This is a genomic window from Aquitalea sp. ASV15, from assembly GCF_016429115.1.
Taxonomy (GTDB): Bacteria; Pseudomonadota; Gammaproteobacteria; order Burkholderiales; family Chromobacteriaceae; genus Aquitalea; species Aquitalea magnusonii.
Genome location: NZ_JAELTZ010000005.1, coordinates 57,672 through 115,342, shown reverse-complemented (window position 1 = coordinate 115,342; position 57,671 = coordinate 57,672). Strand labels below are relative to the sequence as shown.

The window sequence follows — 57,671 nt, the reverse complement described above, 5'->3', positions numbered from 1 at the left end:
TATAGCGAGCAAGAACTGATCGGCCAGGCCGCGCCCTACCCCTACTGGCGCCAAGGCCCGCTCAGCGAGGGCAACCGGCGCGACCTGGACGACACCCTGGCCGGCAATGCCCCGCCCGAGGGCTTCCAGTCCATCTTGCAGCGCAAGAATGGCGAAGAATTCGACGCCCACATCCTGGCCTCGCCGCTGATCGATGCCAGTGGCCAGCACACCGGCTGGATGGCCGTGCTGACCGACATCACAGAGCGGCTGGAAGCCCAGCGCCGGCTGGAAGCCTCGCACGACCGCTTTGTCACGGTGATCGAAGGGCTGGATGCCGCGGTCGCCGTGGTCGACCCCGCCACGCTGGAGCTGCTGTTCTGCAACCAGCGCTACCAGCACTGGTTCACCCCGGACCAGCCGGCCGACAGCCAGCTGGGCTATTGCGACCTGCGCCTGGTCGAGCTGATGCGCAGCGCCCGCGACGTGGATATGGAAGTGTGGATGGACCCGCCGGCCCGCTGGATCTCCATGCGTCGGCGCAGCATACGCTGGGTGAACGGGCGCATTGTCTCCATGACCATTCTCACCGACACCACCCAGCAGCACGACGCCGAAGAACGCTACCAGCAGCAGATGCAGCAGCTGCAATCCACCTCACGCCTGGTGACCATGGGCGAGATGGCCTCCACCCTGGCCCACGAGCTGAACCAGCCGCTGTCCGCCATCGCCAACTACCAGGCCGGCTGCATCGAGCGCATCCGCCAGGGCAAGGCCACGCCGGAAACCCTGCTGCCGGTGATGGAAAAAATCACCGCCCAGGCCGAGCGTGCCGGCACCGTGGTGCGGCGTATCCGCGAGTTCGTCAAACAGAGCGAACCAGACCGCAAGACCTGCCAGCTCACCGACATCATCGAAGCCTCGCTGGCCATTGCCGATATCGAAGCGCGCCGCCAGGCCGCCACCATCGACGTCAAACTGGCCCCGGCACTGCCCGCCCTGTACGTCGACCCCATCCTGGTGGAGCAGGTACTGCTCAACCTGATCAAGAACGGCATCGAAGCCATGCAGGACTGCCCGGCCAGCGAGCGGGTATTGCATGTGGAAGCCCGTCAGCTCAACCCGCGCCGCATCGAAATCGCCATCAGCGACCACGGCCACGGCGTGCCGCTGGACCTGAAAGAACGCCTGTTCGATGCCTTCTTCACCACCAAGGCCGAAGGCATGGGCATGGGCCTGAACATCTGCCGCACCATCATCGAATTCCACGAAGGCCAATTGTGGGTGGAAGACAATCCCGGTGGTGGTAGTATTTTCCGATTCACGCTACCGGTGTCCGAAACATGAGTGCCAGTTCTCCTCACGTTCACATCGTCGATGACGACGAAGCTTTTCGCGACTCGCTGGTTTTCCTGCTGGAAAGCCACGACTACGCCATTTCCTGTCATGCCAGCGCCGAAGCCCTGCTGGAAAACTTCCAGCCACAGGGTGCCGGCTGCCTGATTGTCGATATCCGCATGCCCGGCATGAGCGGGCTGGAGCTGTTTGACGAGCTCAGCGCCCGCCACAACCCCTGGCCGGTCATCTTCATCACCGGCCATGGCGACGTGCCGATGGCGGTGCAGGCGGTCAAACGCGGCGCACACGACTTTCTGGAAAAACCCTTCAACCAGCAGGCCCTGCTCACGGCGGTCGACAGCGCACTGTCACTCAGCCAGCAACAACAGGCCAGCAGTGCCGCCCGTGACCGCTTTGCCGATTGCCTGGCCTCGCTCACCACCCGTGAACGCGAGGTGCTGGACAAGGTGGTGGAAGGCAAGATGAACAAGGTGATTGCCGACGAGCTGGGCATCAGCATCAAGACGGTGGAAGCCCACCGCGGCAAGATGATGGACAAGATGAAAGTGCGCTCGATTGCCGACCTGGTGCAGGCGGTGATGGCGCATCGCTAAGAGCGGCGAACAAAACCTCGTAGAGCACCCGGGCCAAGGCGCGCCGACGCAGACAGTACAAAGAGTACGGCAAGGAGGCGCAACGCTGGAGCGGGGGTTTTGTTAGCGGGTCTAAACCCTGCCAGGACTGTCGCCAGCGGCAGGGCCATCCATGGCTGCAGCCCGCGGCGGCGGTGATGTTGTGCTGGCTGCGGCGCCATCCCAGGTACTGATCAGTACTATCCCTAATAGAAACAGATAGTTCTGATCAGTATGATAAGCATTCACCCTGCTGCTGGCCGTTTTCTTGACCCCGGCCGACAGCAATTCGCGCACGGCGATGACATGGGGTGAAAGTTAACCCTCCGTCGGAGCCTGGCTCTGACATTGCAGACCCCGACCAGCCCCGCTGGCGGGGTGTTTTTTTGTCCTTGCCAGACCATCAACAGACAAAAAAATGCCCGGCGACGCCGGGCGAGTGACAAAGTACTACACAAAGCACGAGGAAATTCAGTCGTAACGAAAGTGCGCGCGTTTCACATTGCACAGCACTTCGTAAGAAATGGTGCCGGCCTGGGCCGCCACTTCGTTGATATGCACGGTGTCGCCCCATAGCTCGACTTCACTGCCGATGCCCGCCTGCGGCAGGTCGGTCAGGTCCACCGTCATCATGTCCATCGACACGCGGCCAATCACCCGCGAACGCACGCCATCAATCGCCACCGGGCTGCCGGTGGAGGCCAGCCGCGGATAACCGTCGGCATAACCACAGGCAATCAGGCCCACGCGGGTGGGGCGTTCCGCCACAAAGCTGGCACCGTAGCCCACCGGCTCGCCGGCGGCCAGTTCGCGCACACCAAAAACCTTGGAGGTGAGCCGCATGACGGGCTTGAGCGCGGCACCCTGCTCGAAACCGGCAGGCAGCGGCGACGCACCGTACAGCATGATGCCGGCGCGGTTCCACTGGCGATGGGCACGCTCGTGACACAGGATGCCGGCCGAATTGGCAATGCTCTCCTCGCCCGGCAGATAGCGGCAAACGCTGTCGAATGCCTCCAGCTGGGCCTGGGTAGCCGACAGCTGCGGCTCGTCGGCACGGGCGAAGTGGCTCATCTTGACGATCTTGCTCACCTTGCCGCTGGCCATCAGCTTGCAATGGGCGGCGGCGTAATCCTGCGGGAAGAAACCGGCGCGATGCATGCCGGAATCCATCTTCAGCCACACGGTATAGGGCTTGGCCGGATTGGCCTGCACGATCATCTCCAGCTGCTGCGGGCTTTGCACCACACACCACAGATCATGCGCTTCCACGGCGGCCAGTTCGGCCGCTTCGAACACGCCTTCCAGCAGCACGATGGGCAAGGTCACCCCACCCTCACGCAGCTGGATGGCTTCTTCCAGGCAGGCCACGGCAAAGCCGTCGGCCACATCGGCCAGCGCCTGGGCACAGCGCAGCGCGCCGTGGCCATAGGCATTGGCCTTGATCACCGCCAGCGTGGGGCCGCCGGCCAGTTGCCGGGCCAGCAGATAGTTATGACGTAGATGGTCCAGACGAATGCTGGCGATCAGCGGGCGCATGCGCTCAGGCTCCGGCGACGGCGGTGCGGCTGTGCATCGGCACCACCAGCTTTTCACCGCGCTTGGCATAACGCTGGATGGACAGGCCATCCACGCTGATTTCCGGCTGGGTGCCGGTGATGAGGTCGGCCAGCACCTTGCCGGAACCGGCGCTCATGGTCCAGCCCAGCGTACCGTGGCCGGTATTGAGCGACAGGTTGGCAAAGCGGGTGCCGCCGATGATGGGGGTGCCATCCGGGGTCATCGGGCGCAGGCCAGTCCAGAAGGTCGCCGCCGGAATATCGCCGCCATCCGGGTACAGGTCGCCCACCACCATTTCCAGGGTTTCGCGACGGCGCGGATTGAGGTCCAGATTGTAGCCAGCCAGCTCGGCCATGCCGCCCACGCGGATACGGTCGTTGAAGCGGGTAATGGCCACCTTGTAGGTTTCGTCCAGAATGGTGGATACCGGGGCCATGGCCGGATTGGTGATCGGTACGGTCAGCGAATAGCCCTTGACCGGATACACCGGAATATCGATGCCCAGGTTTTGCAGCAGATCACGCGAGTAGCTGCCCAGCGCCACCACGTAGTGGTCGGCAGTCAGCATTTCATCGCCGACACGCACGCCGGTAATGCGGCCGTTATGGGTTTCGATGGCGCTGATATTGACGCCAAAGCGGAACTTGACGCCCTTGGCGGCGGCCAGTTCGGCCAGACGGCTGGTAAACAGATTGCAGTCGCCGGTTTCGTCGTTCGGCAGTTGCAGGCCGCCGGTCAGCTTGTGCTTGACCTTGGCCAGTGCCGGTTCAACGCGGGCGCAGCCGTCCGGGTCCAGCACATTGAAGTCCACGCCGCACTCCTTGAGCACAGCGATATCCTTGGCCATGCCTTCCACTTGTGCCTGCGAGCGGAACAGCTGCAGGGTGCCGCCCTGGCGGCCTTCGTAATCCAGACCGGTTTCGGCACGCAGGTCCTTGATCATGTCGCGGCTGTATTCAGCCAGACGCATCATGCGGCTTTTGTTGAGGGCGTAGGCTTGTTCATTGCAGTTGGCCAGCATCTTGGCAATCCACTGCAGCTGGTAAACGCTGCCATCCGGCTGGATGGCAAGGGGCGCATGGCGCTGGAACATCCACTTGATGGCCTTGGTCGGAATGCCGGGCGCGGCCCAGGGGGCGGAATAACCCGGGGAAATCTGGCCGGCATTGCCGAAGCTGGTTTCCAGTGCCACGCCGTCCTGACGCTCCAGCACTGTCACTTCCACACCGGCCTTGGCCAGATACCATGCAGTGGATACACCCACCACGCCACCACCCAGTACGATTACCTTCATTTCCTCTTTCTCCGTGCCGCGCATCATGCGCTTAGTGATTTTGTGTAGTATATTTATTTCAATGCAGTTTTTTTCACCAAAATAAAACAGTTTTGTAATTAATAACTCTTTCAAATTCAAGATTGGCAGTGAAATAATGAAAGTAAAACACACGCACGAGCGCGAGCTGGACAAGATCGATCTCAAGATATTGAAATGGCTGCAGAAAAACGGCCGCATCGCCATGACCGAGCTGGCGGAAAAGGTGGGCCTGTCCACCACCCCCTGTACGGAAAGAGTGCGGCGGCTGGAACGCGACGGCGTGATCGAAGGCTATTACGCCCGGCTCAACCCGCACGCCATGGGGGCCTCACTGCTGGTATTCGTGGAGATCAAGCTGTCGGCCAAGTCGGGCAATATCTTTGATGCCTTCCGCCGCGAAATCCAGAACATCCCGGAAATCCTCGAATGCCACCTGGTATCCGGCGAGTACGACTACCTGATCAAGGCCCGCATTCCCGACATGTCGATGTACCGCAAGCTGCTGGGGGAAATCCTGCTGCAACTGCCCAATGCCAATGAGTCGCGCAGCTATGTGGTGATGGAGGAAGTGAAGGAAACCCATATGCTGGCGCTGCCGGAATGAGCCTCCTCAGGTCATGCCAGACGGCATGGCCGCGCTGCCACACTGTACCTGTGGCGAGGGCTTAACGATTCAACCTTGATTTTCAATTATCCCGCATCTTATACCTGATTAATTTAGTGCGCTTTTATCCCGGCACTTTAATTAAAACTGTTTATACCCCACCACCCAGCTGCTTGATCTGCCCATGGCCAGAACGCTGTGGCAGCCATGATCCCCCAGCTGCAAGTCACTGACAGGAGTGCATCATGTTCGGATTTGGCACCACCAAGCAGGACCAGCAGGAGAGCAAGCAACAGCTGCACCAGTTCACGGCCATGCTCGACCACGTCGACAATCTGATCATGCTGGCCGACACCACGCCGGAAAACACCATCTTCTACATGAACCGCACCGCGCGCGATGTGCTGGCCAGTCACCGCAACATGATGAACCAGAAATTCCGCAGCGGCGTGGACGTGAACAATGCCTTCCAGCACAGCATCCACCAGTTTCACCGCGACCCGGAGCGCATCCGCCACATCCTGCAAGACATTGCCGCACGCCGCATCACCCACCATGAAGCACTGATTCCGGTCGGCAGCGTCACCTTCAAGACCAAGGTCTTTCCCATCTGGGACAATCAGGACAGCAACAAGCTGCTGTGTTTCATGGCCAGTTTCCAGGATATTTCGGCCGAGATAGAAGCCCAGAACTTGCGGGAGGCCAACGATCAGCGACGGCTGTTTCTGGAAGAGCGTATCGGCGAGCTCTCCGGCAATGTGCAGGCCATGACCGCCACCATCGAAATGGTCGCCGTGCGTACCGCCTCCGCCTCGGACTCTTCCAATGAAATGCTGGACCGGGCCAGGAAGGGCAAGAGCATGATAGAAAACAATTCCAGCGCGATGCGGGCGGTGAGCGAGCTGGTGAGTGACACGGCGGACAATCTCGGCTCTCTGGGCAAGCAGTCGGAAACCATTGGCCAGATCGTCAGCGTGATCAAGGATATTGCCGATCAGACCAATCTGCTGGCACTGAACGCGGCCATCGAGGCGGCACGGGCGGGTGAAATGGGACGCGGCTTTGCCGTGGTGGCCGACGAAGTGCGCAAACTGGCCGAGCGCACCACCAAGGCCACCCAGGAAATCGGCGGCATGATTCGCGATATCCAGCAAGAAGTGAACAGCAATATCAGCTCGATGGACAAAGGCCGCGAACAGGTCAAGTCCACCGAACACGACTTTGCCGAAGCCGAAGCGGCCATTGCCGCCATTGTTGAACAAATCAACAATGTGCGTGACTTCGTGGTGGAAATCGCCAATGCCGCGGAAGAACAGGCCGCCACCGCACAGGACATCAGCGACAAGCTGAGTGAAATCGCCCGACAGTAAAGCCTGAGCGACAGGCTGCACACCTTGCCAGCCTGCCGCGCAGCGTTTAGTGTGGAGTGCCGTTCACCCTGTTTAGCCTTTGATCATGAGCCTGCAATCCGTTCGCGATTTCTTCGCCGCCCGTCAACTGGATATCCCCATCATCGAACTGGAAGTGAGCACCGCCACCGTGGCGCTGGCGGCTGCCGCCCACGGGGTGGAAGCGGGGCGCATTGCCAAGACCCTGTCCTTCCGCCTGGCCAGTGGCGAAGTGATCATCCTGGTCACCCGTGGCGATGCCCGCATCGACAATCGCAAGTTCAAGGACAGCTTTGGCAAGGGCAAGATGCTGGCCCAGGAAGAAGTGGTCGAGCTGACCGGCCACCCGGTGGGCGGGGTCTGCCCGTTTGGCTTGGCCCAGCCGCTACCGGTATACCTGGATCGCTCCTTGCAGGATTTCGACGAAGTACTACCCGCCGCCGGCGCCATTCACAGCGCAGTGCGCATCAGCCCCGCGCTGATGGCCGACATCACCCAGGGCAGCTGGGTGGATGTGTGCCAGCCGGTCGCCGAGCTGGCCGGCTGATCAGCAGGCCGCGGAATAAGACAGCATGGCGGCGCGGTCGATGCCGACATGCAACAGGCTGCCCACCTCCAGCCGGGCCGCATACTGCTGCACTTCACGCGCAGACAGGGTCAAGGTCAGCTCGCCATCCGCACCGGCCACCGTCACCCTCACCCCGTCCGCCAGCTGGATGATGCGGCGCACCGCCGTTGCCGGCTGCTCCGGCCCCAGCCGCAAGGCCTGCTCCGGCACCACCCCCTCGGCCAGCACGTTTTCGTAACCGATAAAACGCGCCAGCCAGGGCGTGGCCGGTGCCGCCAGCAATTGCGCCGGCGTGGCACACTGCACCAGGCGCCCTGCCTGCAGCACCGCAACGCGGTCGGCCAGGGCAAACGCCTCCTCCCGGTCATGGGTGACCAGCAGCGCCGGGATGGCCGCCTGCTGTAACTGCTGGCGGAACTCCTGCTGCAACTGCCGGCGCAAATCGGCATCCAGACTGGAAAACGGCTCATCCAGCAACAATAGCCGCGGCCGGGTGACCAGCGCCCGCGCCAGGGCCACCCGCTGCTGTTCGCCACCGGACAGCGTCCATACCTTGCGCGCCTCCATGCCGGCCAGCCCCAGTTGCTGCAAGCAAGCCAATGCCTGCTGCCGCGCCGCCGCCCGCGCCACCCCGTGTTCGATCAGGCCGAAGCAGACATTGCCCAGCACATCCAGATGCGGGAACAGGGCAAAGTCCTGAAACATCAGCGCAAAACGGCGCGCCTCCGCCGCCACGCCGGCCAGGTCGGCACCGGCAAACGACAGCTGGCCACTGTCGGGCTGCTCCAGCCCGGCAATCATCTTCAGCAGGCTGCTCTTGCCACAGCCGGATGGCCCCAGCAGGGCCAGCACTTCACCCGCCTCCACGCTCAGGCTGAGCTGGTCGGCCACCAGCTTGTGGCCAAAGCGCTTGCATACGCCTTCCAGTCGCAGCATGTCAGGACTCCTTGCGCAAGGGCCGTTCAGCGGCAGACGGCCATTCGATGATCAGAAAAGCCAGCAGCGCCAGCAACATCAACAGACAGGCCAGCAGCATGGCGCTGGCGGCATTGTCGGCCCCCGGCCGGCCCAGGCGCTGGTAGATCAGCGTGGTCAGTGTCAGCCATTCCGGCCGCGACAAAAACAGCGTCACGGCAAATTCGCCCAGCGCCGTGGCCGCCGCAAAGGCCAGCCCGCGGCGGAAGGCCGGACGCAGCAACGGCCATTCGACACGGGCAAACACCCGCAGCGGGCTGGCCCCCAGACTGCGGGCAGCCTGCGGCCAGTGGCGCGGCAGGCTGTCCAGCGCCCCCGCCAGGCTGCGCGCGACAAAGGGATAGGCCAGCAAGGCATAGCTGGCCAGCAACAAAGGCAGACTGGCACTCCACTGCGGGTAGAGCAGCAACAGGCCAAAGGCCACGCACACCGGGGACACCACAAAGGGGAGAAAGGCCAGCGCCCGCAGCCACAGGCTGCCCCGTGCCGCCAGCGCATGCAGCCAGCCCAGCAGCGCTGCCAGCAGCACGGCCATGGCACTGAAACGGGCCGAATTGCCCAGTGCCAGCAGCACTTCCTCGTCGTGCAGCAGGCTGAAACCGGAAACCGCTAGCGCCTGCAGCGCACGCCACAGCACCGCCAGCAAGGGCAGGCCGGCAAACAGCAGCAACATGGCCAGCGCCGCCGCCAGCTGCAGCCACTCCATGCCCTGCGGGCGGCGCGGCAGCACCGGGTCCACCTTCAGCGGCGCCGCCAGGCGGCGCTCCAGCCAGGCATACAGCGTGGCAATGGCACCGGTCACCAGCAGCATCAACAGTGCCAGCGCGCCGGCATCCGCCAGCTTCAGCTCATAAGACACCAGCTGGTAGATTTCCACTTCCACCGTGGCATAGCGCTGCCCGCCCAGCAGCAGCGCCAGCCCGAAGCCGGAGAAGCAATACAGGAAAACCAGGCACAAGGCCGACAACAGCCAGGGCCGCACCGCCGGCCATTCCACCCGCCAGAACACCCGCCAGGGCGTGGCACCCAGCGTGCGCGCGGCAGCAATGCGGCTGGCCGGCAGCTGCGCCAGCCCCTCGCAGGCGGCGCGAATCACCAGCGGCAGATTGAAAAACAGATTGCCATACAGCAACAGCCAGGGCGTATCCTGCAGATTGACCCCCAGCAAGCCCTGCGGCCCGAACAGCGCCAGCACCCCCATGGCCGCCACCAGGGTGGGCATGACAAAGGGCAGCATCAGCAGGCGCAGGCTAAGGCTGCGACCAGGGAAACGATAACGGGCCAGGCACCAGGCAACGGGCAGGCCGATCAGCAAGGCGGCCACACTGCTGGCAGCGGCCTGCAGCAAGGACCACAGCACCCGCCATTGCAGGTAAGGGTCGGTAAACAAGTCGGCGGATACCGCCCCCTGCCCTTCCTGCAACAAGCGCAGCAAGGGCAGGATGGACATCAGCAACAAAAAGGCCAGCGGCAGCAAGGCCAGCCCTGCCCGACGCCCCCGCTCAGACATGGTGCTGCCGGGTAAACGGCCAGTCGGCAACCAGCACATCTTCCGGACCGTCCTCCGGGTCGTCCACCTGCTCCAGCCATTGGAAACCCAGGCTGGCCGCCAGCGCCTGCGAGGGCAGGTTATCCGGGCTGATGGACAGCACAAAGCGCTTGACCCCGGCGGTTTCCACCGCCCAGCCGGCGCAGGCCAGCAGGGCCTCGCTGGCATAACCCTGGCGCCGGAAAGCCGGCAGCACGGTGTAGCCCAGCTCGACATCACCGCGCCCTTGCAGATAGGCATGGCCGGGGCAGGTATGGAAATTGATATGGCCCACCAGCTGGCCATCCTCCCGCCGCAGCATGGCGCGCATCGACCATGGCGCATACTCCGGCTCGTTTTCCATCTGCTCCAGCCGCAGCGCCATCACCGCCGCCTCTTCCAGCCAGCTGATGGGCAGCGGCGCACCCAGCCAGCGCGCCGCCTCGGCCAGCCGCGCCTCCATGCTGGCGCGCAACATGGCAGGCGTGAGGTGACGCAGGATCAGCCGCGGGCTGAGAATGTCGGGAACCGTAAGCGTGGTGGACATTACTGGCCGGACTTCAGCACGATGCGCGTCCATTTGCCGACCCAGCCGGCGCTGTTGGCGGCAATCTGCTGCTGGTCAGGCGTGCTGTGGGCGGCCGGCTTTTCGGCATGCTGGAACACCGGGTCCAGCGCAATGCCCGGCTGCACCGGATACATCCACATCGAGGTGGGAATGTCCTTCTGCACCGCGTCCGAACGCAGGAAGGCAATGAACTTGCGCGCAAGTGCGGCTTGCTGGCCCCCCTTCACCAAGGCCGCGCCTTCTACCTGCTGGAACACCGCACCGGGCAGCAACAGGTTGGCAGTGGGCGAAGTGCTGAGTTTTTCCTTGCTATAGAACACTTCCGCCGCCGGGCTGGTGGCATAACTCACCACGATGGGGCGCGCACCGCCATTGCGCGAGAAATCGGTGTAATAGGCTTCGGTCCAGCCCTTGCTCACCTTCACGCCGTTGTCGCGCAACTTGGCCCAGAAGGCCATGGCCTTGGTCTCGCCCATGGCGGAGATGGTGGACAGCAAAAATGCCAGGCCGGGGCTGGACGTGGCCGGGTTCTCCACCACCAGCAGGTCCTTGTAGGCCGGGCGGGTCAGGTCGTCCAGGGTCTTGGGCAGCGGCAGCTGCTTCTTGGCAAACCAGGCCTTGTCGTAGTTCAGCGTGACATAGCCGTAGTCGATGCTGGTGGCACCCGGCAGCTGCGGCTGGCCGGACTTGCGCTCTGCCGGCTCCGGCAGCAGCACGCCGGCGGCGGCGGCCTTGCCCATCATGGTGTTGTCGATGCCGTACACCACATCGGCAATCGGATTGGCGCGGGTCAGGATCAGCTTGTTGACCATCTCGCCGGCGTCGCCCGCCTTGATGATGTTGAGCTTGACGCCGTTCTGCTGCTCGAACTGCGCCAGCAGCGGCTTGGCGACGGCAAACGAGCTATGGGTGAGCACGCGCAGTTCGGCGGCATGGCTCAGGCCGGCCAGCAACAAGGCGCTGATGAGACTGGTGGTTTTGAACAACTGCATGACATTCTCCGTGCGACAAGGCGCAATCGCCGGAGCAAGCGAAACAACAGATGGTAGGGCCTTCTGCATCACGCTCCCTCCGCTGGCATTATCCAGTTCAGGTTCTAGGGTGTTTCTCAGCCCGCAACGGGCACCCCTGGTGATTGGCGGCATCATTCAGATACCTGCCGACATGTTTGCTTACAAGGCGTTACCGTTTGTTCACGAAAATTAACAGCCTGCAGCAGACAGAAAACGAATTGTACACACTTTCCCTCCATGATGAATTCACAACAACAGCAAGCTTGTGCAAACCGTCGTCCACGCAGATAACCCAGGGAGCAAAATCATGAAACTGTCCGCCCGCATCATGCTGATCAGCCTGTCCGCCCTCACCTTCGCCGCCCTGTCGGGCAGCGCCGCGGCCGAGACCGAATGGCAGAAACAACACCCGCGCCGCGCTGAAGTCAACCATCGCCTCGACCATCAGGACAAGCGCATTCATCAGGAACGCAAGGAAGGCGAAATCAACAAGCAGCAAGCCCGCGAGCTGCACCAGCAAGACCGCGCCATCCGCCAGCAGGAACGTGCTGATGCCCGTCAACACCACGGTCACATCACCAAGCAGGAACAAAAAACGCTGAACCAGGAAGAAAACACAGTCAGCAAGGAAATCGGCAAGTAAACTTTAGCCATATTCCAACTCACTCCCGGCCAGAACCTAGCCGGCCAGCGTGGCCGAGCCAGATCTGGCCGGCCTGGCTCATCCCCAAGAGCGAGCGTTTCCCATGAAATCGCATGCGCAAACAGCCATCCGCCTGCTGCTGCTCTGCCTGCTGCCGCTGACAGCCTGGGCCGGCATTGGTGAAGAAGCTGCCCGCCACCTGCTGTCCCGTACCGGCTTTGGTGCCAATCCGGCGCAAATTGCCCTGTATGCCCCGCTTAGCCGCCAGCAAGCGGTGGATCGCCTGCTCGATCACACCAGTGACAAAGCCCTCACCGCGCCGCCCGCCTGGGTCAACGAACCCTTCGACCGCCCCGGCAAACCCAATCTGACCGAAGACGAAAAGAAGGCCCTGCAAAAAGAGCGCAACGAACATGCGCAAGAATTGCGTGGCTGGTGGCTGGAGGAAATGCGCATCACGCCCAGCCCCTTGACGGAAAAGATGACCCTGTTCTGGCACAACCACTTTGTTTCCGGCCTGGACAAGGTCGGCGTGCCGCAACTGATGTACCAGCAGAATGTGCTGCTGCGCCATCAGGCGCTGGGCAATTTCGGCCAGCTACTGCACGCCATCGCCCGCGATCCGGCCATGATGCGTTATCTGGACACGGTAAATAACCGCAAGGGCCAGCCAAACGAAAACTTTGCCCGCGAAGTGATGGAGCTGTTCACTCTGGGCGAAGGCCACTACAGCGAACAGGACATCCGCGAAGCCGCCCGCGCCTTTACCGGCTGGTCGCTGGACAAGGACTTCCAGTTTGTCTACCGCCCCAACCAGCATGACAACGGCGACAAGACCATCTTTGGCCAGCAAGGCAATTTCGATGGCGACGATGTGCTGGACATGCTGCTGCGCAAGCCGCAGACCGCCCGCTTCGTCACCATCAAACTATGGAAAAACCTGGTTTCGCCCACCCCGAACGAAGCCGACATCCAGCGCCTGTCCGCGCTGTTCTACCGCGACAATTACGAAATCCGGCCGCTGCTGCGCGCCATGCTGCTGACCCCGGCCTTCTGGCAAAGCCAGGGCCAGCTGATCAAGTCACCGCTGGAACTGACCGTGGGCACGCTGGTCACCTTCGACCTGACACCGCCCGACTGGCGCGCACTGGCCGGGCTCAACCGCCAGCTGGGCCAGGACGTATTCAACCCGCCCAATGTCAAAGGCTGGCCTGGCGGCGAAGTGTGGATCAACAGCGCCACCCTGCTGACGCGCAAGCAGTTCCTCGACCGCCTCAGCCATGACGCCGCCCCCATCCGCAACAGCTTCATCAAGGCCGACGGCCAGATGGATGAGGCCAGCGGGCGCCAGGCACGCATCCAGCGGCTTATCCAGGCCGGCTTGCGCCCGATCAGGCTGCAACCGGATGAATGGGCCGCCATCTACCATGTCCGCAACGCAGCCGACAGCGCCCGCCTGCTGCTGGCGGTGCCGCCGGCACAAGCCCTGCCGGAAGGCATGAGCGGCGCGCAAGCCATCGCCCCCCTGCTGCTCGACCCGGCCTACCAGGTTCACTGAAACCATCACCAAGGACTCTGCCATGTTTCAACGCCGTGAATTTCTCAAGGCCATGGGTGCCGGCCTGCTGGTTTCGGTACTGCCCAATCTGAGTTATGCCCTGGCACCGGCCGGCTACCAGCGGCTGCTGATCCTGATCGAACTGAAGGGCGGCAACGACGGCCTCAATACCGTCATCCCCTATGCCAGCGATGACTACACCCGCCTGCGCCCCGCCATCGGCATTCCCCGGCCACAGGTACTGCAACTGGATGAACAGGTCGGCCTGCATCCGGCCATGACCAGCCTGATGCCGCTATGGCAACACCAGCAGCTGGCAGTACTGCAAAGCGTGGGCTATCCCGAGCCCAATCTGTCGCATTTCCGTTCCATCGAAATCTGGGAAACCGCCTCCGCCAGCAATCAATACCTGGGAGAAGGCTGGCTCAGCCGGCTGTTTCGCAGCCAGCCGGTGCCCGCCAGCTTTGCCGCCGACGGCGTCGTGCTGTCCAGCCAGAATCTCGGCCCGCTGGACGGCGGCGCCCGCGCCGTGGTGCTGAACAATCCGCAAGACTTCGCCCGCCAGGCCAAACTGGCGGCGGACCAGCAAGCCGGCGCACATAGCGGCGCACTGTCGCACATCCTCAAGGTGGAAGGCGACATCCGCACCGCCGCCACCGCCCTGCAACAAGCGCCCATGAAAGCCCCCGCCAACCCGGCCGAAGCCCCCACCGCCCCACCACGCGCGGCAGGCGGCTTTGCCCAGGCCATCAACACCCTGGCCGACATCCTGCAGAACGGCACCCGCATCGCGGTAGCGCGCATCACCCTCACCGGCTTTGACACCCACGGCAACCAGCAACCCACCCAGGCCCGCTTGCTGGGCGAACTGGCCGATGGCCTGGCCCTGCTGCAAAACCGCCTGCAGGCACAAGGCCGCTGGGACGACACCCTGGTGCTGAGCTATGCCGAGTTTGGCCGCCGTCCACGCGAAAACGGCAATCGCGGCACCGACCACGGCACCGCCAACAGTCACTTCATGCTGGGCGGCCGGGTCAAGGGTGGCCTGTATGGCCAGACACCGGTGCTGGCCGGCGTGACGGATGGCAACCTGCCGCACGCCATCGATTTCCGCCAGCTCTACGCCACGGTGGTACAGGACTGGTGGGGCAAGGACGCCCGCGCATTGTTTGGCGGACATTTCGAACGGCTGCCGCTGCTGCGGGCCTGAGCCCGCGCCAGCTGCGCACGGACAGCAATCCAGCCCTCCAGCCCCGGCACCCGCCGGGGCGGTGAACGGCGCTAGGCCCGCAGCGCCTGTTTTTGCATGCGCTCGGCCAGGCGCAAATGACAAGCCGCCGCCAGTTTGATCAGATCGCGGTTGCTCACCGGCAGCGCTCTCTCCTCCGCCACACAAGCAGCCAAGGCTGCCAGCGCACTCACCTCGGCCTGCAAGGCCACCGTATTGCCGGACGGCCGCCGCTGCCCCTGCTGCACCTGATAGTGCAAGGAAACCAGCCAGCGCGAGTGCTGGCCGTCAACCTCTCCGGCCAATACCGACTCCCACACCGCCTGCCCCACCTGCCGCGCCGCCTCACCGGCCAGTGCGTAGGCCAGTTGCAGCTTGTCCTGATCAGCGTGTGTGCCTTTGCGCAAGATGGGCAGCAAGGTGTCATCCAGCCAGAGTTGCAGCGCTTGCGCCTGTGTTTTGCGGCCGGCACGCAGGGCGTGGCGCAGTTCGGCCTCGCTCAGGGTAAGCAGGGACGGGCCGCTGGCCGGGCTCAGCAGGCAGCCGGCCTTGCCGCCCAGCGCAGTTTGCAGGGCGGCTTCATCGGGGTATTTGAGCAGTTTGGCGACATCGGCCGCGACAAAGCGCGGGCCTTGCTCATGCTGAAACACACGTAGCGGCTTGCGTTGAAAAGTGAATTCGCGAGGAGGACTAACCGAAGATAACGAAGGACGCTTACCCATGATGGACTCCAAGTTGAGGGGTATAGCTGCCAACTCGTCGCCAGGCGGGTGGCAGGCCAAAGCGGGGCTGGCGAACCGGTTACTTGGACCCGGCAGACCCGAAGGTCTCCCCACCTGGCCCGCCATAGACAATGGATGCGTGCAGGTGTGCAAACAGGCTTCAGTTAAAGACACTCAGCCTGCCAAGTAAAAACGGATCGCCAAACCCGACCGTGTGAATTCACACAGCCAAGAAAGGCTATGGCCCGCCACTTGGGCAGACAAGGGTAAGGACGGGAGGCTGCACTGGCAAGATGTGCAGGTATGTCGGCGTTTCGGATTTACCCGTAACTCCACCGGGCATATACCTGCACGTCGCTGGAAAAATCGTCACCGCGCATGACTTTGGCAAAGTGCCAGTCTGCAGGGCGGAAAACCCGGAATTTAACGGGGCGTTCCGCCACGATGCGAGTATAAGTGGCGGAAATCATCAGGTTTTGCATCCGCTCACGCGGATGATATTTGACCTTGCCGCTTCCGCGCGGCGGACGGGAAAGAGGGCTTGCCTGGCCAAGCCCTCCTTCACCTCCAAGGCCACCCCACAAGCATGGCCTGCGGCTCCCATCCGGGGCCTGACCGCGGCGAGGCGCGCCTGAACTCGCGATTTGCTAACGTCAAATCGCTCAGACAAAGCAGGCGCTTAAGACCTCGCCCCGGCCACCCGTCGGCATGCTTGACGGGGCCCGTGGGTGGCGTCGGTGCGGTGGGAAAGGCCGGGAGAAGTAGGTGACTCCGTATGGCAAAGCTAACATGGAGAATGGAATTTCTGCTTTCGACCCAAAGCTGCCTTCCACTTTTGCCTATCTCAGCACCGGAACTTACTTGCCGGAACTATCTCCCCATGCTCAATGACAAGTAGATCGAGTTTGCCCAGCATTGGTGCAACCACCTCATCATAGACAGCTACCGCAACTAACCTTGCTAGCTCTGCTTGTTCAGGAGAAGCTTTGGCACCTTGATGAACGATACTGTTGCGTAGTCGCTGCTGCGCTGTGCACTCACTTAAAAGTGATTTTTCACCATCCGAGCGACGGACGGACTTAATGTCAATTTTTACAAGTTCAATATACAGTTTTGCAAGTAGATCCGAATATCTATCAAATCCTGATTGACCAAGAACCATTTGGACTATTGCATCGGCAAGACCTTCGCTGTGGACAAGGCCATGCACCACTGGCTTTAGGACCGTTGCCTTAAGTAGAAGCTCGATGGCCGTGACGAAGAAAACTACAGCGGCGCTGCTATGGCCATTTTCTTTGAGCCTTTTTCCCTCTTGGAGAGCATCTACGGCTGGGCGCATAACAGTCGAGTTATTTTTGTAGTATGACTGTAGACGCTCTGCAGTAAATTCGGCGATAGCTTGTATCCTGTGTTCTGGGTAAAGTTCACGGCTGATTTGTTCGTACATTTCATCGCGTTCTGCATCAAACGGGTCATAGCTCATCTTTGAGTTCCGGGTAGAGTTGTATTGTAGATTTCCGCTTTTGGCCGACACCAGTCATGCTAGCACGTTGGCATGGAGAAAATATTGACCTGTATTGGTGACGGTCCAAACAGTGATCCGTTATCGCAAGACCGTACCAACGAAACCTGCTCCCGTCAGCGCGAGCCGACGCAGGCGTGCCGCTCAGGGTCTTAAGCGGTCGGCTGTCCGCAGCGGCGCGACGCTAGCGCGCCGCAAGTTCCGGCCGCGCCCTGGGCGGTGCGGCTGGGGCGGGAATTCGACGCGCTGCGGGTCGCCTTTTCTTTGGGTACTTTCTTTTGGCGAAGCAAAAGCAAAGTACCTCGCCGGCGGGGCGAGACCCGCGAAGTTAAACGCAGTGGATCTGGATGAAAGTCGGGTTGCCATTGCCAAGTCAAAACAGGCTTTGCATCCGCTCACGCGGATGATATTTGACCTTGCCGCTCCCCGCGGCAAACGGGAAAGAGGGCTTGCCTGGCCAAGCCCTCCTTCACCTCCAAGGCCACCCCACAAGCATGGCCTGCGGCTGCCCGCCAGGGCCTGACCGCGGCGAGGCGCGCCTGAACTCGCGATTTGCTAACGTCAAATCGCTCAGACAAAGCAGGCGCTTAAAACCTCGCCCCGGCCACCCGTCGGCATGCTTGACGGGGCCCATGGGCGCGTTGGTGCGGTGGGGAATAAGGAGATGTGGATGGCTTCGTATGCTGAATTAAAACTACTAACAGTGGAAAATCGGCTTTCGATCCTGAACTGTCGTTTACCGGCCAGATGGATGAAGACAGCTTTGAAGAGTGATACCGCCGTTGTTCCATCGAAGAGAACGTACGGGCACGGTATCCGCCAGATGTGGATTGATATACGAACAAGCTCGTGATGTATGACTTGAATATATGATATTTGGATGAGATACTGGATATCAGCAATGTCATTTAACAATGCCTATCTTATCGAATTCCTCGCGCAGACAGTAAGATCATCAAACGGCCTTCAAGTCATAACCGGAATGATGTTGGTTATCCTGTCTGACGATGCAAAATAACACGGACGCCTGCCAAAGATTCAGCAAAACTTCGCTAGCTGCTGCCCCACCCTTAATCCTCATAAAATTCCACCACAAGGGCCAATTAAAATAGTCCCTGATTTCTCCGTTAGGTGCTTATACATGTCCAATACTGCTATGAAGGGCTTTTTCGATATTTCCTCACCTGATATCTTCTTTCAGCTTATACAAAGATCTATCAAAGAGTTTGATGAGAATAAATATAAAAGTGCGGAAAAGCTAATGTTCATAATCATGGGTTTAAATCACCTTCGCGAATGGATTGCCCCAAACTACAGCCACAAACGAAAAGCTCAAACAGCAGAGCAGCACTTCTTCAATAGTATATATAACCTTCCTGAATACAAAACAATCAATTCTCTTTGCAATTCTTCAAAGCACCTAAGTCCATTCAGTGGAAAGCCTTCCATTATAGGAGATGTATCAATCGACGAGTGGAGTGACGTAGATTCAGTTGTGAATTTTGACGTTGGCCCATCTCTTTCATATTTTGTAGACGGTCAAGATATTCAAATTATCATTGAGAAGGTGGTTAGATTTTATGATGAAAATTGGTTTCATAGCCCGTAATAGTACCCACGCATCTGACACTTTCGTTTAAGAAGACGCCCCGCATGCAACGGGATGCCCTCTTTAGTCGCTGACACTCAGCTAAACCATTAATGGGAGCTCTGCGATAATCAGCTACCGAGTAGTTGAAGCCTTAAATTGTCCGCAATTGGCCGACACCAACCATGCTAGCACAATGGCATTAACCTATTCTTAGCCTGCATCAGACTCCATCTGCACAGAGCTTCACTACCATCAATACCGCACCAATGCACCAACGGGCCCGGTCAAACATGCCGACGGGTGACCTGGGCGGGGTGTTATACGCCTGCCCTGCCTGAGCGGTTTGACCTTGGCAAATCGCTCAGGCGCGCCTCGCTCCGGGCGGGCCCTGTCGGGCAGCCGCAGGCCATGCTGCTGGGGTGGCCTTTCGGGATGGACGGGGCCTTTGGCCACACCAAGGCCCCTTCCCCGCCGCCGCGCAGACGCGGCAGGTAAACCATCATCCGCGTTAGTGGAGACAAAACCTGTTTTTACTACGCTGGTGAAGATGATAGGAATTGGTCAGACAAGAAAGCGGATCGGGACAGAAGGGCGCCCCCTGCTCCACCACGGCGTGGACAAAAAAAGGGCCTGGGCAAATTGCCCAGGCCTGGCTTGATGCACGATTAAAGCCGCAGATTGCAACGGGACAGACTCACTCGCAAACCCGGCGCCACCGGGGATGCACGGGTATCTATGCAAACACCGTGCCAGCTTTTTTCCAGCCCTTTACCAGCCATTTCCACTTGATGCACCGCCATTTCTTGCTGCGCCGCACCAAAAACTCGCCGCAACTGCACCGAATTCAGGATTTCCTGCACAACGCTGCAGCACGATTACGCTATGATTAGCGCATGAATACGCCTGCCAACACCAGCAAACCAGTGCCGCAGCCCGAAGTCGAACTGCGCGCGCCGGAAAACGAGAACACCCTCGCCACCCTGGCCATGCCGCTGGGTGAAACGGTATTGACGCTGACTGCCAGCGGGATTCCCATTTACGGCATTCTGCACCGTAGCCGCGCCATGACAGGCCAGTCCGACTTCTTCCGCCTGCAGTTCCGGGGCTTTGCCCGTACCGAGGGCAATCAGTGGCTGCATTACGCCAATGACGAAGCCCGTTTTCACACCGGCTACAACTGTGCCTGGGTGCGGGTGGACCATCCCAGCCGTTCGGTCACCTTTGGCCCCAAGAACGGTATCAACTGCGTGGAAGCCTTTGCCGGGCTGGGGCTGGATACCTTTCTGTTTGCCCAGACCATCATCTGGGTCAAGGGCGCCTACCCTGACTACGCCATCAGTCCGGGCCTGATCACCCTGACCGGCAATGTCAGCGAAGAAGAAAAGCTGCGGCGCAATGCCTTCTACGCCAGCCAGGGCTTCCAGTTCGACTGGCAGGATGCCGCACAGCGCAGCGGCCTGTATTTCAAGGACAAGGTCAGCCGCCTGCTGGGCGTGTGGGACAAGGAGCATATCCAGGAGGTGGGTGGCGAGGCCATGCTGCAAGCGCTGGCGCAGCAGGACGAAACACGGGCGGCGCTGGAAGACAAGGTCAACCGGCTGGAGTCGTCCTGCAGCAGCATGAAATCGGCCCTGCAAAGAGAGCGCAATACCTCGCAAATCCTGATGGGCGTGCTGATTATCGGGGTGATGCTAGCCTTATGGGCCTTGATTTAAGCTGACTACCGGTTAATCCCTACCGGTTTTTCAAGTTAAATTCTATAAAAAGACATAGGCATGCCCTACATCAAACTTCGATTACGGGCCTGCCCTTACCATTCCGGCATGGCGGGATGGCCGAGTGAAGCCACAGCCAGCGGCAAGGGGTGTTCAGCGTGGCACAAAGTTCATGCAGCAGGCACTCCCTGGCCGGCGGCCAGCTTCGCGGCCAATAACTAAAGAATAAGGACATGGCTGTTTCTGCGGGCGGAAGCAGCAAGCGGGGCAAAGATGAAACAAGAGAAACAAGGTATTGCCGGGCTGTTCCAGCACGGCCTGGGCAAACTGAGCCTGGAATGGGTGATTCCCCTGTTCAGCCTGTTCCTGATTGCCATGATCTGGAGCGCGGTGCTGTGGCAGGTCAATGCCGATCATGCCCGCAGCCGGCTGGAAATGCAGCGGCAAAGCGAAAACATGGTGCGGGTGTTCGAAGAACACATCTCGCGCACCATTCGCGCCGTCGATCAGTCGGTACTCTTCCTGAAATACCAGTACGAGTCCGAAGGCAGCAAGATGGACATTCGCAGCTATCTGGACAAGGGCATTATCCAGAGTCAGCTGTTTGTCGGGCTGTACATCATAGGCCCGGACGGCATACTGCAGTTGTCCAGCGTGCCCAATAGCAAGCGCATGGACCTGAGCGACCGCGAACACTTCAAGGTGCATATCGCCAAGGACAGCGGGCAGCTGTTCATCAGCAAGCCGGTGCATGGACGCGCCTCGAATAAATGGTCGCTGCAGTTCACCCGCCGCATCAACAAGCCGGACGGCAGTTTTGGCGGCGTGGTGGTGGTGTCGGTCGATCCGTTTTACTTCACCAACTTTTACAAAGACCTCGACCTGGGCAAGACCGGCGTGGTCACGCTGGTGGGCAAGGACGGCATCGTGCGCGCCCGGACCAGTGCCAAGGATATCGGCATCGGCATGGACATCCACAGCAGCGGGCTGTTCAAGCAATGGCCAGGGCGTGACCACGGTGCCTACCAGCAGCTCAGCAGCATCGACAAGGTGCAGCGTACCGTCAGCTTCCGCGCGGTAGAAGGCTACCCGCTGGCAGTGCTGATGGGCGTGGGTGAAGAGGAGGCCATGGCGGACTATTACGAACACCGCAATGCCTACTTCACCGTCGCGGCCATCATGTCGCTGCTGGTATGCCTGGCCGGCTACGTGATGTACCACATGGCCGTCAACCTGAAGAACAGCAAGGCACAGGCCGAATCGGCCAACCGCATGAAGTCGGAATTCCTCGCCCACATGTCGCACGAACTGCGCACGCCGCTGAACGGCATTCTGGGTTGCTCGGAATTCCTGCAGGCCACGCTGAGCGATCCGGCCGATCTGGAAACAGCCGGCATGATCCACAAGAGCGGCCAGCATTTGCTCAAGCTGGTCAATTCGATTCTGGACATGGCACGCATCGAGGCCGGCCGCATGCCAATGGAAATTGTCGAGGTACAATTGCCCACGATGCTGCGCGATGTGGTGGAACTGTACCGGCCCAAGGCCGAAGGCAAGGGCCTGCAGCTGACACTGGACTACCAGCAGGCGCCAGGCAGCCCGGAAAGTTGCCGCCTGGACCGCACCAAGCTGACCCAGGTGCTGAACAATCTGCTGGACAATGCGGTGAAGTTTACCGAGCACGGCAGCATACAGGTTGCAGCCCGCGTCAGCGCACAGGAATTGCAGCTGGATATTCGCGACAGCGGCTGCGGCATTCCGCTGGAGCAACAACAACTGGTCTTCGAACGCTTCCGCCAGGCCGATGCCTTCCTGACCCGTGCCCAGAGTGGCTCCGGGCTGGGGCTGGCACTGGTGAAGGAACTGGTCCGGCTGATGTCCGGCAAGGTCGGTTTTGAATCACAAGTCGGCGTGGGCACGGTATTCCACGTCAGCATCCCCCTGGAAGGAAAGCAAGAATGAGCGCGCTGGACACCATTCTTGTCGTGGACGACGACGAGATCAATCGCAAGGTGGCAGGGCTGTTCCTGCAGCGCATGGGTTGGAAAACCGATCAGGCTTCCAGTGCTTTCGAGGCCCTGGAACAGCTGCAGCAACATGAATATCACTGCGTATTGCTGGACATCAGCATGCCGGGCATGAGCGGCATCGAACTGTGCCACCACCTGCGCGGCAACCCGCGCTGGCATGACTTGCGCCTGATCGCCTATACCGCCCATGCCATGAGTGACGAGCAGGAAGCCATACTGCAGGCCGGCTTTGACGCCATTGTCACCAAGCCGCTGACCCGCGACAGCCTGGTCGCCGCACTGGCTTCCCCGGCAGGCTGAGCCCACCGCCAAGCTTGCTGACCCTAACCGATATGCGGAACCCACGCACCATGCACGCCCCACGCCACACCACATCCTCCGCGGAGCACAGTTAACGGTGCGACAGCAAGACCAATCAACCGACAAGCAGGCCGCCGTGCCGACCGGCGACAGCAATACCAGCCAGCAGCCTGATGGCGCGCTGTTGCAGCAGCTGGAGCAGCTGGGCGACCTGCTGCAAGACTGCGACAGCCAGGGCTGGCTGCTGCATGCCAATCAGATGTGGCTGCATACGCTGGGCTATGCCGCCAGCGAACTGCCCACGCTGAATGTATACCAGCTGCTGGCGGAAGACAGCCAGCCCGCCTTCCGCCAGCAGGCAGCGCTGATCGCCCGCGGCGAGCGCCCGCCAGCCATCGAGCTGCTCATGCTGGATCGCAGCGGCCAGGTGGTGTCGGTCCTTGCCAGCTTCAGCCCGCTGCCGCGGGAAAATGCCGAGGACGGGCTGCGCCTGCTGCTGCGCGACATCACCCAGCAAAAAAAGCAGGAACAGTGGCTCTCCACCCTGCTGGACAATATGGACGATGGCATCATCGCCATGGACATGCAGGGCCGGCTCACTTACATGAACCAGCAAGCCGAGCGCCTGCTGGGCTGGCGCTTTGCCGAGCTGCACGGCCGCAACGTGCACCAGTACATCCACCACCATCGTGCCGATGGCAGCGAACTGCCGCTGGAAGATTGCCCCATCTATCAATCGGTACAGCAAAAAGCCAGCTACCGCTCCAGCGAAGAAGTGTTTTTCCGCAAGGATGGCCAGCCGCTGGAAGTACGGGTCAGCAATAGCCCGCTGCTGCTGCGCCAGCAGCTGGCCGGCAGCGTCACCACTTTTTCCGACATCAGCGCCAGCCGGCTGCGCGAACAGCAGATGCTGCAGGCCACCCGCGCCGCAGAAGCGGCCGCCCGCGCCAAGAGCGAGTTCCTGGCCACCATGAGCCATGAAATCCGCACCCCGCTCAATGGCGTCATCGGCATGATCGACCTGCTGATGGATACCCCGCTGGATGCCGAGCAATCCGATTTCGCCCGCACCATCAAGATGTCGGCGGACACCCTGCTGTCCATCATCAACGACATCCTGGACTTTTCCAAAATCGAAGCCGACGGGCTGGAAATCGAATGCATCGATTTCTCGCTGCGCCAGCTACTGGAAGGCACGGTCGACATTGTCGCCAACAAGGCCCACGGCAAGGGGCTGACCCTGGCCAGCTTCGCCACGGCCGAAGTACCGGACAGCCTGCAAGGCGACCCCACCCGGCTACGGCAGATCCTGCTGAACCTGTTGTCCAATGCCATCAAGTTCACCGAGCAGGGCATGGTGCTGGTTTCCGCCACGCTGGAACAGCCGCTGCAACAAGGCATACAGCTGCGCCTGTGCGTCAAGGACACCGGCATCGGCCTGAGCGAACAGGCCAAGAGCCGGCTGTTCCAGCCCTTCTCGCAGGCAGACAGCTCCACCACGCGCAAATACGGCGGCACCGGCCTGGGGCTGGCCATCTGCAAGCGGCTGGCCGAAGCCATGGGCGGCAGCGTGGGGGTGGAGAGCACGCCGGATGTCGGTTCGGAATTCTGGGTCAGCATCCCCCTGCAAGCCACCGCTGGCGACAGCTGCCTGCACACCACCGCCACGCCCAGCCAGCACCTGGTATTGCTGGCGGGCGACAGCGCCAGCAACCAGCAGCTATGGAGCCATTACCTGGACAGCTGGGCCCTGCCCCACAAGCGGGCCGATGGTCTGGCCAGCATGCTGGAAACCCTGCGCCAGCTGGATGCCAGTGGCAACAAGCCCGACATCCTGCTGCTGGTGGAACCGCTGGCCGATGCCACGCTGGAACAGGCCGTGCAGTCCCTGAGCCTGGAAGACATCCCCATGGTGGTCTGCCTGCAGGAACAGGACGGCATGCGCAAGGCCAGCCTGACCCAGCAGGGCATTGCCGTCTTGCACAAGCCGATGAAACAGTCGGCGCTGCTGGACGCGCTGGCCGTGCAATGGACACCGGGCAGCATCCGCCTGCATACCCCGGAAGCCACCGCGGCACCGGTCAGCCTGCGCCCGGTGCAGCATTACCGCCTGCTGCTGGCCGAGGACAACCCGGTCAACCAGCGCGTGGCCGCCAGCATGCTGCACAAGCTGGGCTACCGGGTGGACGTGGTCAGCCACGGCGGCGAAGTGCTGCAAGCGGTGGCGCAACAACAGTACGACGCCATCCTGATGGACTGCCAGATGCCGGAAATGGATGGCTACCAGGCCACCCAGGCCATACGCCGCCAGGAAAGCGAAACCGGTCTGGGCGGACACCTGCCCATCATCGCCATGACCGCCAATGCCATGGAGGGCGACCGCGCCATCTGCCTGGAAGCCGGCATGGACGACTACCTGGCCAAGCCCATCGAGTTCGCCCGGCTCAAGGCACTGCTATTGCAATGGCTGCCCCAGCAGGTGGCGAGCAGCCACCCGCCAGCGGCCAGCCGCGACAACAGCACGCCGGGCAGCTTCACCGTGCAGCGCCTGACCGAATTCCTGGGCGACGACCCGGTCAGCATTGGCGAGATGCTGGACATCTTCCGCGATTCCCTGCTGCGCTGGCGCGAACGACTGCGGCTGGACATCCACAGCGGCGGCCAGGGCCTGAAACAGCTGGCACATGAACTCAAGGGTAGTGCTGCCAATGTCGGCGCCGATGCCCTGGCGGCACTGGCCGGCCAGCTGCACGCGGCGGCGGCGGACAACAAGCCGGACAGCATACGCAGCATTGCCGCCCAGATTGAAAGCGAAATGCAGGCCCTGCTTGCCTTCATTGCCGCCTACGGAAAGGACTAAGCCATGTCGCACGTCATCGTGGTGGACGACAACGACACCAACCTGCTGCTGCTGCGCCATATCCTGCAGAAGCTGGACGGCGTCACGGTAGACACCTTTGCCGATCCGCTGCAGGCGCTGGAATGGTGCCGGCAAAACGAGCCCGACCTCATCCTGCTCGATTACATGATGCCGGAGATGGACGGCCTGGAATTCATGCGCCGCTTCTTTGCCCTGCCGCAACGACTGGATGTGCCGGTGGTGATGGTCACCGCCGATACCGAGCGCGATGTGCGCCATCTGGCACTGCAACAGGGAGCGCGCGATTTCCTCACCAAGCCGGTGGACAAGGTGGAACTGACGGTGCGGGTGAGCAACCTGCTGGCATTGCGCAAAAGCACCCAGAAACTGGCCAACCGCGCCGCCTGGCTGCTGGAAGAAGTCAAACAGGCCACGACAGAAATCCGCGCCCGCGAAAAGGAAGCCATCCTGCGCCTGTCGCGCGCGGCCGAATACCGCGACCCGGAAACCGGCGCCCACCTGCTGCGCATGTCGGCCTATACCCGGCTGATCGCGCGCCAGCTGGGACTGCCGCTGTCGGAACAGGAAATGCTGCAGGAAGCCGCCCCCATGCACGACATCGGCAAGGTGGGCATCCCCGATGCCATCCTGCTCAAACCGGGACGGCTGACCGAGCAGGAAATGGCCGTGATGCGCCAGCACCCGCTGTTCGGGCATGAAATCCTGGCCGGCTCGGTATCGCCGCTATTGCAATGCGCGGCGGTGGTAGCATTGAGCCATCACGAAAAATTCGACGGCAGCGGCTATCCGCACGGCCTCGCCGGCCAGGATATCCCGCTGTGGGGGCGCATCGTGGCCGTCGCCGACGTGTTTGACGCCCTCACCTCGGCCCGGCCCTACAAGCAGGCCTGGACGCTGGAACGTGCCAGACAGCATCTGGAAACCCAGAGGGGACAGCATTTCGACCCGGACTGCGTCGATGCCCTGTTTGCCCTCTGGCCCGAAGTCATGATCATTCGCCAACGCCATGCGGATGAGCAGGATACACTCTCGCCACCGGCCGACAGCCGGGGAGCTGGCCATGCTTGAAACCGCAACCTTTAACGAACTCAAGATCAGCGGCAACCTGCCCTCGCCCAAGGGCAGTGTGCTCAAGGTCATGCAATTGAGCGAGCACAACAATGTGCCGCTGCCGGAACTGATCGCCGTCCTCAATACCGACCCGGTGATGATAGGCCGCCTGCTCAAGGTGGCCAATTCCGCCGCCTTCCTGCGCAGCCGCCCTGCGGTGGCGCTCACCCCCGACGTGCTGATGGCCATTGGCCTGAACGCGGTATACCAGGTGGCCCTCACCTTTGCCCTGGTGGCCGAGCACCGCCGCGGCCAGTGCGCGCAATTCGACTATGACCACTACTGGTCGCGTGCCCTGGCCTGCGGTACGGCCATGCAATTGCTGGGCAGCCAGCAGCGGCTGGCACCTCCCGGCGAGCTGTTTACCATCGGCATGCTGTCGTCCATCGGCCAGCTGGCCATGGCCACCTTGCACCCGGCCGCCTACGGCGAGCTGATTGCCAGCCACGGCGGCCCCTACGCTCCGGGACTGACAAGGCTGGAAGCCGAGCAGTTCGGCTATCACCACCTGGACATCGCCAGCGCCTTGCTGCGTGACTGGGGCCTGCCCAAGATGTTCTGCGATGCCGTTGCCCTGCATGAAGACGCCGATGCCGCCAGTGCCGGCGACGGCACGCGCTCTGCCCGGCTGGCGCTGTGCCTGCGCCTGGCCGCGCAAGTGGCCGACCTGTGTTTTCTGGATGGCGAAGCCCGGCTGCATGCCTATGAAACGCTAAAAAAGCAGGCCGCGCGCATGGAAATCGACCCCAGCCATTTCCCGCGCCTGTGCGACGAGGTAGTGCGCGAATGGCGCGAATGGAATGCCCAGCTGGCCATTACCACGCCCGAGGTCGAATCCTTCACCCTGCTGGAACGACGCAACAGCATGGCGCCACGCATGCCGGAAGCCGACGCCGAACAGGAAGCCCTGCATATCCTGGTGGTGGAGGACGAGCCCAGCCAGCGCATGCTGTTGCAACGGCTGCTGCAGCTGCTGGGACACAAGGTCGATGTGGCGGCCGATGGTCAGGAAGCCTTTGACATCGTGCTCAACAAGCGCCCGCAACTGGTGATTACCGACCTGGCCATGCCCGGCCTGGACGGCCTGCAGCTGATCCGCCGCCTGCGGGCCATTCCGGAAGGCCGTCAGCTCTACATCATCGTGCTGACCATTCTGGACGATGAAGACAATCTGGCCGAGGTATTCAGCAGCGGTGCCGACGACTTCATCAGCAAGCCGATTCCGCCGCGCATCCTGCAGGCACGGCTGAAGGCCGGCCAGCGCATCATCCAGGAACAGCGCAGCCTGCGCCAGGAACAGGAGCTGCTGCGCCGCCATCTGGAAGAACTGTCCATCGACAACCAGCTGGCACAGGAAGCGGCCCAGACCGATGGCCTGACCGGCCTGTACAACCGGCGCTATGCCATGCGCTACCTGCCGCAGATCTGGGACGAGGCCCGGCTCAGCCAGCAGCCGCTGGCGGCGCTGATGCTGGACATCGACCACTTCAAGGTGGTGAACGATGAGCACGGCCACGATGTGGGCGACATCATCCTGCAGGAGTTTGCCGGCATCCTGCGGCTGTTCTGCCGTCGCTCCGACATCATCTGCCGCTTTGGCGGCGAAGAGTTTCTCATCATCCTGCCGGATACCCGGCTGTCCACCGCCATCCAGGTGGCCGAGCGCATTCGTGCCACCCTGGCCAACCGCAGCATGGTGGCGTCGGGGCTGGCGCTATGCCTGACGGTCAGCATTGGCGTGGCGGAGAAAAAACCGGCCCATGCCAATGTCGAGGCCTTGATCAAGGCTGCCGACCAGGCGCTGTACCAGGCCAAGCGCAGCGGCCGCAACCGGGTGGAGGCTGCGCTCTGAAGCGGTGCCTGGCCTGACTGGCGCAGGCACTGAGCCGGTAAACGCACAAGGCCGGCAGCCCATGGGCTGCCGGCCTTGTGCTGCGCCATGCACCATCACGGGCGCTCAGAGATCGTCGGTATCCGCCCAGCCGTCCTGATTACCGATATGGAACACCTTGTCGGCAGCCTCCACATCGCCCGCGCCCAGTGTGGGCAGGGCCTGCAGCGCCTGGTAGATCGGCGTGAAATCCACGGCGGTGGCCTCAAACAGCTGCTGGAAGCTGTCGATGACAAAGTAGGTTTTCTGGAAGGTGTCGATGCGATAGCGGGTCCGCATCAGCCGCTGCAAATCAAAACCGATACGGTTGGGGCTGGCGCTGTCCAGACAGTACAGCGACTCCGATTTGCTGGACAGAATGCCGGCGCCGTAAATGCGCATGCCCTGCGGCGTGTTGATCAGGCCAAACTCCACCGTGTACCAGTACAAACGCGCCAGCACCGGTAAAAAGCCCAGATGCTTCGCCTTCATGCCACCCTGGCCATAAGCCTGCAGGTAGTCGGCAAACACCGGGTTGATCAACAGCGGCACATGGCCGAACAGATCGTGAAACACATCCGGCTCTTGCAGGTAATCCAGCTGGTGCGGCTCGCGCAGCCACCAGGTCACCGGAAAGCGGCGATTGGCCAGATGCTCGAAAAACACATCGTCCGGAATCAGGCCCGGCACCGCCACCATGCGCCAGCCGGTGGCCGCCAGCAGCTTTTCATTCAGCCGGGCAAACTCCGGTACACGGTCGGCATCCACCTCCAGCTGTTGCAGGCCCTGCATGAACTCGTCACAGGCGCGGCCCGGCAGCATGGCGCACTGGCGGCGGTACAGCGTGGCCCAGGTGGCATGATCTTCGGCGCTATAACGCTCCAGCGGCTGCGGCAGGGTGTAGTCGACAGGATCATGCTGCAGTCCCTGGTTTTTGCGGGTGGTGATATCGGGGACGACAAAATCGCTGCGGTCGTTCATGGCGGCAAATCCGGCGGGTGGGTATGCTTTCAGTGTAGAGGCGGCGGCATGCGGCGGGTCCGCAAGTTTTGCCTTGTCAGCAAAATATTTGCATACTTGCCGCATCAAATAGCAAATCTACGCGGAGAATCTGCATTAATGGAACTGGATCGCTTTGACTGGCAGATTTTGCAGGCCCTGCAGCAGGATGCCCGCAGCACCCACCAGAAGCTGGCACAGCAGATTGCCCTGTCTGCCTCGCAGATAGGCCGGCGCATCCAGCGCATGGAAGAACATGGCGTGGTACAGGGTTACCAGGTGAGCATCCTGCCGGAAAAAATCGGCCTGTCGGTAATGGCCTTTGCCCATGTCAGCCTGGAGCGTCACAGCGAAAGCTCGCTGCGCGAATTTGCCCAGGCCATCGACGCGCTGCCCGAGGTGCTGGAATGCTATGCCACCGCCGGCGAGGCCGATTACCTGCTGCGCATCGTGGTGGAAGACCTGCCCTCGCTGTCACGCTTTGTGATGAACCGGCTGATGCAGCTGTCGCTGGTGCGCAGCGTCAAGTCCACCATCATCCTGGATGCGATCAAGCACAGCAGCAAGCTACCGCTACGCCAGGACCGCACCTAGCGGCGCAGCCGCTGCCAGCCCAAGAGCAGGCCCAGTGCCAGCGAGCCCGCCAGCATGCCGACCAGCACATCCAGCAGGGCCGGTACGAGCAAGCGCGCCAGCGCAGCGACTGCCGGCAGGTGCGACAGGGGGTGCAACAGGGCTTCGATGGCATGGTGCAGCGCCGGCCAGCCATGGCTGATGATGCCGCCCCCCACCATGAACATGGCCACGGTGCCGACCACTGCCAGCGCCTTCATCAACCAGGGCATGCCACGAATCAGGCCACGCCCCAGCATGCTGCGCAGCGGTCCGCCCTGGCGCAGCAGGTAAAGCCCGATATCGTCCAGCTTCACCAGCAGGGCGACAAAACCATACACCCCCACCGTCATGATCAGCGCCACCCCCACCAGCACCACCAGCTGCGCACTCAGGCTGGCCGCGGCCACCGTGCCCAGGGTGATGGCGATGATTTCCGCCGACAGCACGAAATCGGTACGCACGGCGCCCTTGATCCTGTCGCGCTCCAGTGCCTGCAGATCGCCAGCCTGATCCGCCAGCTCGGCAGCCAGTGCCGCCTCCTGCCCGGCGGCATCGCTCTTGTCATGCAGCAAGGGATGGACCAGCTTTTCCATGCCCTCCAGACAAAGGTAAACACCTCCCAGCATCAACAGCGGCATCACCGCCCATGGCGCAAAGGCACTGAGCGCCAGCGCCAGCGGCACCAGGATGGCCTTGTTGCGCAAGGAACCCTTGGCCACCGCCCAGACCACCGGCAATTCCCGTTCGGCACGCACACCGGACACTTGTTGCGCATTCAGCGCCAGGTCATCGCCCAGCACACCGGCCGTCTTGCGCGCGGCCACCTTGGTCATCAGCGCCACATCGTCCAGCACGCTGGCAATATCATCCAGCAGGGTAAGCAGGCTGGCTCCCGCCATGGTTTTTCCTTTATGTCTGCTTGCAGCAGGCCCGGCAGGCCGCCGCGGTGATTGGCCGCCGGCAGGGCGGCTGGCGTCGGCAGTGGCTCAGCCGCTGGCTTGCTCCTCGCCCTGGCGACTGTCCGGCATGGGGGAGATGTCGTGCAGCAGGCCGAAGTCGACATGGTCTTCGCCGTGCTCATCGGTATACAGCAAGTCCTGGTAGCGGTAGTTCCAGCAGATGTCCTCATGCTGGAAGATATGGCGTGAGGCCATGGGTTGACGGGTGATTTCATCGCTGCCGCTGATGGACAGGATAAACCCCGCCTGCAGCTGCGCCAGCTCCTCGACGCTGCGGCCATACAGCGGGCTGTGCGCGTCGATCACATGCATCAGCGTCCAGCTGAGCACAAACATGGGGTGGTGCTGGCGCTGCAGCTTGAGATCGTGCAGCCGGCGCAGACGGGTGCCTTCGCTGCTGACCGTATTCAGCAGCATGTGCAGTTGGGCCTGGGCATCGACAATCACATTCTGCCGGGCATTGGCCGCGCGCAGCATCAGCACCTGCTGGCCGTCCATGGGGCGGATCACCGGGTGGCGCGAAAACACGATGCGCGAGCGTGGCAAGGAAAAGCGGGCGAAGGTCACCCCGGTGACCAGTGCCAGGCTCATCATGCCGATGAAGATTTCCAGCATGCTCACCACATGGGCATATACCGTCTGCGGATGCATGTCGCCATACCCCACCGTGGCCAGGGTTTCCACGCTGAAGAAAAACGCGCCGCGAAAATCCGCCGGAAACTGGTTGGCAATGCTGCCGGGCTGCAGCTGGTACAGGCCGGCAAACAGCAGGTTCAGCACGCAAAACAGCAGGGCGATGGCTACATAGAATTGCGGCCAGCTCATGGTCATGCTGACGTGATAGATATCGTGCGCCAGCCGCAGCGGCAATCTGTGCACATGAATGATGCGCCCGCCCACCTCCAGCCGCCTTGCCCTGCTGCCCTGCTGTTTCATCTGTTTGCCTCTCTGACCGCTTGCGGCCATTGTGTGCAGCCCGCCGCCCAGCGTCAATGCAGCGTCAGCCACCGCATTTGGACGCAGCCACCAGCGCTCTGGCATGATGCCAGCCATGAGCGCCACTTCTGCCCTGATCCTGCTGCTGCACATCAGCCTGCAATTGCTGCTGATCGTACGCGTGCTGCTGCGCCCCTACCGCGACCCGGCCGCCCGCATCGCCTGGACGGTCGTGGTGGCCACCCTGCCCTTTATCGGCATCACCGCCTATGTGCTGCTGGGCGAAGTCAGCATCGGCCGCCGCCGCATGGCCAGGCTGGCCCGCATCCAGCAACAACTGCCGCCACTGCCAACGCTGGAGCAGACATGGCCACAGCTGCCGCTGCCGGCGGATCAGGCCCAGCTGTTTCATGTCGGCCAGTCCATCAGCGGTTTCGCGCCCTGCAGCGGCAACCAGGCGCAGCTGCTGGCGGATTCCAATGCGGTCATCGACAGCATGGTGGCGGACATCGATGCCGCCCGCTCCCATGTGCATCTGCTGTTTTACATCTGGCTGCCCGACCATAACGGCAGCAAGATCGCGCAGGCACTGATGCGCGCCGCCGCCCGTGGCGTGCACTGCCGCGCCATGGCGGATGATGTCGGTTCGCGCGATCTGCTGCACTCGCCGCTCTGGCAGCAGATGCAAGCCGCCGGCGTGCACCTGGCCGTTGCCCTCCCGGTGGGCAATCCGCTGCTGCGCCCGTTCAGCGGCCGCATCGACCTGCGCGACCACCGCAAGATCGTGGTCATCGACCACTTCACCGGCTACTGCGGCAGCCAGAATTGCGCCGACCCGGAATTCCGCATCAAGCCACGCTTTGCGCCATGGGTGGATGCCGTCATCCGTATTTGCGGACCGGTGGTGCAGCAGAACCAGCGCCTGTTTGCCACGGACTGGATGCTGGCCTGCCAGGAAGACCTGGGGCCGCTGCTGGCCGCCGCACCGCCGCCACCGCTGGCCACGGACGGGCCACCACTGCTGGCCCAGGCCATCGGCACCGGCCCTACCGCCCGTCACTCGGCCATGCCGGAACTGTTTGTGGCACTGATGTACAGTGCACGCCGCCAGCTCACCATCACCACGCCCTACTATGTCCCCAACGAGGCGCTGCAAAGCGCGCTGTGTGCCGCCGCCCAGCGTGGCGTGGCCACCACCCTGCTGCTACCGGCACGCAATGACTCGCTGGTGGTCAGTGCCGCCAGCCGCAGCTATTACGCCCAGCTGCTGGAGGCCGGCGTGGTGATTGCCGAATTTCACGGCGGCCTGCTGCACAGCAAGCTGATGACAGTGGACGAGGACATCTGCCTGATCGGCTCGGCCAATCTGGACCGCCGCAGCTTCGAGCTGAATTACGAAAACAATCTGCTGTGCCACAGCCGCGAGCTGACCGCCAGCTTGCGCGCACGCCAGCAGGCTTATCTGGCGCACTGCAGCCTGGTCAGCCCGGCGGCGGTGGCTGCCTGGCCGCTGCGGCGCCGGCTGTGGAACAACACGGTGGCCATGCTGGGGCCATTGCTGTAAAGCATGGCGACACACCCTGCCCGGCCGGGCAGAATAACTTGCGATCATCAATCACCATTGCCGGACACCACCATGAATCAGGCCCTGCCTTTCCACTCCATCAACTACACCGCGCCGGACAATGGCCCCCGGCTGATTGTGCTGGGCGCGGTACATGGCAATGAAACCTGCGGCAGGGCCGGCATCCGGCGCATCCAGGCCGAGCTGGATCTGGGACAGCTGCGTTTGCAGCGCGGCAGCCTGACGCTGGTGCCGGTGGTCAACACCCTGGCCTACCAGCTGGGGCAGCGCGGAGCCGACCGCAATCTCAACCGCAATCTGGCCCCGGTGGCCACCCCGCAGGATTTCGAAGATCACGTCGCCAACTGGCTGTGCCCGCTGCTGGCCAGCCATGAAGTGCTGCTGGACCTGCACTCCTTCCAGTCGCCCGGTCAGCCCTTTGTCCTGATCGGCCCGCGCGACAATCAGGACAGCCTGGAGCCCTTTGCCCATGCCGCACAGGAAGAAGCGCTGGCCACGCGGCTGGGCGTGGGCCGGCTGGTGGATGGCTGGCTGTCGACTTATGCGCTGGGGGTGCAGCGGCGGGCGGCGCGGTCCGGCCACAGTGCAAACCGCCAGCGACAGCTGGATAGCGATATCCGCTACGGCATGGGCACGACCGAATTCATGCGCGCCAACGGCGGCTGGGCGCTGACGCTGGAATGCGGCCAGCATCTGGACCCGGCCGCCCCGGAGCTGGCTTATCAGGCCATTCGCAATACCCTGGCCCATCTGGGCATGGTGGCCGGCCCCGCACCGGCAGTGCAGGCGGCCATGGCAACGCTGAGCCTGTATGAAGTCGTGGACAAGCTGCATGAGGACGACTGCTTCTGCCGAGCCTTTGCCAGCTTCGACCCAGTCGGCAAGGGCGAGCTGATCGGCCACCGCCACGACGGCAGCCCGGTGCGGGCGCTGGACGATGGCTGCATCGTGTTTCCCAACCCGGCCGCACAAACCGGGCAGGAGTGGTTTTACCTGGCGCGGCCCAGCCAGCGCCTGGGATAGTCGCGGCGACTCACACCCGGCCGGCGGTGCCAAACAGCCCCGGCACGGTGTTTTCCTGCTCGAAGCGCAGCAGCGCCGATTTCAGCGGCAAACCGCCGGCATAACCGGTGAGGCTGCCATCGGCCCCCAGCACGCGATGGCAGGGCACGATCAGTGCAATCGGATTGGTGGCGTTGGCCCGGCCCACGGCGCGGGCGCCGCCGGGCTTGCCCAGTGCCAGCGCCAGTTCGCCATAACTCATGGTTTCGCCATAGGGAATGCAGCACAAGGCCGCCCACACCTGTTGCTGGAAGGCCGTGCCGCGTGCCGCCAGCGGCAGCTCAAAACTGCGTCGCTCACCGCGCTCGTACTCGTGCAACTGGCGTGCCACCTCGGCCACGGCGGCATCATCGCGCCGGCTGCCCGATAGCTGCGCCCGCTGCAACTCCTGCTCCAGATGAAAATCCAGCCGCAATAGCCGGCCCTGCAAGTCCAGCCACACCATGGCCGGGCCAAAGCGGGTGTCCACCACGCCATGGCAGGCCGCATGCAGCGGAGCCTGCAATACTGGCCCGGCGGCATCGGCGGCTGGCGAGCGTGCCAGCGGCGCCGTGTCACTCCACAAGCCGCCCTGGGCAAACAGCGGCGCAGCCGGCGGCGGCTGATGGCTGGCCGGATCGGCGGCCTGGGTTGCATGCTCCGGCGCGGGCGCGTCAAACAGATCGGGGGCGGAATATTTCATGTGTTCTCCGACAGGCTGGCCCACAAATGCAGGGTAGCCAGGCTGCGACAAGGGGCAAATGCCTGCATCAGCTGCTCGGTCTGGCGGGCATCCGGCCGCTGTGGCAGGGCATGAAAACGTTGCAGGGCGGTGGCCAGCCCGCTATCACCAATAGGCGCGCAATCGGCAAAACCCAGCCCGCGCAGCATGACATAGCGCGCCGTCCACGGCCCCACTCCATGCAGCGCCAGCAACTGGCGCTCGGCCTCGCTGGCACTCTGCCCGGCCAGCGCCGCCAAAGGCAGGCTGCCATCCAGCACGGCACGCGCCGCGCCCAGCAGATAGGCCGCCTTGGAGCGGGAAAAACGCAGAGCAGTGAGCTGCTCCGGCTGCAGCGCCGCCACCTCGGCCGGGCCGGGATGGGCCAGCAGCGCGCTGCCGGCAATCGGCAGGCCGGCCAGCTGAATCAGGCTGCGGCGCAAGGCCGTGGCAAAAGACAGATTGATTTGCTGGCCGATGATGGCCCAGCACAAGGCTTCGAACGGCTCCGCCGTCAGCGGCAGCCACAAGGCAGGCCGGCCCGCCAGCAGCCGCGCCACGGCGGGCCGGCTCTCCGCCAGCGCCTGCCAGTTTTCACGCTGGCCATCCAGCCCCAGCATGCGACGCACCACCGGCTCTGCCGCCGGCAGCAGCGCCGGCCAGTCCAGCAGGGCTGAACCGCTAAACACGGCATGCACCTGCCCGGCGTCAAACTCCAGCTGCAGCAATAGCGGCGCACCATGCAACAACAAGCCTTTGTCCAGGCGATTGCCCTGCCAGCGTTCGGCCGGCCCGGCCGGATCGCGGCCGTGATAGGCCAGCGCCGTGGCGGCGTGATAATCCGCCGGCAAGGACAGGGTAAAACCGTGCTGCGCCACCACCTGTTGCATAAAGCCTCCAGCCATGCGGCCAGAGTGGCCGTCGACCCGGCATTATCGCGCAGAAGCGGCCTCGCCACATCCTGCGGCTTGCGCTGCAATGCGTCACAGCGGCATGCTGCTGCCACCATTTAATGATGAAGTCATGTTGAACTGCCAGGAAAGGCCATCTAGTATGTCAGACATAGACTGACTACCCGGCCTTTAGCATAGCTTGCTGCCATGAACCCATTTGCATTGCTTGACAAGCTCAAGACGCCGGTATGGATTATTCGTCCTTCGACCGAAGAAGTGCTGCACGCCAATCCGGCGGCACGGGCAGTCGCCACCGGGCTGAGCCTTGCCGACATGCGTCACGGCAGCCTGTCGGCCTGCCCACACCCGGCCCTGTCCGACTACACCCCGGCCATTCTGGCCCGCGAGCAGGTAGTGGAAATCTGGACCATACGGCAACAGGAGCAGCTGCAGCCACTGTGCTGCCACCTGTGCTGGCTGGACATGGCCGAAACAGCCGACGCCATTCTGGTCGAGGCCAGCTCATCCATCGGCACCCTGCCGGCTTCCAGCACGGCAGCCACCACCGACCCGCTGCCGGAAGACGGTTTTCACCGCATGCTGATGCAGACCAATAGCGCACCCATGCTGTTGATCGACCCGGCAGACGAAGGCCGCATCGTCAATGTGAATGAAGCCGCGATGCGCTTTTACGGTTATTCCCGTGCCGAGTTCGCCGCCAAGCACACCTGGGAGATCAACGCCCAGGGCCGCGCCATCCTGCCGGTAATGCAGCAGATTGCCCAGCTGCCGGGCGGCCACAAGCCCCTGAGCTTTGTCCACCGGCTGGCGGATGGCAGCCTGCGCGATGTGCAGACCTATGCCGGCCCGGTGGTGATGCATGGCAAACGGCTGATGCTGTGCGTGATTCACGACATCACCGAGCAGCAAAGACTGAAATCCGAACTGGAACAGGCGGCGCTGCGCGACCCGCTTACCGGGCTGTGGAACCGCCGTTACCTGCTGCAACAGCTGGAGCGCGCCATTCTGGAAAAGCAGCGTTGTGGCCACAGCTTCAGCCTGATCCTGCTGGATGCCGACAATTTCAAGCGCATCAACGACCAGTTTGGGCACTTCACTGGCGACGAAGTGCTGGTCTGGCTGGCCCGCACCTTGCAATCCCGCGTGCGGGCTGCCGACAGCGTATGCCGCTGGGGCGGCGAGGAGTTCGTCATCCTGCTGCCGCAAACCACGCAGAGCAATGCGCTGCATCTGGCCGAATGCCTGCGCGACACCGTGGCCAACGGCCAGACCGCACCACTGCCGGCCATCACCATCAGCATGGGTGTCGCACAGCATCTGGACGAGGAAAGCGTGGAAAGCCTGATCATGCGTGTGGACAATGCGCTGTATCAGGCCAAGTCATCCGGCCGCAACTGTGTCATTGCGGCCTGAAGCCCCGGCCTCCCGCTGGGAGCACAAGCCGACTCAGGCTAGAATGCGCCAGCGATGGCCGCGGCAGCGGCTGTTTTCCCCACCTGCATAGCGAAGATGACGATGGATCAACAACTGAAAATGGAAGACCTGCAATTGGGCGAGGGCAAGGAAGTGGTGCGTGGTGCGCTGATTACCACCCACTATACCGGCTGGCTGGAAGATGGCAGCCAGTTTGACTCCTCGCACGACAAGGGACGCCCCTTCCAGTGCGTCATCGGCACCGGCCGCGTCATCAAGGGCTGGGATATCGGACTGATGGGCATGCGCGTGGGCGGCAAGCGCCGGCTGTGGGTTCCGGCGGCCCTGGCCTATGGCGAGCGGCAGATCGGCACGCGCATTCCGCCCCATTCCAATCTGCTGTTTGAAATCGAAGTACTAGAAGTGCTGACCCGCGACGACTGAGTCCGCCGCGCCGTCGGCCACCGCCAGCTGCCGGACAGCCTGCCTGGCCACCTCGTCCAGCACCGGCAGCCACTCGCCTGCCGCCTGCTGGCGGAACAGCTGCATGCTGGCATACCACGGGCTGTCGCTGCGGCCCAGACCCCAGCGGAAATCCGGATTGAACGGCAGCAATAGCCAGCAAGCCTTGCCCAGCGCGCCGGCCAGGTGCGCCACCGAGGTATCCACGCTGATCACCAGATCCATCTGCGTGATCAGCCCGGCCGTATCTTCCAGTGTATTGAGCTCGGCAGCATGGTCGATGATGCCGGCCGCCGTCACCAGGGCGGTCTCTTCGCGATACTCGCGCTGCAGTGAATGAAACTCGGCATCCAGCTGCAGCAGGCGCCTTAGCTGCGCCAGTTGCAGGCTGCGTTGCCGATCATTCAGATGTTGCGCCAAACCCGACCATGCCAGGCCGATACGTGGACGCTGGCGTGCCGCCAGCCGCTCGGCCCAGATTTGCCGCTGCTCGGCCGTTACCGTCAGATAAGCATCGGCTGCCGGGATATTGTCCAGCGTGGTGGCAAAGCGCAGCGGCAAGGACATCATCGGACAGTGCAGGTCGAACGCCGGCAGCTGCTCGCGCCGGGTAAACACCTGCAGGCCGCTGGCCATCTGCCGGGCCAGTTCCTGTAGCGGTGGTTTCAGCAGCAGGATCAGCCGTGCGCCGCGCTGCTGCAGCAAGGGCAGATAGCGCAGCATCTGGATGGTATCGCCCAAGCCCTGCTCCTGGTGAAGCAGCAGGGTCTTGCCCTCCAGGCTCTCGCCCTGCCACTCCGGCTTGGCAAAGCGCTGCAGGCCGGAGCGCTGACACAGCTGCGGGTCCAGCTTGCGCGCCTCGTAATACTGCCAGCCACGGGCGTAATCGCCCTGTAGCAGCAACAGCCAGGACAGGTCGTAACGGGCCAGCACATCGTCAGGAAAGCGCGCCAGCACCTTGTCCAGCAGCGCCTGTGCTGCCTCATACTCGCCGTTTTCCGCCAGCAGCGCCGCCAGGTTCACCATGGCGTCGCTATTGTGCGGATCAAGATGCAATGCCGTGACAAAACTGTCATGCGCCGCTGCGCGCTGGTCGAGCAGCACCTGCACATTGCCACGGTTGCTGTAGGCTTCGGCCATGCCGGGACGCAGGGCGATGGCGCGCTCGAAATCGCGCAGGGCCTGCGGCAGCTGCTGCTGGTTTTTCAGCAGGATGCCGCGATTGACATAGGCCTCCGCCAGATCCGGTTGCAGGGCAATGGCGCGATTGAAGTGCGCCAGTGCCGCCTTGCCCTGGCTCAGCTGCACCAGCGCCAGCCCCAGCAGGAAATTGACTTCCGCACTGTCAGGATAGGCTTTCAACACCCGCAGCAAGCCGTCTCTGGCCACGGCCGGCTTGCCCTGCTGCAGCTGCTGCATGGCCTGGTTGATCTTGTTAAGCGCGAGTTGTTCGTTCATGGGGCGGCAATCGAAATGGAAGACAGTACCGGCAAGCGGCGCATCCTGCCTGTTGGGCAGGCTGCAAGTGTAACGAGGCCGCCTGCAGCCGGCAAATCGCCGCTGGCGGCCACCCTGGCTAAAGCCGCATGCCCAGGCTGAGGGAAAACAGGCTGCGGTCACGCAGCAGGTTGTAATCACCACCACCGGTTTTCAGGTAATTGATATCCAGCTGGTAGCGGCGGCGCATTTCCAGGCTGAGGCCCAGCATGGCGGTGAAACGGCCCTGCGAGTACAGGCCATCATAGGAATAACCCCGCACATCCTGCCCCAGGGTCAGCGCCGGGGTGAGCGTGAGTTCCGGCCAGAGGCCGCTATAGCGGCTTTCCAGCCGGGCACGCAGGCCCCAGGCATGGCTGGTGACAAAACCATCCAGGCGGCAGCTGGCAGCATCGCTGGTGCAGGCGGGATTGTTCTGACTGGGTGCCATGCCCCAGCCGCCACGGCCATAACGCATCACCGAGGGGTCGGGCAGCGCAATCACATATTTCGACCCCAGTTCGGCCGACAGCGTGGCCGCCCCGCCCCACACCTGGCCCAGTGCATGGCTGGCGCCCAGGCTGAGATTCAGCACCCGGAAGCGATCATAGCCATCTGCCGAGGCCCCTGCCGGCAGCTGGACCAGCCGCGCCAGTGGTCCGCGGCCCAGCAGCAGGCCATTGAGAAAATCGGCACCATTCCAGGCCAGTGGCTGATCCGGGATGTAGGCCAGCTCGGCATAGGCTGCGCCACGGCCAGCCTGCCCGGTCTGGAAATTGACGGCAAACAGGTGCAGATCCGCCGGGAAGCTGCGGTAGTACTGGCTGCTCAGTCCAGTCGGCTGCGCCTGACCAGTATTGGCCAGCAGGGGCGTGAGCACGCCGGCGCTATTATGCTGCACCCCGGTATAACCCACCTTGCTGTCGACATTGGCCGCGTAAAAACCGAACTGGCCCACGCCATCCAGCAGGTAATGCATGCCCAGGCCGTATTGCCCGCCTGCCGGGAACCGGTCGGCCGCACGGCTGACCGAATCCAGCGCATTGCCCAGCGATTGCGCATCGGTGGTGCTGATGTTGCGGTGGTAAAGCGCCGACAACAAGCCACCGTTCAGCGTCAGCGCATTACAACCAGGCTGCACATAATCGCCGGTCGAGTAGAAGGTGCCGCACCCGGGATAGACATTCGGGGCAAAGGCAAACTGGTAAAAACCGTCCAGGCTGAGCCGCTGGTTCAGCTCCAGCTTGCCATACAGCGCCCAATCGGGAATGCCGGCCTCGGCGGACACCGAACTGGCGCGGCTGAGCGCGGCATAGTCGATCGCATTGACCAGCGACAGCATGCCGCCGCTGGTGGGGCTGCCCCAGGGAATGGTCTGGCGCCCTGCGCGCAATAACAGCGGGTGGCCAGCCAGGCTGGTCGTGCCATACAGATAGGCATCATCCAGCACCACATTGCCAAAACGCCCCAGTGGGACAAAGCCCTCATCACTCAGCGGCGCGCCGGCCTGGTAATGATTGGGCACATTGCCATGCGCCACGCCCTGCCGCGACAGGGCGTAGTCATACCATCCCTTGCCGGCCAGGCGCAGGCCCAGGCCGCGATACTGCAGATCCGCCTGCAGATAGCCCTCCAGCGCGCTGGAAACCGCATCGCCGCTACGGTAATTCAGATCACCGTCATTCAGGCTCTTCATATTGGTGCCGCCGGTCAGCGCGGGGTCCGGATTCGCCGCCCGCAGCACCGTTCCGGCCCCCAGCCAGCCACGCAGATCCAGCGTGGCGGCATCCAGCTCCAGCTGCATGCCCGGCCCCAGTGCCGGCTTGACCGTGCCCAGACCGTTGCTGATTTCGGCAGCCAGCAGCGGCGCGGCACAACATGCCAGCCCCAGCCCTGCCAACCCGCCCGTAATGGCCCCCTGCCCCCAGGCTGGCCGGTTTGCTCCGGCAGCCCTTTCCTTGTTTTTTTGCATGACTGATGGTTTCAAGCTGTTTTCGACGGCATCCGGTCCTTGCCCCCGCGCAGACAGCGGCTCCCCCGAGCACGACATCACGGCAATACTGACCAGACGCAGCCGGCATTCTAGCTGCTCAGGCAAACCAACAACCACCCTATTCAGATTACACATCAGCTCCGCACGTAAGCACGGCAGCAGCGGCCGTCAGGAAGTCGCCGCCGCGGAGCGCAGTGCCGGCAAGGCATGCACCCGCCCCACCCACCACAGCGCCACCCCGACCAGCAGCACCGCACACCAGCCATTATTGCCGTAGCCGAGGATCTGCCCGCCGCTGCCGGCACTGAGCAGCAAGCCGCCCAGCCAGGCGCCACAACCATTGCCCAGCGACTGGATGGCACTGTTGACGCTGAGAAAGGCGCCGCGCCGCTGCGGTTCCGGCACCGTGGTCAGCAGGGCCTGCAAGGGAATCATGCGGCCGGACAGCGCCACCATGAATACGGGAAAGAACGCCACCACGGCCAGGAAGGGAATCTGCGGCAAATGAGTGACAAACAGGATGGGCAGCATGGAAAACAGGGCCATGATGCGGAACAGCTGGTGCTTGCCATAGCGGTCGGCCAGCCGGCCGATGCGCCGCGAGGTAAAGAAGGTGGCCGCGCCACCGGCCATGTAGATCCAGGCAATCTGCTGCGGCGCAATGCCGTGATTGGCCACCAGGACCGGCGAAATGAACGGAATCACCATCATGTGCGACACCATCATGATGAAGGTCAGACCGAACGCCCGCACATGGCGCGCATCGCTCAGCAAGCGCCACAACTCGGGCAGCACCTGGCTCAGCGGTGGCGGCGGCACTTGCAGATGCAGCCTGAGCGAGGGCACCAGCCAGGCGGCGGCCAGCCAGATCAGCAGCGACAGCACCACCAGCAGGTAGAAGGGCGAGGACCAGCCCAGATGCGCCCCCAGCACGATGCCGGCCGGTACCCCGGCGATGGCGGCCAGCGAGAACGCCGTCATGATCACCCCGGTGGCTGCGCCACGGCGTGACACCGGAATGATGTCGCTGACAATGGTCATGATGATGGAGGCCAGCACCCCGCCGCTGAGGCCGGCAAAAGCACGGGCCAGCAACAGCATGTGGAAATTGCCGGCGGTGGCGCACACCAGGTTTGACAAGGCAAACAGGCCGTAAATCACCAGCAGCAGGCGCCGGCGGTCGAAGCGGTCGATATAGGTGGCCGCAAACAGGCCGGACAGGCCGGAACACCACGAGTAGGCCGATACGGCCGTGGCAAAGGCCGCCGGGCTGATGGCAAAGGCATGCATGATCTGTGGCCCCAGCGGCATCATCACCATGAAGTCCATGATGATGGTGAACTGGGTCAGTGCCAGCAGCCAGAGCAGGCCACGTTCACGGGCAGGGCTTAAATCAGCCATTCGGGGTTTTTCCTTGTGGAGGACAAGCCAGCGCACTGGCCACATCCCACTAAGTTGATATTATCAACCAATATGCAAAATAAAGTTGACCTTGTCAATAATATCCCGGCAACAGCGCTTCCGTCCTGGCGCGCTCAGCCCTCATGCGGACTGGGCGCCATCTGGCCGCCAGCCTGCAAATAATCATGCAAAGCCCGCAGTGCAGGCTTTTCCAGCGCTTGCGCCGCATAACACAGGCCCAGGCGGCGGCTGAGCCCAGGCCCGCTCAACGGTCGCCCCACCACACTGCTGTTGCCTTCCAGCAAGGAGGGGGGCAAGAGCGCAACGCCATAGCCGGCCTCCACCATGCGCAGCGCCAGCTGCAAGGAGCCGGCATGCGCGGCCAGCATCAGCCCGGCCGCCCCCTCGCCATGCATGGCCAGCAGGCGCTGATGCGAGGCATGCTGTGGACAGGTGATCCAGTCCAGCTGATGCAGCTCAGCCATCGCCAGCTCGCTGCGCGAGGCCAGCGGATGCGCGCGCGGCAAGGCCAGCACAAAGGTCTCCTCCCACAGCGGCAGGAACAGCTCATCCTCACAGCGCAATTCCTCCGCCGCCAGCCTGGCATCACCGGCACAGCCGTCCACCACACTGAGCAATAGCCCGGGAATGGCCGCGCGTGCCGCATTCAGCAGCGTGCTCACCTGCACCACGCCCAGATCAGCCTCGATTCCCAAGCTCAGCGGCTGGCAATGGTGGCGCTGGCGAAACAGCCGCAGCAAGCCTGCGGCCTGATCCACCAGTTGCCGGGCCTGCGGATAAAACAGCCGGGCATCCTCGGTCACCGCCACCCCACGCGCCAGACGCTCGAACAAGGTGGTGGCCAGGTCCTCCTCCAGCTGGCGAATGGTCACCGACAAGGTCGGCTGGGTAATGCACAGCCGCTGCGCCGCCGCGGTGATGCTGCGCTCCTCGAATACCGCGATAAAAGCCTTTAGCTGCCGTATATCCATAGACAAAACCGATACCAACCACAGAAATTAAGCATTTTTCAGCCAGAAAATTAATTCTTACACTGTATCCAGCTTTTATCCATGCAAATTATCTATACAAGGAAGAATCATGCGTCCTCCGCTCATCATCATTACCGGGGCCAGCTCCGGCATCGGTGCCGCCACCGCCCGCCTGCTGGCCAGCCATGGCCATCCGCTGCTCCTGCTGGCACGCCGGCTGGAGCGGCTGCACGCACTGCAATTGCCTGACACCCTGTGCCGCGCCGTGGACATCACCGACCGCACCGCCGTCCGGCAAGCGGTGGCAGAGGCCGAACAGCAATTCGGCCCCGCCGATGCCATCATCAACAATGCGGGGGTGATGCTGCTGGGCAAGATGACACAGCAGGACCCGGCCGAATGGGAGCGCATGCTGGAAGTCAACGTCAAGGGTCTGCTCAATGGCATCCATGCCGTGCTGCCAGGCATGGTGGCACGCCGTCACGGCACCATCATCAATGTCAGCTCGATTGCCGGACGCAAGACCTTCCCCGGCCACGTCGCCTACTGCGGCAGCAAATTTGCCGTACATGCCATTTCGGAGAATCTGCGCGAAGAAGTGGCCGGCCATCATGTAAGAGTCATCACCATTGCCCCCGGCGCGGTGGAAACCGAGCTGCTCGGCCACACCAGCGATGAGGCCATCAAGCAGGATTACCAACAGTGGAAACAGCAAATGGGCGGGGTACTGGCCGCCGAAGATGTAGCGGAAACCATCCGCTTTGCCTATCAGCAACCGCAAAGGGTGGCGATTCGGGAAATCGTACTGGCTGCCACCGGCCAGCAAGCCTGAGCACCCGGATCAAGCGCGCGCTAAGTCAGGTTCAGGCCGTGGCGGCCGCCGATGAACTGCGCCAGGCTGGCTGACGGCATGGGTTCGGCCAGCAGGAAGCCTTGCACCAGGTCGACCCGCAACTGTTTGACCAGGTCAAAATCCTGCTGCCGGCTCACCCCCTCCACCACCACGGCGACATTCTGGCTTTGCAGCATGCGTACGGCAAAGCCCAGCAGTTTTTCCGCCGTGGGATCGCCCGCAGCATGATGCACCAGCGTGCGGTCGATCTTGACGGAATTGGCCGGAATTTCGCGCAAATGGTGAAAGCCCGAATAACCGGCACCAAAATCATCCAGCGCCAGATTAAAACCCATCACCCGCAAACGGATGGCATTTTCCAGCGAGCAACTCAGATTATCCAGTGGCTGGGTTTCCGTTAATTCAATCGTAATGCGCGAGGGCGGCACATGACCACCCTGCATTATCTTTTGCAATTTATCCGGCATGCCCGGCTGATCGAATTCACGCATATTGATATTAACGGCAACCCCGAGTTTCAATTGCGGGAATTGCATATCCCACTCATGACAGTCACGTAAGCCATGTTCCAGCATGCTGCAAAGCAGCTGTTCGCTCAGGTCGGTTTCATCGATGCGCGGCAGGAACAAGGCCGGCCCGAGCAGGCCCAGATCCGGATGCTGCCAACGCGCCAGCGCCTCCACCGAAGTCACGCGCGAGGTTTGCGGGTCGATCTTGGGCTGATACCAGGGCTGGATCTGCCCGGCACGCAAAGCCTGCTGCAACTCCTTGCGGGAAAAATGGTAACGCCCGGCTGCACAGCCGACACCGCCGGTCTTTAACTGCAATACCCGCAGCAGCAGCGGCGACAGCTGCGCCCGGGACAGTGGCTTTGCCAGGCAGTCCAGTACCGGTAACTCATGGTAGCCCCCCATGCGCTGCACGCTTTGCAGGATATCGGCCGCCTGCACACTGCAGAAAATCAGCTGCGGCAAATTATTTATCCTGCGTAAATAGCGCATCAGCTGAATACCATCAAGATTCGGCATATCCAGATCACAAATCACCAGATCATAGCTATGCGACTCCAGACGGGACAAAGCCTGGTGACCATCCACGGCCTCATCCACCACGATGGCACCCAATGCACGCAGCAACTGGTTTAATACCATGCGCTGAATGGCATGATCTTCTACAATCAATATTTTGAGCGGGAAGATTGTATTTCCGAAGGACTGGCTAGACATTCAAATCACCGGAACGCAATACTTGGGTTTTTATAATTGTTACATTATCCTTATCAACATACTGATTGCTGATGGGAAATTTCTGATTGAATACTAGATTTTTCTTATGACTTTTTTAAGAAAAAATAATTACTCTCCATCAGTCGAATGCTAGAAAAATATTACTTCAATTGATACATTCTGGAGATTAATCATGAAAAGCGTCATCATTGTTGATGATCATCCGGCCATTTGCCTGGCTGTGCGTTCGGTGCTGGAGAAGTCGGGGCGGTATTCAATCATCGGGGAAACCGACAACGGCCAGTCTGTGATCGAACTGGTCAGGGAACACAAGGCCGATCTCATCATCATCGACCTGAACATCCCGCGCATCAGCGGGCTGGAACTGATCAAGCGCATCAAGGGCCAGCACCCGGCCATCAAGTTGCTGGTCTTGTCGGCACAGGATGAAATGGTATACGCCTCGCGCTCGATGCAGGCCGGAGCGGATGGTTTTGTCAGCAAAAGCAAGGACCTGAATGCCATCCTGTCCGCTTCGGATGCCATCATGGCCGGTTACAGCTTTTTCCCGCGCGACGTGGTATCCGGGGCCAAGCTCAATGGCGAAAGCCAGCTGGACAGCCGCATCGACAAGCTGTCCGACCGCGAACTGGCCGTATTGCAGCACCTGGCACAAGGCCTGTCCAACAAGGACATTGCCGACCGGCTATTCATCAGCAACAAGACAGTCAGCACCTACAAGGTGAACATCTTCGAAAAGCTGGGCATTTCCAATGTGGTGGACCTGACTGACTTTGCCCGTACCAACAAGCTGGTTTGACTGGTTTGAAAAGTGGGCAGCCCTGCCCATTTTTCCCCAGGTCTGAGAAGTGGGCAGCCACTGCCTGCTTCTCCCCGGTCAGTCGGTCAGTCAGTTCTTTCTCACCACCGCGTTCACCTCGCCCCCACCCCACCCCTGTGCTGAGCGCAGGGCCAGCCTATCTTCCGCGCCAGGCGGGCCATGGCAAGCGCCAGCATTGCGGCAGATCATGCCCGAAGCATCTGCAGCGGCGCTGCCTGCGCCAGCCTGCAACCCGTCTCAATGCCAGCAAATACCCATCCTCCAGCCCACTGCTGACCCATTGACCGGTTACTCCAGTCGTCGGCCACTAGTACGGTAGTGCCCAAATCCAACGGGAGATGGCAATGAGCGTCGTGGTCACTGGGGCCGCCCATGGCATTGGGCAAGCGGTCGCAATGCGACTGGCAGCGGAAGGGCGGCCGCTGGTATTGGTGGATAGCGATGCCACAGGCTTGGCAGGCACGGCCATGGCCTTGCCTGCGGACGTCCCCCATCGTCTGGTGACTGGTTCGGTTGCCGAGCGTGCTACGGCCGATGCTGCCGCCGCGGCAGCCCATGATCTGGGCGGTGCAAGCGGCTTGTCGCATAACGCGGGCATCCAGCGCTACGGGTCGGCACTGGATACCACGCAAGACTGCTGGGACGAAGTGATTGCCACCAATCTGAGCGCAGCCTTCCTGCTGAGCCAGGCCTTGTTGCCACAGCTGATCGTCCAGCGCGGGGCCATGGTGTTCATGGCCTCGGTGCAAGGCCTGGCTTCGCAACGCCATGTCGCGGCCTATACGGCATCCAAGCACGGGCTGATCGGCCTGAGCAAATCCATTGCCGTGGACTTTGCCAGCCAGGGTGTGCGAGCCAATGCCGTTGCTCCCGGCGCCATCGACACCCCCATGCTGCGCGATGCCATCGCCAGCGCGCCCTCTCCCGCTACCTTGCGCAGGGAAATCGACGCCATGCATCCGCTTGGCCGCGCTGGCCATGCCAGCGAGGTCGCAGAGCTGGTGGCTTTTTTGCTGTCAGACCGTGCCACCTTCATTACCGGAGAAGTGATCCGCATTGATGGTGGCTTGCTCGCCCTGATCGGCGGCTCACCCTCACAGGACTGAAACATGGCCATTGCAGACATCAAGGCAAGCACGATTGCCCTTCCTCTGGAAACTCCGCTCAGACAGGCGGCCGTTATACACCGGCCGCACCGGCAATGCATGCCCCGCACCGTCAGGCAGCTGGAGGTACAGCATGGCTGAGGTCTGTCTGCGCGATCTGGTCAAGGTCTATGAACAACAGGTGGTGGTGCGCGGCATCAATCTCGAGATACCTGACGCTGCCTTCGTGGTGCTGGTCGGCCCTTCCGGCTGCGGCAAATCCACTACCCTGCGCATGATCGCCGGGCTGGAAAGCATCAGCCATGGCCAATTGCTGATCGACGGCAAACTGGCCAACGATCTGCCACCGCAGGAACGTGGCGTGGCCATGGTGTTCCAGTCCTATGCGCTCTATCCGCACATGACTGTGCAGGAAAACCTGGCTTTCTCGCTGAAGCTGGCGGGCATTTCCGCTGCCGAGCGGCAAGAGCGGATTGATGTCGCGGTAAAAACACTGGAGCTGGCACCTTACCTGACACGGCGGCCTGCCGAGCTGTCCGGTGGCCAGCGCCAGCGCGTCGCCATGGGACGTGCCATCGTGCGTGAGCCAAAGGTTTTTCTGTTTGACGAGCCGCTGTCCAATCTGGACGCCAAGCTGCGCAACCAGATGCGGGGGGAAATCAAGCGCCTGCAACACCGGCTCAAGGTCACCACCATCTATGTCACCCACGATCAGGTAGAGGCCATGACCCTGGCCGACATCATGGTGGTGATGCAAGACGGCGCCATCGTGCAGCAAGGCAGCCCGCTCGACATTTTCCAGAATCCGCTCAACCGCTTTGTCGCCAGCTTCATCGGTACGCCGCAGATGAACTTTTTTAACGGCGTGCTGCAACAAAATGGCGAGGACTGGCACTTTGTCTCACCCGCCTTCCGCATCCCGCTCGACCAGATGCGCTTTGCCGGCCAGTTGAGCGCTGACCGCCCGGTCTGCGCCGGCCTGCGTCCGGAGGACATCATTCCGCACTGGCCGGATGCAGCGCCGCCACAGGCGGAAACCTTTGCCGCCACCATCACCCTTTCCGAAATGCTGGGCAATGAAACCCTGCTGTTTGCCGACTCGGCCAGCGGCCCATTGATTGCCCGCCTGCAACAGGGCTGCCAGCTTGTTGATGGCCAGATGCTGCGTTTTTCCTTGCGTGCCAGCCATCTGCACCTATTCGACGCCAACAGCGGCATGTCACTGCGCGCCAGCGCCCCTCATGCCCAGGAGACCATCTCACCATGAAGCATCGAGCCTTGCTGCCTCTGCTGCTATCGGCCTGCTGCATGTACAGCACCACGGCGATGGCAAAAGAAGTGCAACTGTTCAATGACAAAGGCTTCTGGAGCGGGCCGCTGCAGACGGTGGCCAATGCAGCGCGTGCCGATGGCATCAATCTGAAGATTTCCCCTTATGCCAGTGCAGAACAATACAAAACCTTCATTCAGGCCTCGGTCGCTTCTGGCCGCACACCAGAGCTGTTTACCTGGTGGACCGGCGCATCACTGAACACGCTGGCAGCTACCGGACAGCTGGCACCACTGGGGGCACTGTGGCAGGAGATGGAGGCCGATGGCCGCTTCCAGCCGGGCGTCAAGGAGCTGTTCAGCGTGAACGGTCAGCCCTATGCCGTTCCTTTGCAGCTGTCACGCTGGGTGGTGTTGTACGACAAACGTGTATTTGCCCGCCTGGGCCTGAAACCGCCCGCCAGTTGGGCCGAACTGCAAACTGTGGCCGCGCGCATCAAAGCCGCTGGCCAGACACCGTTTCTGGCCACCACCCAGGATGGCTGGCGCGGCTTCATCTGGTTTCAGGAACTGCTGCTGCGCACCGACCCCAAGGCCTATACCGGCCTGAACAATGGCAGCGTGGCCTACGACAGCCCGGCGGTGCGCAATGTATTCAGGATATGGTCCGACATGTATGCCAAGGGCTGGTTTTCCGACCCGCGTTCCAATGAAGAAATCAACGACTTCGTCCGGGGCAAGGGCGTGATGTATCTGTTTGGAGAATGGGCGGTCGGCCTGCTGGACAAGGCTGGTTTCCCGCTCAAGGAACTGGGCGTGTTCATTCTGCCCAATGCCCCTGGTGTACAGCAGCCGGCCATCATCGTGGAAGGTGCGCCGATTGTGGCGTCCCGCAAGGGACTGGCCAATCCCGAAGTGATGAAGACGCTGCGTTTCTGGGTTTCCAATCAGGGTGCGCAAACCTGGGGCAAGGCTTCTGGCAACTATATCGGCAATGACAAGATCGCCGCGCCCAATGCCCTTATCAGCCAGGTCAACACACAGCTTGCGCAAAGACGACACACCCTGTTCCTGCGCTGGTGGGAAAGCGTGCCCAGCACGCTGCAAGGCGAGATGGTGGCGGAGTTCAACCGTTTCATGCTGAAACCGGACATGAGCACCGCCCAGCACGTCATGCAGCGCATGCAAAGCCTGAACGCGGCTTATTGGAGCAAGCGCAAAAAACCCTGACCCATCACCTGGCAACAGGCCAACCAGCCGCACTTCAACGGAGACCGGCATGAACCCGCTCATGCAGCACGATCAACAACTGCTAGCCCGTATCGGCCTGGCACACATCAAGGCGCGCGAACGTGCCCGGCAACGTCGCCAGCTGCGGGTGGCACTGCGCTTCATGGCCCCGGCCCTGCTGCTGGTGGGCGGCCTGCTGTTACTGCCGGTGCTGTACAACATCTGGCTCAGCTTCACCCAATGGCAATTGTTTGAGGGGCGCGACGATTTCGCTGGCTGGCAGAACTATATCCAGCTGTCGGACAACCCCTATTTTGACGAGGCGCTGGGCAATACCGCATTGTGGGTGGTGGCCTCGGTGCTGTTCCCGCTCAGCCTTGGTCTGGGCATGGCCTTGCTGTTTCGCCGGATGCCCGGTCAGGAATGGTTCAAATCCATCATTTTCCTGCCACGCATCCTCGCCCCTACCGCTGCGGGGGTGATGTGGTATTACGTCTATGCACCGCAAGGCATGCTCAACCAGATGCTGGGCGTGTTCACCAATATGCCGGTGGAAACCGGCTGGCTGTTTGAAGAACAGCTGGTCACGCCCGCCATCATCCTGGCCTTTGTCTGGCAAAGCTGCGGGCTGGTGATGGTCTTGTTGTTGCTCGGGCTGGCGGCGCTGCCGCGCGATCCGCTGGAAGCCGCCCGCATGGATGGTGCCGGTCCCTGGCCGCTGTTCCGCCACATCACCCTGCCCCTGCTCGCCCCCACCTTGCTGATGGTGGTGATTCTGTCGGTACTGGCCGGGTTTACCGTGTTCGATCTGCTGTGGGTGATGGGGGCGAACTATCCGCAACAGCGCACCCTGTCGCTGGCCGTGTTCATGTATTTCGAAGCCTTCCAGAAAAACAGCTGGGCCTTTGCCGCCGCCACCGCCGTGGTGATTGGAGGCGTGGTGCTGGCCGTTACCTGGCTCCAGACCCTATTGCAAGCCCGTGCAGACAGGATGGTGCGCTGATGCAAAACCTATCACCACAAGAGCTGGCGTGGATTGCCACGGCCAGGCCGCCCACCCCCTCGCCGCTACGCTGGGGCAAGGCCCTGTGCGGCTTGGCCCTGGCCTTGCTCTGGCTGCTGCCCTTCAGCTATGTGCTGCTGGCCATTTTCAAATCCAGCGCTGAATACGCCGCCAGCGCACCGCTTTCCCTGCCCGCCAGTGCGGCCCCCCTGCTGGACAATATCCGCATGGCCTGGGAGCAAGCAGGCATGGCGCAGGCCATGCTCAACTCCACCCTGTATGCCGGCATCGGTGCCGCCCTCGCGGTGCTGCTGGGGGCCATGGCAGCCTATCCACTGGCGCGCATGCGTTTTCCGCTACGCAATCTGTGGTTTCTGCTGCTGTTTGCCGGTACGGTGTTTCCCTTCCAGATGTATCTGATTCCGCTGTTCTTTGGCTTCCAGTGGGCAGAGCTGCTGGATACCCGTCTGGGCATGTGCCTGCTGTACACCGCCATCTGCATTCCTTTCCCGGTGCTGGTATTGCGCAATTACATGCAGAACCTCAGCCTGGAAATCGACCAGGCAGCCCGGCTGGATGGCGCGTCGGAGTTGATACTGTTCTGGCGCATCATCCTGCCCAATCTGCGCGGTCCGATGTCGGCAGTGTTCCTGCTGCAATTCACCTGGATCTGGAACGACATGCTGTTTTCCTCGGTGCTGGGCAATAGCCCGGAAACCCGCTCCATCATGAATGCCTTGCTGGTATTTCAGGGCAGTTATGCGCAAAGCGGCCCCAATATCATGCTGACCGCTGCCGTGCTGGCCTCGCTGCCCACCTTGCTACTGTTTGTGCTGCTGCGCCGTCAGTTCATGCAAGGCCTGCGTGTATCATGAGCCAGCCCCCAGCCCTGGGCACGCTCAAGCCCTTTGTGCCGGATCTGCGCCAGCCGCTGGCGCGCCAGCTCTACCAGTTGTTGCTGGAGCGGATTTGTCGCTTTGAACTGGAACCGGGCCAGCTGATATCCGAAGCCTCCCTTTCCGCCACCCTGGGTGTCAGCCGCACCCCGGTGCGCGAGGCAGTCGCCAGGCTGGCCGAACAGGGCCTGGTGGAAGTCCTGCCACAGCGGGGCAGCCGCGTGCTGCCCTTGCGGCGCAGTGATCTGGAGAAATCGCAATTCATGCGCGAGGCACTGGAAACCGCCATGCTGCGCAAAGTGATGGCCATACCGGAGCGGCACTTCCTGCTGATGCAGCTGGACAAGGAGATCACCCTGCAGCGCACCTATCTGCAAGTGGGCGACCTGGAGCGTTTTTATCAATCGGACGAGGATTTTCACCGCCATATCGCCATGTTTGCCGCTTGTGGCCCCATCATCGAGGAGATCGCCCGCGTCAAGGTGCACATGGACCGCTTCCGGCAATTGACGGTGTCCTCGGTGGAAGATCTGGCCATGGTCATCACCCAGCACCAAGCCATTCGCCAAACCATTGCCGGTACCGACAGCGCTGCGGCCGAAGCCTGCCTGCAGCAGCATCTGCGGCGTATCTTCTCTTTTCTGGAGCAGGCCCAGGGCCTGTTTCCACAGTACTTTGCCGAAGCACAGCCATGAAAACAGCCATCTGGGGCGAGCAACGCGACGAGGTGGGGGAAAGCCCGTTCTGGGATGCCGGGCACGGCTGCCTGTGGTCGGTGGACATGACAGCACAGGCCATCCGCCGCCGCTGGCCCGATGGCCGTACCGACAGCTTTCCCACTGCCGAACTGCCTGCGGCACTGGCACTCAACCCGCAGGGAGACAGCGCTGTGGTGGCCTTCGCCAGCGGCACTGCACTCTGGACACCCGCCGAAGGTATCCGCCACTGGCTGACCCGGCCGGAATCCGCGCCGCTGCTGCGGCTGAACGAGGGCAAATGTGACCCGGCCGGACGTTTCTGGGTGGCCAGCATGGAAAACAATCTGGACCAGCATGGCCAGCCACGCGCCACATCCAGCTTTGCCGGTCGTCTGTGGCGCACCTGCGGGCGGCAGGCCATCGCCTTCAGCGCTGCCGAATTCGGCTGCCCCAATACCATGGCCTGGTCACCCGACCAGCGCTACTTTTATGCTGGCGACAGCCAACGCAATGCCATCTGGGTGTGGCACTACGACGCAACATCCGGCGACATCAGCCAGCGCCGTATCTTGCAGCAGGGTGGACCTGGCATTCCCGATGGTTCCGCCATGGATGAGGATGGCTGTTTGTGGACAGCCCGCTTTGGCGCGGGCTGCATTGTGCGGACCACGCCAGGCGGCAAAACCGACCGCATCATTCCGCTGCCGCTATGCAACCCAACCAGCTGTACCTTTGGCAATGCCGATGGCGGCAGTCGGCTGGATACCCTGCTGATCACCTCGGCCCGCTTTGGCCTGAGCCAACCCGGACCACTAGATGGCGCAGTACTGGCCATGCACACCGGCCACTGCGGTCTGCCGGAGAACCGCTATCAGGACGATGGCTGAGGCTCAAGCCTGCAGGCAGGTCAGCTTACAGACCGACCCACCCGCAAGCACTACACCTTAACCACAAGCCCCGACATGACCGCAGGCGGTGCAGAATTCGCAACCGTCCTTCTTGATCAGCGCATGGTTACCGCATTCCGGGCAGGGCTTGCCGGACAAGGGTTTCAGGGCTGGCTGGGCGGCGGTTTCCGGGCTGAACAGATCGCTCTGCTCCGGCACCATCACCCCCATGTCCTCCAGCGGCACGCCATCGCGGGTCAGCACGCCCAGCATGGCATAGCGATGAATCATCAGCTGCGCCATATAGGCCACGGTGGAGGGCCAGCTTTGCGACTTTTCCTGGCCGGGAATGCGGGCAAAGAAATCGCCTTGCGGCTCGGCATAGGTCAACAGCTTGCGCAGCTTCATGCCTATCCAGGCCGGGTCGATCACCCGCATGTCCAGCGACAGCATCTTGCACAGGCCATCCAGCTCGCGCGGGTAATTACCAGCCAGCCACACCGAATACGGGCGACGCTGGCCATTGGGCAATACCAGTTCCTTGAGGAAAAGCACGAAATCGTCACCGGTTTGCGGATTGGCCACATCCACCGACCAGCTCATGGTGCCATCGGTGCCGGACTTGGGTTCCTTGCGGGCAAACAGCGCATCCATCACCGGGGTGGGTTCGTGCTGCTCGGCGGTGAGTGCGCCCAGTTGCTCCACGCGGTGACGCACCACCTGGCCCAGCGCCGCGGCGGCCGATGTGGCGTACACCGTGCGCTCACCCAGCTCGAACACATAACGCTTGTCGCCATTGGTATGCGACAGCGCGTCCAGCTTGGCGGCCAGCCAGGCGTGGTCGCGGCAGCGCATGTCCATGGACAGGGTCTTGGCGATGGCACCCAGGCCACGCTGTTCTTCGGTGGCATTCACCCAGCACTCGAACGGCGTGATGCGACCGTTTTCCACATGGCCCACCACCACGGCGAAATCACCGGCCGGGCCTTCCACCATATAGGTCCAGGACGGGTTGCCTTCCTTCAGCTTGGGCCGGTTTGGCCATTTCAGGCTGGCCAAGGCCGGGCTGGGTGCGGTATTCAGGGTGATGCGGCGGTCCGGATCGCCATCCTGACTGGCCGACAGGTCTTGCGGCGCTTCCTTGGCACTTTCCTTGGCCGGCTCGATGGACAAGACCGAACCGAGCACGCTATTGGGGCGATAGGTGGTGATACCCTTCAGGCCATTACGCCAGGCTTCCAGATACAGGCTTTCGAAATCGGCAAACGGGTAATCCGCCGGCACATTCACCGTCTTGGAAATGGCGGTGTCGATATACGGTGCTACGGCGGCCACCATGCGCATATGATCCAGCGCGCTCATTTCCAGCGCCGAGACAAAGTAGTCCGGCAGCGCCTGGGTATCGCCCCCCTGCATGCGATACACGCGATAAGCATGGTCTTCCACCAGGTATTCCTGGGTGCTGCCATCGGCCATGCGCTTTTTGCGGGTATAGAACCAGGAGAACGGCGGCTCGATACCGTTACTGGCATTGTCGGCAAACGCCAGCGAAATGGTGCCGGTGGGAGCGATGGACAACAGGTGGGAATTGCGGATGCCGTGCTTGCGGATACGGGCCTTGATGCTGTCCGGCAGACGGCTGGCGCAATGCGGCTCAGCCAGGTACTGCTCGGCATCGAACAGCGGGAAAGCGCCCTTCTCGATGGCCAGATCCACCGAGGCATCGTAGGCTGCATCGCGCATGGCTTCCGAAATGCGCGCAGCAAAGCGACGGCCCTCTTCGCTGTCGTAGCGGATTTTCAGCATGATCAAGGCATCGCCCAAGCCGGTGAAACCCAGGCCGACGCGGCGCTTGGACTGCGCTTCGCGCTCCTGCTCCTTGAGCGGCCACACGGTCAGGTCCAGCACATTGTCCAGCATGCGGATGGACATGCGTACCACGCTGTCGAAAGCGGCGAAATCGAAGCTGGGCTTGGCACCAAACGGTTGACGCACGTATTTGCACAGATTCACCGAACCCAGATCGCAGCAGCCGTAGTCCGGCAGCGGCTGCTCGCCGCAGGGGTTGGTGGATTCAATCACTTCGCAATAGGACAGATTGTTGTCCTGGTTGATCCTGGACATGAACAGCACGCCCGGCTCGGCGTGGTCATAGGTGGATGCCATGATCTGCTGCCACAGCGCGCGTGCCGGAATGGTGCGATACACCCACAGGCCGTCCGCGCGCTGGTAGTGGCCGGGGAAGGCGTCGGTAGATGGTTCCACGCTGTGGGTCAGCTCCCACTCGGCATCCGCCTCCACCGCGCGCATGAAGTCATCCGACACGCCCACCGAAATATTGAAATTGCGCAGATCGCCCTTGTCCTTGGCATGGATGAAGTCTTCCACGTCCGGATGGCTGATATCCAGCACGCCCATTTGCGCGCCACGGCGGGCACCGGCTGACTCCACCGTTTCGCAGCTGCGGTCGAACACCCGCATATAGGACACGGGCCCGGAAGCGCGGCTATTGGTGCCCTTCACCCGTGCGCCCTTGGGGCGGATGCGCGAGAAGTTGTAACCGACGCCTCCACCACGACGCATGGTTTCGGCGGCTTGCAGCAGGGCTTCGTAGATGCCGACCTTGCCATTCGAGGGCTCGGAGACCGAATCACCCACCGGCTGCACAAAGCAGTTGATCAGCGTGGCGCGCAGCGCGGTGCCGGCGGCGGAATTGATGCGGCCACCGGGAATGAAGCCATTGTCCAGTGCCTGGAAAAACAGCGGCTCGAAGCGGGCCGGGTCCTGCTCCAGCGCCGCCAGTGCGCGCGCTACCCGTTGTCTGACCTCGCTGACACTCTGTTCATCGCCCTTGGCATACTTTTCCAGCAAGACCTCACGCGAGATGTCCTGCTCCAGCATGACCGCACTGTTTTCACGCTTCATTCCGGCCCCTCGATTCCTGATTTATTTGAGAATTGTCCTGATTACCGCAGTCGCATCGACTAGACAGTTTAACCGCTGCCAGGGCATTACGCCGCCCCTTCGCCCACGGCTCTGCCGATGAGGCGGCTGCCCATTCTTACGCAAAACTCACAATATGTGGCAAAAGAAAACGGCGTACTACACCATATGTAGTTACGCCGTTTATTGATGGACATCAAGCCGAATTAGCGTCTACTTGCTGCCCAGCTTGATGCCGATGGCGATGCCGTCCCGTTCGGCGCGGGTTTTGGCGGCTTCGCCCAGTGTGATGCGTGCGGCCAAAGTGTTGTCAATCCGCATCATCACCTTGCGGGCATTTTCGGCACGTTGCTGCGCCAGTGCCTGCAAGGCGGCATCGTCCACTTTCTCGGCCGCAATCAGCTCGCCACGCAACAGCTTGGCCAGTGCACTGCCCGCCGGACCACCCGGATTGAGGGTATGGCCCATCAGCTTGAGACGGCCCAGGCGCTTGGCATACACCGTCTTGATGGCATCCAGCATGGCCGGGTCGGCCATGTCGGGCAGCGGCAGCGGTTCGCCCGGCAACAGGCTG

Annotated in this window: 49 protein-coding genes and 1 riboswitch (2 of these 50 cut by a window edge); of the genes, 29 read left to right on the top strand and 20 right to left on the bottom strand. The window is 62.1% G+C overall.

Features of this window, described 5'->3' with window-relative positions:
- Both JHD64_RS03630 and JHD64_RS03625 read left to right on the top strand, forming a co-directional pair.
- Positions 1 to 1,326, top strand: the 3' portion of a protein-coding gene (locus tag JHD64_RS03630) for a PAS domain S-box protein (protein ID WP_199052291.1). It extends 1,320 nt beyond the left edge of the window; only the last 1,326 of its 2,646 coding nucleotides appear in the window; its start codon lies beyond the left edge, outside the window; the stop codon is at positions 1,324 to 1,326.
- A complete protein-coding gene (locus JHD64_RS03625; protein ID WP_059284519.1) occupies positions 1,323 to 1,931 on the top strand; it encodes a response regulator transcription factor in 609 nt (202 codons plus the stop codon). The genes JHD64_RS03630 and JHD64_RS03625 overlap by 4 nt, the downstream gene beginning before the upstream one ends.
- 489 nt (positions 1,932 to 2,420) lie before the next feature.
- Here the strand turns inward: JHD64_RS03625 and alr are convergent, their stop codons facing one another.
- Together alr and JHD64_RS03615 are read right to left on the bottom strand one after the other, a co-directional pair.
- Positions 2,421 to 3,488: an alanine racemase gene (alr, locus tag JHD64_RS03620; protein WP_199052290.1), complete on the bottom strand. Its 1,068-nt coding sequence runs from the start codon at positions 3,486 to 3,488 to the stop codon at positions 2,421 to 2,423.
- A 4-nt stretch (positions 3,489 to 3,492) separates the two neighbouring features.
- A complete protein-coding gene (locus tag JHD64_RS03615) occupies positions 3,493 to 4,803 on the bottom strand; it encodes a D-amino acid dehydrogenase (protein ID WP_110313281.1) in 1,311 nt (436 codons plus the stop codon).
- 136 nt (positions 4,804 to 4,939) lie between these two features.
- On the opposite strand from JHD64_RS03615, the gene JHD64_RS03610 reads away from it, so the two are divergent.
- From JHD64_RS03610 to JHD64_RS03600, 3 genes are all read left to right on the top strand, one after another.
- Positions 4,940 to 5,428, top strand: a complete 489-nt coding sequence (locus JHD64_RS03610; RefSeq protein WP_059284521.1) for an Lrp/AsnC ligand binding domain-containing protein — start codon at positions 4,940 to 4,942, stop codon at positions 5,426 to 5,428.
- 245 nt (positions 5,429 to 5,673) lie between these two features.
- Positions 5,674 to 6,798, top strand: a complete 1,125-nt coding sequence (locus JHD64_RS03605) for a methyl-accepting chemotaxis protein (RefSeq protein ID WP_199052289.1) — start codon at positions 5,674 to 5,676, stop codon at positions 6,796 to 6,798.
- 85 nt (positions 6,799 to 6,883) lie between these two features.
- Positions 6,884 to 7,363: a YbaK/EbsC family protein gene (locus JHD64_RS03600; protein WP_110313254.1), complete on the top strand. Its 480-nt coding sequence runs from the start codon at positions 6,884 to 6,886 to the stop codon at positions 7,361 to 7,363.
- On the opposite strand, the gene JHD64_RS03595 is transcribed toward JHD64_RS03600, so the two are convergent.
- From JHD64_RS03595 to JHD64_RS03580, 4 genes are read right to left on the bottom strand one after another with little or no spacing between them, the layout of a single operon-like run.
- Complete coding sequence (locus JHD64_RS03595; protein ID WP_199052288.1) at positions 7,364 to 8,320, bottom strand: ABC transporter ATP-binding protein; 957 nt, start codon at positions 8,318 to 8,320, stop codon at positions 7,364 to 7,366.
- 1 nt (position 8,321) lies between these two features.
- Positions 8,322 to 9,869, bottom strand: a complete 1,548-nt coding sequence (locus tag JHD64_RS03590; protein WP_110313256.1) for an iron ABC transporter permease — start codon at positions 9,867 to 9,869, stop codon at positions 8,322 to 8,324.
- Positions 9,862 to 10,434, bottom strand: coding sequence for a GNAT family N-acetyltransferase (locus JHD64_RS03585; RefSeq protein ID WP_199052287.1), 573 nt, complete (start codon positions 10,432 to 10,434; stop codon positions 9,862 to 9,864). Before JHD64_RS03585 ends, JHD64_RS03590 begins: the two co-directional genes overlap by 8 nt.
- Complete coding sequence (locus JHD64_RS03580) at positions 10,434 to 11,447, bottom strand: thiamine ABC transporter substrate binding subunit (protein WP_199052286.1); 1,014 nt, start codon at positions 11,445 to 11,447, stop codon at positions 10,434 to 10,436. The genes JHD64_RS03585 and JHD64_RS03580 overlap by 1 nt, the downstream gene beginning before the upstream one ends.
- Before the next feature lie 56 nt (positions 11,448 to 11,503).
- Positions 11,504 to 11,595: riboswitch (TPP riboswitch) on the bottom strand.
- A 180-nt stretch (positions 11,596 to 11,775) separates the two neighbouring features.
- Here JHD64_RS03580 and JHD64_RS03575 point away from each other — a divergent pair.
- The 3 genes from JHD64_RS03575 (at position 11,776) to JHD64_RS03565 (ending at position 14,879) form a co-directional block, all read left to right on the top strand.
- Positions 11,776 to 12,111: a hypothetical protein gene (locus JHD64_RS03575; protein ID WP_199052285.1), complete on the top strand. Its 336-nt coding sequence runs from the start codon at positions 11,776 to 11,778 to the stop codon at positions 12,109 to 12,111.
- Positions 12,112 to 12,214: 103 nt separating this feature from the next.
- Entirely contained in the window at positions 12,215 to 13,669 is a 1,455-nt protein-coding gene (locus tag JHD64_RS03570; RefSeq protein ID WP_199052284.1) for a DUF1800 family protein, read from the top strand.
- 22 nt (positions 13,670 to 13,691) lie between these two features.
- Positions 13,692 to 14,879, top strand: coding sequence for a DUF1501 domain-containing protein (locus JHD64_RS03565; protein ID WP_199052283.1), 1,188 nt, complete (start codon positions 13,692 to 13,694; stop codon positions 14,877 to 14,879).
- A 71-nt stretch (positions 14,880 to 14,950) separates the two neighbouring features.
- On the opposite strand, the gene JHD64_RS03560 is transcribed toward JHD64_RS03565, so the two are convergent.
- The gene (locus tag JHD64_RS03560; protein ID WP_199052282.1) at positions 14,951 to 15,619 is read right to left on the bottom strand and encodes a hypothetical protein; all 669 of its coding nucleotides are present in this window, start codon (positions 15,617 to 15,619) and stop codon (positions 14,951 to 14,953) included.
- 844 nt (positions 15,620 to 16,463) lie between these two features.
- A complete protein-coding gene (locus tag JHD64_RS03555) occupies positions 16,464 to 17,102 on the bottom strand; it encodes a hypothetical protein (RefSeq protein WP_199052281.1) in 639 nt (212 codons plus the stop codon).
- Between the two features lie 1,180 nt (positions 17,103 to 18,282).
- Here JHD64_RS03555 and JHD64_RS03550 point away from each other — a divergent pair.
- From JHD64_RS03550 to JHD64_RS03520, 7 genes are all read left to right on the top strand, one after another.
- Complete coding sequence (locus JHD64_RS03550; RefSeq protein WP_199052280.1) at positions 18,283 to 18,750, top strand: hypothetical protein; 468 nt, start codon at positions 18,283 to 18,285, stop codon at positions 18,748 to 18,750.
- Positions 18,751 to 19,625: 875 nt separating this feature from the next.
- Positions 19,626 to 20,447, top strand: coding sequence for a hypothetical protein (locus JHD64_RS03545; protein WP_110313261.1), 822 nt, complete (start codon positions 19,626 to 19,628; stop codon positions 20,445 to 20,447).
- A 273-nt stretch (positions 20,448 to 20,720) separates the two neighbouring features.
- Entirely contained in the window at positions 20,721 to 22,409 is a 1,689-nt protein-coding gene (locus JHD64_RS03540) for an ATP-binding protein (protein WP_199052279.1), read from the top strand.
- Positions 22,406 to 22,777, top strand: a complete 372-nt coding sequence (locus JHD64_RS03535; protein WP_059286085.1) for a response regulator — start codon at positions 22,406 to 22,408, stop codon at positions 22,775 to 22,777. Before JHD64_RS03540 ends, JHD64_RS03535 begins: the two co-directional genes overlap by 4 nt.
- A gap of 97 nt (positions 22,778 to 22,874) precedes the next feature.
- Positions 22,875 to 25,637 (top strand): PAS domain-containing hybrid sensor histidine kinase/response regulator, encoded by a 2,763-nt coding sequence (locus JHD64_RS03530; RefSeq protein ID WP_199052278.1) that lies wholly within the window; start codon positions 22,875 to 22,877, stop codon positions 25,635 to 25,637.
- 3 nt (positions 25,638 to 25,640) lie between these two features.
- Entirely contained in the window at positions 25,641 to 26,726 is a 1,086-nt protein-coding gene (locus JHD64_RS03525) for an HD domain-containing phosphohydrolase (RefSeq protein WP_199052277.1), read from the top strand.
- Positions 26,719 to 28,620: a diguanylate cyclase gene (locus JHD64_RS03520; RefSeq protein WP_199052276.1), complete on the top strand. Its 1,902-nt coding sequence runs from the start codon at positions 26,719 to 26,721 to the stop codon at positions 28,618 to 28,620. The genes JHD64_RS03525 and JHD64_RS03520 overlap by 8 nt, the downstream gene beginning before the upstream one ends.
- 105 nt (positions 28,621 to 28,725) lie before the next feature.
- Here the strand turns inward: JHD64_RS03520 and phhA are convergent, their stop codons facing one another.
- Positions 28,726 to 29,619: a phenylalanine 4-monooxygenase gene (gene phhA / locus JHD64_RS03515; protein WP_199052275.1), complete on the bottom strand. Its 894-nt coding sequence runs from the start codon at positions 29,617 to 29,619 to the stop codon at positions 28,726 to 28,728.
- Positions 29,620 to 29,757: 138 nt separating this feature from the next.
- Between phhA and JHD64_RS03510 the strand changes: the two genes are divergently transcribed.
- Complete coding sequence (locus JHD64_RS03510; RefSeq protein ID WP_059287368.1) at positions 29,758 to 30,231, top strand: Lrp/AsnC family transcriptional regulator; 474 nt, start codon at positions 29,758 to 29,760, stop codon at positions 30,229 to 30,231.
- Here the strand turns inward: JHD64_RS03510 and JHD64_RS03505 are convergent.
- Positions 30,228 to 31,151, bottom strand: coding sequence for a DUF808 domain-containing protein (locus JHD64_RS03505; RefSeq protein ID WP_199052274.1), 924 nt, complete (start codon positions 31,149 to 31,151; stop codon positions 30,228 to 30,230). The genes JHD64_RS03510 and JHD64_RS03505 overlap by 4 nt on opposite strands.
- An 87-nt stretch (positions 31,152 to 31,238) precedes the next feature.
- On the bottom strand, positions 31,239 to 32,147 hold the full coding sequence (locus JHD64_RS03500; RefSeq protein ID WP_199052273.1) for an ion channel: 909 nt from the start codon (positions 32,145 to 32,147) through the stop codon (positions 31,239 to 31,241).
- A gap of 115 nt (positions 32,148 to 32,262) precedes the next feature.
- Between JHD64_RS03500 and cls the strand changes: the two genes are divergently transcribed.
- Positions 32,263 to 33,711, top strand: coding sequence for a cardiolipin synthase (cls, locus tag JHD64_RS03495; RefSeq protein ID WP_199052272.1), 1,449 nt, complete (start codon positions 32,263 to 32,265; stop codon positions 33,709 to 33,711).
- A gap of 72 nt (positions 33,712 to 33,783) precedes the next feature.
- Positions 33,784 to 34,755, top strand: coding sequence for a succinylglutamate desuccinylase/aspartoacylase family protein (locus JHD64_RS03490; protein ID WP_199052271.1), 972 nt, complete (start codon positions 33,784 to 33,786; stop codon positions 34,753 to 34,755).
- A 10-nt stretch (positions 34,756 to 34,765) separates the two neighbouring features.
- Here the strand turns inward: JHD64_RS03490 and JHD64_RS22175 are convergent, their stop codons facing one another.
- Both JHD64_RS22175 and JHD64_RS03480 read right to left on the bottom strand, forming a co-directional pair.
- Positions 34,766 to 35,476, bottom strand: coding sequence for a methylated-DNA--[protein]-cysteine S-methyltransferase (locus tag JHD64_RS22175; protein ID WP_199052270.1), 711 nt, complete (start codon positions 35,474 to 35,476; stop codon positions 34,766 to 34,768).
- Entirely contained in the window at positions 35,473 to 36,384 is a 912-nt protein-coding gene (locus JHD64_RS03480; protein ID WP_199052269.1) for a DNA-3-methyladenine glycosylase, read from the bottom strand. Before JHD64_RS03480 ends, JHD64_RS22175 begins: the two co-directional genes overlap by 4 nt.
- A gap of 210 nt (positions 36,385 to 36,594) precedes the next feature.
- On the opposite strand from JHD64_RS03480, the gene JHD64_RS03475 reads away from it, so the two are divergent.
- On the top strand, positions 36,595 to 37,821 hold the full coding sequence (locus tag JHD64_RS03475; protein WP_199052268.1) for a sensor domain-containing diguanylate cyclase: 1,227 nt from the start codon (positions 36,595 to 36,597) through the stop codon (positions 37,819 to 37,821).
- Between the two features lie 102 nt (positions 37,822 to 37,923).
- Positions 37,924 to 38,265 (top strand): FKBP-type peptidyl-prolyl cis-trans isomerase, encoded by a 342-nt coding sequence (locus tag JHD64_RS03470; RefSeq protein WP_059287387.1) that lies wholly within the window; start codon positions 37,924 to 37,926, stop codon positions 38,263 to 38,265.
- On the opposite strand, the gene JHD64_RS03465 is transcribed toward JHD64_RS03470, so the two are convergent.
- The 4 genes from JHD64_RS03465 to JHD64_RS03450 all read right to left on the bottom strand — a co-directional run bounded on the left by JHD64_RS03465 (position 38,239) and on the right by JHD64_RS03450 (position 44,145).
- A complete protein-coding gene (locus JHD64_RS03465) occupies positions 38,239 to 39,741 on the bottom strand; it encodes a tetratricopeptide repeat protein (protein WP_199052267.1) in 1,503 nt (500 codons plus the stop codon). The two genes, JHD64_RS03470 and JHD64_RS03465, sit on opposite strands and share 27 nt — an antisense overlap.
- A gap of 118 nt (positions 39,742 to 39,859) precedes the next feature.
- Complete coding sequence (locus JHD64_RS03460) at positions 39,860 to 41,731, bottom strand: DUF1302 domain-containing protein (protein WP_199052266.1); 1,872 nt, start codon at positions 41,729 to 41,731, stop codon at positions 39,860 to 39,862.
- A gap of 189 nt (positions 41,732 to 41,920) precedes the next feature.
- Positions 41,921 to 43,153 carry an MFS transporter gene (locus JHD64_RS03455; RefSeq protein ID WP_199052265.1) on the bottom strand — a complete coding sequence of 411 codons (1,233 nt, stop codon included), beginning with the start codon at positions 43,151 to 43,153 and terminating at the stop codon, positions 41,921 to 41,923.
- Positions 43,154 to 43,287: 134 nt separating this feature from the next.
- Positions 43,288 to 44,145, bottom strand: coding sequence for a LysR family transcriptional regulator (locus JHD64_RS03450; protein WP_199052264.1), 858 nt, complete (start codon positions 44,143 to 44,145; stop codon positions 43,288 to 43,290).
- A 109-nt stretch (positions 44,146 to 44,254) separates the two neighbouring features.
- On the opposite strand from JHD64_RS03450, the gene JHD64_RS03445 reads away from it, so the two are divergent.
- The gene (locus JHD64_RS03445; protein ID WP_110313268.1) at positions 44,255 to 44,977 is read left to right on the top strand and encodes an SDR family oxidoreductase; all 723 of its coding nucleotides are present in this window, start codon (positions 44,255 to 44,257) and stop codon (positions 44,975 to 44,977) included.
- A gap of 20 nt (positions 44,978 to 44,997) precedes the next feature.
- Here JHD64_RS03445 and JHD64_RS03440 read toward each other — a convergent pair whose 3' ends face one another.
- A complete protein-coding gene (locus JHD64_RS03440) occupies positions 44,998 to 46,179 on the bottom strand; it encodes an EAL domain-containing protein (RefSeq protein WP_059285067.1) in 1,182 nt (393 codons plus the stop codon).
- A 238-nt stretch (positions 46,180 to 46,417) separates the two neighbouring features.
- Here JHD64_RS03440 and JHD64_RS03435 point away from each other — a divergent pair, with 238 nt between their 5' ends.
- The 8 genes from JHD64_RS03435 to JHD64_RS03400 all read left to right on the top strand — a co-directional run bounded on the left by JHD64_RS03435 (position 46,418) and on the right by JHD64_RS03400 (position 54,154).
- Complete coding sequence (locus JHD64_RS03435) at positions 46,418 to 47,044, top strand: response regulator transcription factor (protein ID WP_059285066.1); 627 nt, start codon at positions 46,418 to 46,420, stop codon at positions 47,042 to 47,044.
- A 359-nt stretch (positions 47,045 to 47,403) separates the two neighbouring features.
- Positions 47,404 to 48,171 carry an SDR family NAD(P)-dependent oxidoreductase gene (locus JHD64_RS03430; protein WP_370540925.1) on the top strand — a complete coding sequence of 256 codons (768 nt, stop codon included), beginning with the start codon at positions 47,404 to 47,406 and terminating at the stop codon, positions 48,169 to 48,171.
- Positions 48,172 to 48,304: 133 nt separating this feature from the next.
- Complete coding sequence (locus JHD64_RS03425; protein WP_199052262.1) at positions 48,305 to 49,438, top strand: ABC transporter ATP-binding protein; 1,134 nt, start codon at positions 48,305 to 48,307, stop codon at positions 49,436 to 49,438.
- Complete coding sequence (locus tag JHD64_RS03420; protein ID WP_199052261.1) at positions 49,435 to 50,670, top strand: ABC transporter substrate-binding protein; 1,236 nt, start codon at positions 49,435 to 49,437, stop codon at positions 50,668 to 50,670. Before JHD64_RS03425 ends, JHD64_RS03420 begins: the two co-directional genes overlap by 4 nt.
- Before the next feature lie 49 nt (positions 50,671 to 50,719).
- Complete coding sequence (locus tag JHD64_RS03415) at positions 50,720 to 51,673, top strand: carbohydrate ABC transporter permease (RefSeq protein ID WP_082693308.1); 954 nt, start codon at positions 50,720 to 50,722, stop codon at positions 51,671 to 51,673.
- Positions 51,673 to 52,548, top strand: coding sequence for a carbohydrate ABC transporter permease (locus JHD64_RS03410; protein WP_199052260.1), 876 nt, complete (start codon positions 51,673 to 51,675; stop codon positions 52,546 to 52,548). The genes JHD64_RS03415 and JHD64_RS03410 overlap by 1 nt, the downstream gene beginning before the upstream one ends.
- Complete coding sequence (locus tag JHD64_RS03405; RefSeq protein WP_199052259.1) at positions 52,545 to 53,264, top strand: GntR family transcriptional regulator; 720 nt, start codon at positions 52,545 to 52,547, stop codon at positions 53,262 to 53,264. Before JHD64_RS03410 ends, JHD64_RS03405 begins: the two co-directional genes overlap by 4 nt.
- Positions 53,261 to 54,154 (top strand): SMP-30/gluconolactonase/LRE family protein, encoded by an 894-nt coding sequence (locus JHD64_RS03400; protein WP_199052258.1) that lies wholly within the window; start codon positions 53,261 to 53,263, stop codon positions 54,152 to 54,154. The genes JHD64_RS03405 and JHD64_RS03400 overlap by 4 nt, the downstream gene beginning before the upstream one ends.
- A 57-nt stretch (positions 54,155 to 54,211) precedes the next feature.
- Here JHD64_RS03400 and JHD64_RS03395 read toward each other — a convergent pair whose 3' ends face one another.
- Together JHD64_RS03395 and JHD64_RS03390 are read right to left on the bottom strand one after the other, a co-directional pair.
- Positions 54,212 to 57,079: an adenosylcobalamin-dependent ribonucleoside-diphosphate reductase gene (locus JHD64_RS03395; protein ID WP_199052257.1), complete on the bottom strand. Its 2,868-nt coding sequence runs from the start codon at positions 57,077 to 57,079 to the stop codon at positions 54,212 to 54,214.
- 231 nt (positions 57,080 to 57,310) lie between these two features.
- Positions 57,311 to 57,671 carry the 3' end of a DUF748 domain-containing protein gene (locus JHD64_RS03390; protein WP_199052256.1) on the bottom strand. Its footprint extends 2,969 nt past the window's final position, so the window shows 361 of its 3,330 coding nt (coding positions 2,970–3,330); the start codon falls outside the window, past its right edge — the gene reads right to left on this strand; it ends in the stop codon at positions 57,311 to 57,313.

Bases quoted from the DNA above. Each gene is read 5' to 3' on its own strand.
- JHD64_RS03625 (WP_059284519.1), top strand. From the start codon at position 1,323: ATGAGTGCCAGTTCTCCTCACGTTCACATCGTCGATGACGACGAAGCT.
- alr (WP_199052290.1), bottom strand. From the start codon at position 3,488: ATGCGCCCGCTGATCGCCAGCATTCGTCTGGACCATCTACGTCATAAC.
- JHD64_RS03615 (WP_110313281.1), bottom strand. From the start codon at position 4,803: ATGAAGGTAATCGTACTGGGTGGTGGCGTGGTGGGTGTATCCACTGCA.
- JHD64_RS03610 (WP_059284521.1), top strand. From the start codon at position 4,940: ATGAAAGTAAAACACACGCACGAGCGCGAGCTGGACAAGATCGATCTC.
- JHD64_RS03605 (WP_199052289.1), top strand. From the start codon at position 5,674: ATGTTCGGATTTGGCACCACCAAGCAGGACCAGCAGGAGAGCAAGCAA.
- JHD64_RS03600 (WP_110313254.1), top strand. From the start codon at position 6,884: ATGAGCCTGCAATCCGTTCGCGATTTCTTCGCCGCCCGTCAACTGGAT.
- JHD64_RS03595 (WP_199052288.1), bottom strand. From the start codon at position 8,320: ATGCTGCGACTGGAAGGCGTATGCAAGCGCTTTGGCCACAAGCTGGTG.
- JHD64_RS03590 (WP_110313256.1), bottom strand. From the start codon at position 9,869: ATGTCTGAGCGGGGGCGTCGGGCAGGGCTGGCCTTGCTGCCGCTGGCC.
- JHD64_RS03585 (WP_199052287.1), bottom strand. From the start codon at position 10,434: ATGTCCACCACGCTTACGGTTCCCGACATTCTCAGCCCGCGGCTGATC.
- JHD64_RS03580 (WP_199052286.1), bottom strand. From the start codon at position 11,447: ATGCAGTTGTTCAAAACCACCAGTCTCATCAGCGCCTTGTTGCTGGCC.
- JHD64_RS03575 (WP_199052285.1), top strand. From the start codon at position 11,776: ATGAAACTGTCCGCCCGCATCATGCTGATCAGCCTGTCCGCCCTCACC.
- JHD64_RS03570 (WP_199052284.1), top strand. From the start codon at position 12,215: ATGAAATCGCATGCGCAAACAGCCATCCGCCTGCTGCTGCTCTGCCTG.
- JHD64_RS03565 (WP_199052283.1), top strand. From the start codon at position 13,692: ATGTTTCAACGCCGTGAATTTCTCAAGGCCATGGGTGCCGGCCTGCTG.
- JHD64_RS03560 (WP_199052282.1), bottom strand. From the start codon at position 15,619: ATGGGTAAGCGTCCTTCGTTATCTTCGGTTAGTCCTCCTCGCGAATTC.
- JHD64_RS03555 (WP_199052281.1), bottom strand. From the start codon at position 17,102: ATGAGCTATGACCCGTTTGATGCAGAACGCGATGAAATGTACGAACAA.
- JHD64_RS03550 (WP_199052280.1), top strand. From the start codon at position 18,283: ATGTCCAATACTGCTATGAAGGGCTTTTTCGATATTTCCTCACCTGAT.
- JHD64_RS03545 (WP_110313261.1), top strand. From the start codon at position 19,626: ATGAATACGCCTGCCAACACCAGCAAACCAGTGCCGCAGCCCGAAGTC.
- JHD64_RS03540 (WP_199052279.1), top strand. From the start codon at position 20,721: ATGAAACAAGAGAAACAAGGTATTGCCGGGCTGTTCCAGCACGGCCTG.
- JHD64_RS03535 (WP_059286085.1), top strand. From the start codon at position 22,406: ATGAGCGCGCTGGACACCATTCTTGTCGTGGACGACGACGAGATCAAT.
- JHD64_RS03525 (WP_199052277.1), top strand. From the start codon at position 25,641: ATGTCGCACGTCATCGTGGTGGACGACAACGACACCAACCTGCTGCTG.
- JHD64_RS03520 (WP_199052276.1), top strand. From the start codon at position 26,719: ATGCTTGAAACCGCAACCTTTAACGAACTCAAGATCAGCGGCAACCTG.
- phhA (WP_199052275.1), bottom strand. From the start codon at position 29,619: ATGAACGACCGCAGCGATTTTGTCGTCCCCGATATCACCACCCGCAAA.
- JHD64_RS03510 (WP_059287368.1), top strand. From the start codon at position 29,758: ATGGAACTGGATCGCTTTGACTGGCAGATTTTGCAGGCCCTGCAGCAG.
- JHD64_RS03505 (WP_199052274.1), bottom strand. From the start codon at position 31,151: ATGGCGGGAGCCAGCCTGCTTACCCTGCTGGATGATATTGCCAGCGTG.
- JHD64_RS03500 (WP_199052273.1), bottom strand. From the start codon at position 32,147: ATGAAACAGCAGGGCAGCAGGGCAAGGCGGCTGGAGGTGGGCGGGCGC.
- cls (WP_199052272.1), top strand. From the start codon at position 32,263: ATGAGCGCCACTTCTGCCCTGATCCTGCTGCTGCACATCAGCCTGCAA.
- JHD64_RS03490 (WP_199052271.1), top strand. From the start codon at position 33,784: ATGAATCAGGCCCTGCCTTTCCACTCCATCAACTACACCGCGCCGGAC.
- JHD64_RS22175 (WP_199052270.1), bottom strand. From the start codon at position 35,476: ATGAAATATTCCGCCCCCGATCTGTTTGACGCGCCCGCGCCGGAGCAT.
- JHD64_RS03480 (WP_199052269.1), bottom strand. From the start codon at position 36,384: ATGCAACAGGTGGTGGCGCAGCACGGTTTTACCCTGTCCTTGCCGGCG.
- JHD64_RS03475 (WP_199052268.1), top strand. From the start codon at position 36,595: ATGAACCCATTTGCATTGCTTGACAAGCTCAAGACGCCGGTATGGATT.
- JHD64_RS03470 (WP_059287387.1), top strand. From the start codon at position 37,924: ATGGATCAACAACTGAAAATGGAAGACCTGCAATTGGGCGAGGGCAAG.
- JHD64_RS03465 (WP_199052267.1), bottom strand. From the start codon at position 39,741: ATGAACGAACAACTCGCGCTTAACAAGATCAACCAGGCCATGCAGCAG.
- JHD64_RS03460 (WP_199052266.1), bottom strand. From the start codon at position 41,731: ATGCAAAAAAACAAGGAAAGGGCTGCCGGAGCAAACCGGCCAGCCTGG.
- JHD64_RS03455 (WP_199052265.1), bottom strand. From the start codon at position 43,153: ATGGCTGATTTAAGCCCTGCCCGTGAACGTGGCCTGCTCTGGCTGCTG.
- JHD64_RS03450 (WP_199052264.1), bottom strand. From the start codon at position 44,145: ATGGATATACGGCAGCTAAAGGCTTTTATCGCGGTATTCGAGGAGCGC.
- JHD64_RS03445 (WP_110313268.1), top strand. From the start codon at position 44,255: ATGCGTCCTCCGCTCATCATCATTACCGGGGCCAGCTCCGGCATCGGT.
- JHD64_RS03435 (WP_059285066.1), top strand. From the start codon at position 46,418: ATGAAAAGCGTCATCATTGTTGATGATCATCCGGCCATTTGCCTGGCT.
- JHD64_RS03430 (WP_370540925.1), top strand. From the start codon at position 47,404: ATGGCAATGAGCGTCGTGGTCACTGGGGCCGCCCATGGCATTGGGCAA.
- JHD64_RS03425 (WP_199052262.1), top strand. From the start codon at position 48,305: ATGGCTGAGGTCTGTCTGCGCGATCTGGTCAAGGTCTATGAACAACAG.
- JHD64_RS03420 (WP_199052261.1), top strand. From the start codon at position 49,435: ATGAAGCATCGAGCCTTGCTGCCTCTGCTGCTATCGGCCTGCTGCATG.
- JHD64_RS03415 (WP_082693308.1), top strand. From the start codon at position 50,720: ATGAACCCGCTCATGCAGCACGATCAACAACTGCTAGCCCGTATCGGC.
- JHD64_RS03410 (WP_199052260.1), top strand. From the start codon at position 51,673: ATGCAAAACCTATCACCACAAGAGCTGGCGTGGATTGCCACGGCCAGG.
- JHD64_RS03405 (WP_199052259.1), top strand. From the start codon at position 52,545: ATGAGCCAGCCCCCAGCCCTGGGCACGCTCAAGCCCTTTGTGCCGGAT.
- JHD64_RS03400 (WP_199052258.1), top strand. From the start codon at position 53,261: ATGAAAACAGCCATCTGGGGCGAGCAACGCGACGAGGTGGGGGAAAGC.
- JHD64_RS03395 (WP_199052257.1), bottom strand. From the start codon at position 57,079: ATGAAGCGTGAAAACAGTGCGGTCATGCTGGAGCAGGACATCTCGCGT.